At 69.7% G+C, this 42,214-nt stretch carries 34 protein-coding genes (1 of these 34 running past the window's edge); 18 read left to right on the top strand and 16 right to left on the bottom strand.

Going from position 1 to position 42,214, the window contains the following annotated elements; genetic code table 11:
- Positions 1-313 precede the first annotated feature (313 nt).
- Complete coding sequence (locus ACFPZ3_RS41360; RefSeq protein ID WP_379519826.1) at positions 314-532, top strand: DUF397 domain-containing protein; 219 nt, start codon at positions 314-316, stop codon at positions 530-532.
- 6 nt (positions 533-538) lie between these two features.
- Here ACFPZ3_RS41360 and ACFPZ3_RS41355 read toward each other — a convergent pair whose 3' ends face one another.
- Positions 539-1,159, bottom strand: a complete 621-nt coding sequence (locus ACFPZ3_RS41355) for a GNAT family N-acetyltransferase (protein WP_379519825.1) — start codon at positions 1,157-1,159, stop codon at positions 539-541.
- A 55-nt stretch (positions 1,160-1,214) separates the two neighbouring features.
- On the opposite strand from ACFPZ3_RS41355, the gene ACFPZ3_RS41350 reads away from it, so the two are divergent.
- The 3 genes from ACFPZ3_RS41350 (at position 1,215) to ACFPZ3_RS41340 (ending at position 2,904) form a co-directional block, all read left to right on the top strand.
- On the top strand, positions 1,215-2,171 hold the full coding sequence (locus ACFPZ3_RS41350) for a helix-turn-helix transcriptional regulator (protein WP_379519824.1): 957 nt from the start codon (positions 1,215-1,217) through the stop codon (positions 2,169-2,171).
- Between the two features lie 106 nt (positions 2,172-2,277).
- Entirely contained in the window at positions 2,278-2,649 is a 372-nt protein-coding gene (locus tag ACFPZ3_RS41345) for a DUF6247 family protein (RefSeq protein ID WP_379519823.1), read from the top strand.
- Complete coding sequence (locus tag ACFPZ3_RS41340) at positions 2,650-2,904, top strand: hypothetical protein (protein ID WP_379519822.1); 255 nt, start codon at positions 2,650-2,652, stop codon at positions 2,902-2,904. It abuts the gene before it with no gap.
- Positions 2,905-3,025: 121 nt separating this feature from the next.
- Here ACFPZ3_RS41340 and ACFPZ3_RS41335 read toward each other — a convergent pair whose 3' ends face one another.
- The 4 genes from ACFPZ3_RS41335 to glgB all read right to left on the bottom strand — a co-directional run bounded on the left by ACFPZ3_RS41335 (position 3,026) and on the right by glgB (position 10,240).
- Positions 3,026-4,381: a S8 family peptidase gene (locus tag ACFPZ3_RS41335; protein ID WP_379519821.1), complete on the bottom strand. Its 1,356-nt coding sequence runs from the start codon at positions 4,379-4,381 to the stop codon at positions 3,026-3,028.
- A 105-nt stretch (positions 4,382-4,486) separates the two neighbouring features.
- Positions 4,487-5,860, bottom strand: coding sequence for a S8 family peptidase (locus ACFPZ3_RS41330; RefSeq protein WP_379519820.1), 1,374 nt, complete (start codon positions 5,858-5,860; stop codon positions 4,487-4,489).
- Between the two features lie 191 nt (positions 5,861-6,051).
- A complete protein-coding gene (locus tag ACFPZ3_RS41325; RefSeq protein ID WP_379519819.1) occupies positions 6,052-7,986 on the bottom strand; it encodes a S8 family peptidase in 1,935 nt (644 codons plus the stop codon).
- Positions 7,987-8,092: 106 nt separating this feature from the next.
- Positions 8,093-10,240 (bottom strand): 1,4-alpha-glucan branching protein GlgB, encoded by a 2,148-nt coding sequence (gene glgB / locus ACFPZ3_RS41320; protein WP_379519818.1) that lies wholly within the window; start codon positions 10,238-10,240, stop codon positions 8,093-8,095.
- A gap of 196 nt (positions 10,241-10,436) precedes the next feature.
- Here glgB and ACFPZ3_RS41315 point away from each other — a divergent pair, with 196 nt between their 5' ends.
- On the top strand, positions 10,437-11,168 hold the full coding sequence (locus tag ACFPZ3_RS41315; protein ID WP_379519817.1) for a DUF4328 domain-containing protein: 732 nt from the start codon (positions 10,437-10,439) through the stop codon (positions 11,166-11,168).
- 159 nt (positions 11,169-11,327) lie between these two features.
- Here the strand turns inward: ACFPZ3_RS41315 and ACFPZ3_RS41310 are convergent, their stop codons facing one another.
- The 3 genes from ACFPZ3_RS41310 to ACFPZ3_RS41300 all read right to left on the bottom strand — a co-directional run bounded on the left by ACFPZ3_RS41310 (position 11,328) and on the right by ACFPZ3_RS41300 (position 16,513).
- On the bottom strand, positions 11,328-12,659 hold the full coding sequence (locus tag ACFPZ3_RS41310) for a maltokinase N-terminal cap-like domain-containing protein (RefSeq protein WP_379519816.1): 1,332 nt from the start codon (positions 12,657-12,659) through the stop codon (positions 11,328-11,330).
- 3 nt (positions 12,660-12,662) lie between these two features.
- Positions 12,663-14,363, bottom strand: coding sequence for a maltose alpha-D-glucosyltransferase (gene treS, locus ACFPZ3_RS41305; protein ID WP_379519815.1), 1,701 nt, complete (start codon positions 14,361-14,363; stop codon positions 12,663-12,665).
- A 71-nt stretch (positions 14,364-14,434) separates the two neighbouring features.
- Positions 14,435-16,513 (bottom strand): alpha-1,4-glucan--maltose-1-phosphate maltosyltransferase, encoded by a 2,079-nt coding sequence (locus tag ACFPZ3_RS41300; RefSeq protein ID WP_379519814.1) that lies wholly within the window; start codon positions 16,511-16,513, stop codon positions 14,435-14,437.
- Between the two features lie 244 nt (positions 16,514-16,757).
- Between ACFPZ3_RS41300 and glgP the strand changes: the two genes are divergently transcribed.
- Both glgP and ACFPZ3_RS41290 read left to right on the top strand, forming a co-directional pair.
- Positions 16,758-19,340, top strand: a complete 2,583-nt coding sequence (gene glgP / locus ACFPZ3_RS41295) for an alpha-glucan family phosphorylase (RefSeq protein WP_379519813.1) — start codon at positions 16,758-16,760, stop codon at positions 19,338-19,340.
- Between the two features lie 20 nt (positions 19,341-19,360).
- Entirely contained in the window at positions 19,361-20,254 is an 894-nt protein-coding gene (locus tag ACFPZ3_RS41290; protein ID WP_379519812.1) for a MurR/RpiR family transcriptional regulator, read from the top strand.
- Here ACFPZ3_RS41290 and ACFPZ3_RS41285 read toward each other — a convergent pair.
- From ACFPZ3_RS41285 to ACFPZ3_RS41265, 5 genes are all read right to left on the bottom strand, one after another.
- Complete coding sequence (locus ACFPZ3_RS41285) at positions 20,217-22,142, bottom strand: N-acetylmuramoyl-L-alanine amidase (RefSeq protein WP_379519811.1); 1,926 nt, start codon at positions 22,140-22,142, stop codon at positions 20,217-20,219. The genes ACFPZ3_RS41290 and ACFPZ3_RS41285 overlap by 38 nt on opposite strands.
- 96 nt (positions 22,143-22,238) lie before the next feature.
- On the bottom strand, positions 22,239-23,969 hold the full coding sequence (locus tag ACFPZ3_RS41280) for an ABC transporter ATP-binding protein (RefSeq protein WP_379519810.1): 1,731 nt from the start codon (positions 23,967-23,969) through the stop codon (positions 22,239-22,241).
- On the bottom strand, positions 23,966-25,663 hold the full coding sequence (locus ACFPZ3_RS41275) for an ABC transporter transmembrane domain-containing protein (protein ID WP_379519809.1): 1,698 nt from the start codon (positions 25,661-25,663) through the stop codon (positions 23,966-23,968). Before ACFPZ3_RS41275 ends, ACFPZ3_RS41280 begins: the two co-directional genes overlap by 4 nt.
- A 46-nt stretch (positions 25,664-25,709) precedes the next feature.
- Positions 25,710-26,687 carry a zinc-binding dehydrogenase gene (locus ACFPZ3_RS41270; RefSeq protein ID WP_379519808.1) on the bottom strand — a complete coding sequence of 326 codons (978 nt, stop codon included), beginning with the start codon at positions 26,685-26,687 and terminating at the stop codon, positions 25,710-25,712.
- Positions 26,688-26,742: 55 nt separating this feature from the next.
- On the bottom strand, positions 26,743-27,672 hold the full coding sequence (locus ACFPZ3_RS41265) for a zinc-binding dehydrogenase (protein ID WP_379519807.1): 930 nt from the start codon (positions 27,670-27,672) through the stop codon (positions 26,743-26,745).
- A gap of 97 nt (positions 27,673-27,769) precedes the next feature.
- On the opposite strand from ACFPZ3_RS41265, the gene ACFPZ3_RS41260 reads away from it, so the two are divergent.
- On the top strand, positions 27,770-28,402 hold the full coding sequence (locus ACFPZ3_RS41260; protein WP_379519806.1) for a TetR/AcrR family transcriptional regulator: 633 nt from the start codon (positions 27,770-27,772) through the stop codon (positions 28,400-28,402).
- On the opposite strand, the gene ACFPZ3_RS41255 is transcribed toward ACFPZ3_RS41260, so the two are convergent.
- Positions 28,392-29,129 carry a helix-turn-helix domain-containing protein gene (locus ACFPZ3_RS41255; protein WP_379519805.1) on the bottom strand — a complete coding sequence of 246 codons (738 nt, stop codon included), beginning with the start codon at positions 29,127-29,129 and terminating at the stop codon, positions 28,392-28,394. The genes ACFPZ3_RS41260 and ACFPZ3_RS41255 overlap by 11 nt on opposite strands.
- A gap of 166 nt (positions 29,130-29,295) precedes the next feature.
- Between ACFPZ3_RS41255 and ACFPZ3_RS41250 the strand changes: the two genes are divergently transcribed.
- Complete coding sequence (locus ACFPZ3_RS41250) at positions 29,296-30,324, top strand: serine hydrolase domain-containing protein (protein ID WP_379519804.1); 1,029 nt, start codon at positions 29,296-29,298, stop codon at positions 30,322-30,324.
- A gap of 158 nt (positions 30,325-30,482) precedes the next feature.
- Here ACFPZ3_RS41250 and ACFPZ3_RS41245 read toward each other — a convergent pair whose 3' ends face one another.
- Both ACFPZ3_RS41245 and ACFPZ3_RS41240 read right to left on the bottom strand, forming a co-directional pair.
- Positions 30,483-31,625, bottom strand: coding sequence for a helix-turn-helix domain-containing protein (locus ACFPZ3_RS41245; protein ID WP_379519803.1), 1,143 nt, complete (start codon positions 31,623-31,625; stop codon positions 30,483-30,485).
- Complete coding sequence (locus tag ACFPZ3_RS41240) at positions 31,618-32,385, bottom strand: hypothetical protein (RefSeq protein WP_379519802.1); 768 nt, start codon at positions 32,383-32,385, stop codon at positions 31,618-31,620. The genes ACFPZ3_RS41245 and ACFPZ3_RS41240 overlap by 8 nt, the downstream gene beginning before the upstream one ends.
- A gap of 150 nt (positions 32,386-32,535) precedes the next feature.
- Here ACFPZ3_RS41240 and ACFPZ3_RS41235 point away from each other — a divergent pair, with 150 nt between their 5' ends.
- The 9 genes from ACFPZ3_RS41235 to ACFPZ3_RS41195 form a co-directional block, all read left to right on the top strand.
- Positions 32,536-34,617 carry a family 10 glycosylhydrolase gene (locus tag ACFPZ3_RS41235; RefSeq protein WP_379519801.1) on the top strand — a complete coding sequence of 694 codons (2,082 nt, stop codon included), beginning with the start codon at positions 32,536-32,538 and terminating at the stop codon, positions 34,615-34,617.
- Positions 34,614-36,491, top strand: coding sequence for a hypothetical protein (locus ACFPZ3_RS41230; RefSeq protein WP_379519800.1), 1,878 nt, complete (start codon positions 34,614-34,616; stop codon positions 36,489-36,491). Before ACFPZ3_RS41235 ends, ACFPZ3_RS41230 begins: the two co-directional genes overlap by 4 nt.
- 86 nt (positions 36,492-36,577) lie before the next feature.
- The gene (locus ACFPZ3_RS41225; protein ID WP_379519799.1) at positions 36,578-37,870 is read left to right on the top strand and encodes an ABC transporter substrate-binding protein; all 1,293 of its coding nucleotides are present in this window, start codon (positions 36,578-36,580) and stop codon (positions 37,868-37,870) included.
- Positions 37,871-37,879: 9 nt separating this feature from the next.
- Positions 37,880-38,764, top strand: coding sequence for a carbohydrate ABC transporter permease (locus ACFPZ3_RS41220; protein WP_379519798.1), 885 nt, complete (start codon positions 37,880-37,882; stop codon positions 38,762-38,764).
- Positions 38,764-39,651, top strand: coding sequence for a carbohydrate ABC transporter permease (locus tag ACFPZ3_RS41215; protein WP_379519797.1), 888 nt, complete (start codon positions 38,764-38,766; stop codon positions 39,649-39,651). Before ACFPZ3_RS41220 ends, ACFPZ3_RS41215 begins: the two co-directional genes overlap by 1 nt.
- Positions 39,648-40,574: a D-2-hydroxyacid dehydrogenase gene (locus ACFPZ3_RS41210; RefSeq protein ID WP_379519796.1), complete on the top strand. Its 927-nt coding sequence runs from the start codon at positions 39,648-39,650 to the stop codon at positions 40,572-40,574. The genes ACFPZ3_RS41215 and ACFPZ3_RS41210 overlap by 4 nt, the downstream gene beginning before the upstream one ends.
- A 51-nt stretch (positions 40,575-40,625) precedes the next feature.
- The gene (locus tag ACFPZ3_RS41205; protein ID WP_379519795.1) at positions 40,626-41,348 is read left to right on the top strand and encodes a GntR family transcriptional regulator; all 723 of its coding nucleotides are present in this window, start codon (positions 40,626-40,628) and stop codon (positions 41,346-41,348) included.
- Positions 41,349-41,380: 32 nt separating this feature from the next.
- On the top strand, positions 41,381-42,184 hold the full coding sequence (locus ACFPZ3_RS41200; protein WP_379519794.1) for a hydroxypyruvate isomerase family protein: 804 nt from the start codon (positions 41,381-41,383) through the stop codon (positions 42,182-42,184).
- A protein-coding gene (locus ACFPZ3_RS41195) for a 2-hydroxy-3-oxopropionate reductase (RefSeq protein WP_379519831.1) crosses the window boundary here: on the top strand, positions 42,175-42,214 show its 5' end (the start). 845 nt of this gene lie beyond the right edge of the window; 40 of the gene's 885 nt are visible here — the first part of the coding sequence; the start codon lies at positions 42,175-42,177; its stop codon lies beyond the right edge, outside the window. Before ACFPZ3_RS41200 ends, ACFPZ3_RS41195 begins: the two co-directional genes overlap by 10 nt.

Below are 42,214 nucleotides of genomic sequence, written 5' to 3'. Positions count from 1 at the left end.
GGAGAGGCTAAACGCCTCCGGAGGGCCGGTAAGACCACCGCGTGCGGTGGCGCAGTCCAGCGAACGAGGAAGCCTTCGAGGTGCCACATGAACTCATGCGGCACGGGCGAGAATCCCCGGGCTTCAGCCCGGGGAGCGCGTCAACGTATGGGCTCGACACCGCTTACCTGGAATCAGCTTCGAATGGTCAGATAACAGATCGTATGGAGGAGGTAAGGGCGATTAGTCTGAGATTTGACGCTATACGTGCATGGGCTCACCCCATGTACATCACCAAGGACGTGATCCGGGAGTCGATGGAGAGGTATGGGTCATGAGTGACGAGCTGGCGGACGAGTTGGCCCGGGCGTCTTGGCGGAAGGCATCGAAGTCTGGTTCGAACGGTGGCGACTGCCTTGAGGTGGCTGTGCTCTCCGGAGGGCGGGTGGGCATCCGTGACACGGAGGCACCCGAGAAGGCTCCGTTCGTCGTTCGAAGTGCTGTGTGGGACGCCTTTGTGGATGGCGTGAAGAAGGGCGAATTCGATTTCTAGAAGCCTCTAGAAGTCGATCCGCATGACCACGCGCCGGACCGTGGGATGGCTGACCTCCTTGAACCCGGCCTCCTCGAAGACCTGACGGGCGCCCACGTGCAACTCGCCCCAGGTGATCGTCTTACCCGGCTGGGTGATCATCGTGTACGCCTCGACCGCCCGCGCGCCCCGCTCGCGAGCGAAGCCGATCGTGGCCTGGGCCAGGTGGTAGGTGAGGCCGCGGCCCCGGAAGCCCTTCCGTACCACCAGGCAGGTCACCGCCCAGACGCCGTCGTCGTCCTTGTCCTCGGCCCGCCCCCGCCAGGGCACGGAAGAGGTACGCAGCTTCGGGTAGGCCGTGCGCGGCTCGACCGCCGCCCAGCCCGCGGGCTCGCCGTCCACGTACGCCACCAGCCCGCTGGTGACCTCGGCGGCCGGGTCGCCGCAGGCGGTCTGCGTCTGGAGCATCGCGGTTCGCCCCTCCTGCGTGGAGTCGCGCCAGATCCAGCCGATCACCTTGAACCTCTGGCACAGGCACCGGCCCGCGTCGGTGGTGCCGAAGACGGCGGCCAGGTCGTCCCAGGACGCCTCGTTGGCTGGGACGATGTTCACCTGGTCGGCCGTGATCGGCGGATGCGTGGCCTTCATCCTGTGCATGCTAGGTTCCATTCCGGACGTTCTACCGCCGGAATGTGGGAAAGCCGTGAACCCTGACGTCAGCCCCACCGCACGGGCGCTGCTGGCCCTCGAGCTCCTCCAGACCGGTCCGGGCATCACCGCGGCCCGGCTCGCCGGCAAGCTGGGCGTCTCGGAGCGGGCCGCCCGGCGGTATGTCGAGATCCTGCGCGAGGCCGACATCCCGATCGAGTCCGTACGCGGGCCCTACGGCGGCTACCGCGTCGGCCGCGGCTTCCGGCTCCCGCCGCTGATGTTCAGCACCGCCGAGGCTCTCGGCCTGGTCATGGCCGTGCTCGACGGCCATCATGACGCGGGTGACGCCACCGATCCGGTCGGCAGCGCGCTCGGCAAGATCGTGCGGGCGCTCCCGGAGCCGGTGGCCGCCCAGGTCGAGGCCATCCGGCGCACCACGGCGCCCGCACTCGACCGCGCCGCCGCCCGGCCCGACCCAGAGATGACGACGACCCTCGTACAGGCCTGCTCGAACCGCAGGAGGGTGCGGCTCGGCTACCGCTCCGAGGCCGGGTCGGAGCGGGACTTCGAGGCCGACCCGTGGGCGGTCGTCGTTCGCCACGGCCGGTGGTACCTGCTGTGCTGGTCCCACGCCTCCGATGCCGTGCGGACGTACCGGATCGATCGGGTTCGTGACGTGGAGGTGCTCGACGACACCTTCGGCCTGCCTGAGGACCTTGATCCGGTCGCCCTGCTGGAGGAACATCTCGCCGTCGGATGGGAGTACGACGTCGAGGTCGTCATCGACGCCCCCGTCGACATAGTGCGGCGCTGCCTTCCCCGTGCCCTGGGGCGGCTGGAGTCGCTCGACGCCGGGACCAGTCGCCTGGCGGGGAGCACCAGCAACCCGGTGTGGTACGCGGAGCAGCTCGCGGTGATCCCGGCGCCGTACCGGATCGTGAAGTGTCCCGAACTCCGGGAGGCCGCCCAGGCCCTTGGGCGACGGCTGATGGCGGCGAGTGATGGCTAAGATGGTCAACGACTGCCGACCCATCGGTTGACCAGGTCGGCTGGCTTGGCGGCGGACGGCTAAGCTGCGGTAGTAGGTGTACCTGTCGGCACAAGGAGGTCGCGGCATGACCGCCGAGTCGCACGAACTGATCAGCATTCGGACGCCTGAGCAGATCGTGGAGTCACTGAAGGCCGATCGGAGCCCACGTAACATCCGTGCATGCCTTCCGCCTGCCGACCGTGGCTTCTTCGACAGGGACTATCGGCGGGCCATGGCCAAGGCCACCGAGGAATTGGATCTTGGGCCCGTCAATGCGTTGCTCGCTCACTGGTGGCACATGGCCAGGATGAAGGCAACCGGTGAGTACGAAGCCGTTCTAGAGCAAGGTGCTCGCGTTCAGGACCAGATCGAACGCGGCGAATACGTGCCAGGAAGACCGCTTCAGGAAGTTCTCGCCGAACGAGCATCCCAGCTAGGTGTGGAGCTCAACCTTTAGATGTACACCGTCGGCAAGAGCAAACAAGTGGACGAGCAGATCACCGGCCTTCCAGCCGAAGCGCTCCCAGCGTTCCACGAGGTGACAGTATTCCTTCAGGTCGCGCCCTGGAACGGCAATCCCTTCCTAGGAGAACGACCTGACGCCCCGATGCGGACCCAGACGTTCGGTGATGGCGGCTCGGGACTGATCACTTACCTGATCGTCGAATATCGGCGTCTGGTGGAGATCATCCAAGTCGCTTGGTATGGCTGAGCACCGCAGGTGCCGGTCGTTGCGCTGGCGCTCCAGGGCAGAGCCCGAGCGGAGCGAGGTCCGCTCGGGCGGGTATCAGCCGGCCCACCCGGTAATCAGGCAACGGGCGGGTGCGGTCTAATCAGTGGCTGCGGAGGGCGGCCCAGACGTTGATGCGCGGCGTGGTGACCTCCGTCCCCGCGCTCGTGTACGTGATGGGCTTGCCCGTGCGCCGCAACGAGGCCAGTGACTGGTCCACCGTCGCGTGCTTGCGCTTCTGGTGCAGCAGCGCGAAGGCGCCCGTCACGTGCGGGGCGGACATGGAGGTGCCGTTCAGCGTGGCGTAGGTGTTCCCGGCGATGGCCGCCGTGATCGCCACGCCCGGCGCGTACACGTCCAGCAGAGTGCCCCGGTTCGAGAAGCTCGCGACGGCGTCCTGCTTGTCGGTGGCTCCGACCGCGATCGTGTTGGAGACGCACGCCGGCCACGACACCGCGGCGTCGAAGCCGTTGTTGCCGGCCGCGACCACCGTCGCGGTGCCCTTGGCCTGGAGCTTGTCGACCTCGGCCTTGAAGTCGGCCCCGTCGCCCTCGTCGCAGGCGACGTCGTACTGGCCGCCGCCGAGGCTGAGGTTCACGGAGGCGATGTTGTACTGGTCGGCCAGCATGTCGGTGTAGGCCATGCCGGTCAGGATCGAGGAGTCGTAGGCGAGGATGCAGACCGGGCGGCCCGCGCAGTACGGGGAGTTGTCGAAGCGGCTGAACACCTGCACCGGCACGATCTTGGCCTGCGGGGCGACGCCGTTGGCGGCGAACTCGGCCGTCTTCTGACCGGCTGTGATCCCGGCCACGTGGGTGCCGTGGTAGCACAGGCCGTACTGCGGCTGCGGGGCGCCCGTCATGCACGCGGCCGTCTCGGCGTTGGCGGCGCCGTCGCCGATCTGGAACTGGCTGCCGTTCGGGCAGAGCGGGGTGGAGCCGTCGACCGGGTCGGTGGCCGAGAAGCACGCCTGCGCGACGATGCGCTTGCCGAAGGCGGGGTGGTCGTTGTCGATGCCGGAGTCGAGAATGGCCACGGCGGTGCCCTTGCCGGTGAATCCGGAGCGCTGCGCCCGGTCCGCGCCGATCAGCGGGATGCTCTCCACGAGGCTGGGCTCGTTGAGCTTGTCCTTGCGGATCGAGACCACGTCCGACTGCCCGGCGATCTGCTCCAGCTCGGCGCGGGTGCCCCGGTAGACGAAGAAGTCCAGTTTGCCGGCCACCTCGGCGGGCGGCTCGGCCTCGACGTTCTTCTTGTCCCGCTTGACCTGCTCCGCGCTGGACAGCACGGACTGCACCTGGGCGGGCTGCTTGACGCGGACGATGGCGCGGTGTTCGCCGCTCGCGGTGATCGCGGGGTCGATCTTGGACTCGGGGTCGGCGAGCGCGGGTGTGGCCACCAGCACTGCCGAGGTGGCGGCTAATGCGATGGCGCCGGCCAGCAGAGACGAGAGTCTCAACTGTTCCTCCGGGGGATCGGGGGGATTTTGTCACCGTAAGTGTAGTAGTGATGCCTATGGTGTGAAGAGGCCGGGCCGGGCCCCTTCACTTCACCCACGCGAGGCTCAGAGCTGAGGGTTGGCGGTGGCGCGCTCCACGTCGATGCGCGGCGTGATCACCGTCGTGCCGGAGGCGTCGAACTGGACGGGCGTGCCGGTGTCGCGCAGCCGCTGCAGGCTCTGCGCGACCGTGAACTCGGGGAACCGCTGCCGCATCAGCGCGAACGCCCCGGCCACGTGCGGCGCGGACATCGAGGTGCCGCTCTTGTCCCCGTACACGTCGTCCGGCACCGCCGAGGTGATGGCCACCCCCGGCGCGAACAGGTCGAGCAGCGCCCCCCGGTTGGTGAACGAGGCCAGCGCGTCCGCGTTGTCCGTGGCCCCGACAGTGACGGCCGTGGAGATGCAGGCGGGCGAGGCGACGCCGTTGGTGAAGCCGCTGTTGCCGGCCGCGACCACCGGCGCCACCCCCAAGCCCACCAGCGTGTCGAACTCCGGCTTGACCGCCCCCGCGCTCGGGTCGGCGTCACATGCCTGCGAGTACGACTGCCCGCCGCCCAGGCTCATGTTCACCGCCGCGATGTTGTGCGTCCTGACCACGCGCGACACGTACTCGAGAGCCAGCTTCTGATCCGAGGTGTAACTGAGGAAGCACGGCGTGGGGGCACCCCCCAGCGCGCAGGTCAGCGGGTTGTCCACGCGGCTGAAGACCTGGATCGGCAGGAGACGGGCCTCGGGCGCGACCCCGCTGGCCGGCGCCCCTGCTGTCATCCGGCCGGCCGCGATGCCCGCCACGTGGGTGCCGTGGGAGCAGGCGTTGGCGCCGTTGACGATGCACTGCGTCGTCTCGGCGTCGGCCGCGCCCGGGCCCGTCTGGCTGGGCTGGTTGTTCGGGCAGAGTGAGACCGTGCCGTCGCTGGCCGAGGAGGAGGAGAAGCACGCCTCGTCCACGATCCGCCCGGCGAAGAAGGGATGGTCCCGATCGATCCCGGTGTCCAGCACGGCGACCGTGGTGCCCGTTCCGTTCCAGCCTGCCTGGTTGGCCCGGTCCGAGCGGATCAGGGCCGTACTGGTGTCCAGCGAGGGCATGCTCAGCTCGTCCTTGTAGACGGCCTGGACGCGGGCGTCCTTCTTGAGCTTGTCCAGGCTCCGGACGTCGACCTCGGCGACGAAGAAGTGGGGCGACTGGGCCGCCTCCAGGACCCGGCTCCCCTCGGAAGCCTGCTCCAGGTCGTTGGCCACGGCCTGGACGCTCTGGCCTGGTTTGAGCTGAATGATGGAGCGTACCTTGCTCTTCGTCTGAATCTCCGAGATCAGCGCAGGGCTGATGATCGGGTCACCGGTGTCGGCGCTGTCGGCGTGCAGTGCCGGGGCCACGCTGAGCACGGCGGCTGCCGCGGCCAGCGTCGTCGCACCGGCCAGGAGAGACCGTAGCCTCACAATTTCCTCCCGAGGCTGGAGCCGTGAAGCTCGTCCGGCTCCCGGCTGCGTACGCCCGCATACGTCCCCACCTGTGACAACTGTGATGTCAGTGACGTAAGTAACCCAGAGAAACGTTGGAGGCTTTTTTGCTCTATAGCGACAGAAGCGAAAAGGCCGGTCAGAAGTGACCGGCCTTTTCGGATATCTAGCTACTTGACGGTTTTCAGGACGTTTGTGACTGCCTTCTTCAGCGCCGCCGCGGACGGCTTGCTGCTGAGCCGCACCTTCTCCGCGGTGGTCAGGGTCGAGGTGCCGTTCGTGCCGTGGGCCCAGTTCAGCCAGGCCGTCAGCAGCGCGCTGTCCAGCTTGGCCTTGCCGGTCTTGGTGTTCTTCAGCACGCGGTACGCCTTGCCCAGCGACGACGACTTCGTCAGCTCGGAGAACACCTTGCTCGACTTGCTGATCAGCTTCAGGTAGCAGGTCAGCGTGCCGTCGGGAATCGTGCCGCTGCTGCGGTGGATCTCCACGGCCCACTTCTTGGCCGTCAGCTTCTTGGCGGCGGTGCCGCGCGTGCAGACCGTGGACGCGGCCGCCGGAGTCGGCGTGACGGTCGTCGTGACCGTTACCGTGACGGTCGGCAGCGGGACGGGGCTGGTGGACGGCTCCGGCTCCGGCTCGGGTTCGGGCGCCGGGTTCGCTGAGTCGTCAGGCTCGGGGCTGGCGTCGTCCGTGGGGGCCGGCTGCGTGATCGGGCTTTGCGTGATCGTCGGCTGCGTGGCCGCCCCGGCCAGGGCCGCCCCCACGTCCAGGCGCGGCGTGGTGACCTGCGCGCCGTTGGCCTCGTAGGTGTACGGGCGGCCCGTGGTCTTCAGCTTGTCGATCAGCTCGGTCATCGGGGTCTGCGGCGAGGCCGCCTTCATCAGCGCCAGCGCGCCGGCCACGTGCGGGGTCGCCATCGAGGTGCCGCTGTAGACGGCCGTGGCGTTGTCGGGCACCGACGACTCGATGTCCACGCCCGGCGCGAACAGGTCCACCAGGCTCCCCACGTTGGAGAAGTCCGCGATGCGGTCGTCGTTGTCGTTCGCCCCGACGGACACCGCCGTGGAGACGCAGGCCGGGTGCGAGACGCCCTCGACGGACTCGTTGCCCGCGGCCACCACGGTCGCGATGTTCTTGGCCAGCAGCGCGTCGATCTTCTGCTTGAAGATCGTGCCTTCCTCGGTGCCGTCGCAGTTCGTGTCGTACAGGTAGCCGCCGAGGCTCAGGTTCACCGCCGCGATCGGCTGGTTCAGGTTCGCCACGTAGTCCATGGCCTGCCGCAGCGACGACTCGTAGGCCACCACGCACGACGGATCGCCGCAGATCTCCTCGTCGTTGATCCGGCTGAACACCTGCACCGCCACGATGTTCGCGCCCGGCGCCACACCTCCGGTGCCGGCCGCGATGCCCGCGACGTGGGAGCCGTGGTCGCACAGGTTCACGCCGTCGGCCAGGCACTGCGCCGTGGTGGCGTCCGCCGCGTTGCCGTCGGTCTGCTCGGTGGCCCCGTTCGGGCAGAGCGACTCGACACCGGCCTCCTCCTTGGCGGAGAAGCACGCCTGGGCCACGATCCGGCCCTGGAACCAGGGGTGGTCGGGGTCGATGCCGGTGTCGAGGATGGCCACGGCCTGGCCGGCGCCGGTGTTGCCGCCCGCGTGCACCTTGTCGGCGCCGATGAGCGCGAGGTTGGGGGTGACGTCCGCCGGTGTGTACGTACGGTCGCGGTGGATGGAGGAGATCCGGGGATCCTCGGCGAGCTTGGCCAGCTCCTCAGCCGTGCCCTCCACGACCATGAACGACTGGCTCTGCGGTTGCAGCAGCACGTCCACGCTGTCGGCCGCCGCCTTCGTCGCCACGAGGGCGTTCTGGGCAGGGTCGGTCAGCTCGACGACGGCCCGCTCGGTGCCGCCGTCGACGCCTAACCCGTCCTCCACCTTCTCCTTCGGATCGATGGAGGCGGGCGGTTGCTCTGTCGGGGCCGCCGGTGTCGGGGTCTGCGTCACGGCCGGCGCTGGGGTGGGCGTCGGGTCGTCTGCGTAGGCCGGGCCCGACAGCGGTAGCAGGGCCAGCGCGATCGAGCTGACGATCAAGGGGCGGAATCGCACGCGTCCTCCGAGGGGGATGATCTCGGAGTTTAGGGCGATTTGCCCGACACGCACAGGCCCCCGGGCCGCTTTCTCACCGAACTTTCAGCGGCCACACCTCAAAGGTTCAGGCTTCATGCGTCAGCCACACCGCGCCGAGCGGCGGCACCCGCAGCGTCGTGGAGTAGGGGAGCCCGTGCCACGGCTCGTCCACGGCCTCCACCCCGCCCATGTTGCCCACGCCGCTGCCCCAGTAGTCGTAGGCGTCGGTGTTGACGGCCTCCGTCCACTGGCCGGCGTACGGGAGCCCGAGCCGGTAGTTCTCGTGCGGCCCGCCGCTGAAGTTCACCACGCACGCCACCGCCGACCCGTCGTTCGCGTAACGGACGAACGAGAAGGTGTTCCCGGAGGCGTCGTCGGCGTCGATCCACCGGAAGCCCTCGGGCCGGGAGTCCTGCTCCCACAGCGCGGGGGTCTCGCGATAGAGCCGGTTCAGGTCGCGGACGAGCCGTTGCACGCCCTGGTGCCCGTCGAACTCCAGCACCCACCAGTCCAGCCCGCGCTCCTCCGACCACTCCGAGCCCTGCCCGAACTCACCGCCCATGAACAGCAGCTGCTTGCCCGGATGCGCCCACATGAACGCCAGCAGCGCCCGCAACTGCGCGAACCGCTGCCACTCGTCGCCCGGCATCTTGCCCAGCAGCGACCCCTTGCCGTGCACGACCTCGTCGTGCGACAGCGGCAGGACGTAGTTCTCCGAGTACGCGTACAGCAGCGAGAACGTCATCTTGTGATGGTGGTACTGGCGGAAGACCGGCTCGTGCCGCAGGTATTCGAGCGTGTCGTGCATCCACCCCATGTTCCACTTGAACCCGAACCCGAGCCCGCCCAGGTGCACCGGCCGCGACACCCCCGGCCAGGCCGTCGACTCCTCGGCCACGGTCGAGATGCCGGGTGCCTCCCGGTAGCAGACCGAGTTCATCTCCTTGAGGAACTCGACCGCGTCGAGGTTCTCCCTGCCCCCGTAGACGTTGGGCGTCCACTCACCCTCGCGCCGCGAGTAGTCCAGGTAGAGCATCGAGGCCACCGCGTCCACCCGCAGCCCGTCGACGTGGAACTCCTTCAGCCAGAACAGCGCGTTGGCGACCAGGAAGTTGCGCACCTCCCTGCGGCCGAAGTCGAACACGTAGGTGCCCCAGTCCGGGTGCTCGCCCCTGGCCGGGTCGGCGTGCTCGTAGAGCGGCGTGCCGTCGAACCGGGCCAGAGCCCAGTCGTCCATCGGGAAGTGGGCGGGCACCCAGTCCAGCATCACGCCGATGCCCCGCTGGTGCATGCGATCCACGAAGTGACGGAACTCGTCGGGCGTGCCGAACCTGGCCGTCGGCGCGTAGTACGAGGTCACCTGGTAACCCCACGACCCGCCGAACGGGTGCTCGGCCACCGGCAGCAGCTCCACGTGGGTGAAGCCCAGGTCCGCGACGTACTCGGAGAGCTGGTCGGCCAGCTCCACGTACGACAGCCCCGGCCGCCACGACCCCAGATGCACCTCGTAGACGCTCATCGGCCCGGACTGCGGCTGCGCCTCGCGCCGCTCGACCATCCAGGCGTCGTCCTGCCAGCTGTAGTCGGACTTGTCGATCACCGACGCCGTCAGCGGCGGCACCTCGGTGCGCCTGGCCATCGGGTCGGCCTTGTCCCGCCACACGCCGTCGGCGCCCAGGATCTGGTACTTGTACCGCTGGCCCGCCGCCAGCCCCGGCACGAACAGCTCCCACACCCCCGACCGGCCCAGCGACCGCATCGGGTAGGCGGTGCCGTCCCAGTGGTTGAAGTCGCCGACGACCCTGATGCCGCGCGCGTTCGGCGCCCAGACGGCGAACGCGGTGCCGTGGACGTCCTGGTGCTCCATGACGCGCGCGCCGAGCACCTCCCACAGCCGCTCGTGCCGCCCCTCGCCGATGAGATGCAGGTCCACCTCGCCGAGCGTGGGCCAGTGACGGTAGGGGTCCTGCAGCTCGTACGGCTGCGCGCCCGCGTACTTGATGTTGAGCGTGTAGTCGGGCACCTTGTCCAGGCCCGGCACGGTCACCTCGAACACCCCGTGGGCCTGGTGTTTCATGTCATGGGCAGAGCCGTCCTCCAGGACCACCCGCACCCGTTCGGCCAGTGGGCGCAGTGTGCGGAAAACGACCCCGCCCGACACGGGGTGCGCTCCGAGCACGGAGTGCGGATCGTGATGTGCCCCGCCCGCCAGGCGGTCGAGCTCTGTCCTCATCGGCATGCTCCCAACACTGCCCTACGATGACCGTCCATCCCAGGCACTGCCCGCTTTCACCGCGACAATCACCGGAAGTGCGAAATCCCGGGTTTATCACAAGAAGATGCCGGGACGGGATAACCGGACCTTTCCCGCTTCATGGCTCGTACATACTGGTGCGCTTGCCAGCATCCCCCCCAGAAAGGCCCAAGCCATGTATCCACCGCCCTCCGGCCCGGGGTACCAGGGTTACCCGCCCCCACCACCGCCCCGCTTACGCCCGGTCCGCGGCCTCGCGGTCTTCGCCATCGCGGCCCTGGTGTGCGACTCCGCGATCGGCCTCATCGCCGCGGGCATCGACCTCTGGTACGCCGGCCTCGTCGACCGCATCGCCGCCGACGTCACCGCCGTGCCGGAGTCGGAGATCAACACCGGCGACCTCGTCTACGGCCTGTCCGGCATCCTGGAGTTCGCCGTCTACGTGCTGGTCATCGTGGCGTTCCTCGTGTGGTTGTTCCGGGTGCGGGCCAACGCCGAGATCCTCTCGCCCGGCGGTCACCGGCGCGGCAAGCCGTGGGTGTTCTTCGGCTGGCTGGTGCCGATCATCGCGTTCTGGTTCCCGAAGCAGATCGTGGACGACATCTGGTACGCCTCCGCCCGCGCCGGCCACGCGGCGGCCCCGCCGTCGAAAGGGCTGATCGACGCCTGGTGGGCGGCCTGGCTCGTGGCCTCCTTGGTGTCGAACCTGGCCGGCCGGATCCTGTTCAGCGCCGACGACCTGGACACCATCGCCGCGGCGGCGCGGTTCGACGTGGTGAGCATCGCGTTGCTGGTGGTGGCGGCCGTGCTGGCGATCGGCGTCATCCGCAAGATCACCGACGCCCAGGAACAACAACGCAACCCCGACCTCACTCCCGGCGTCCCCACCGGCTACCCGGCCTACTGACCGAGGCCCTTCCGCGAGCAGGGCGTCAAGCCGGACCTGCTGCTGCCCATGAAGACGATCATCGACCAGCGCGCGGCACGCGGCCTCGGCCACGAGGGCTTGTCCGGCCTGATCGAAGAGCTCTAGGCGCTGCGGGGACGGAAGGCGGTCAGAAGAGCTCTAGGTGGTGCGGGGGCGGAAGGCGGCCAGGGGGATGGGGACCCAGGAGGGCCGGTTGCGGGCCTCGTACACGACCTCATAGACCGCCTTGGACAGCTCGAACGCCCGCAGCAGCGCCGCGTCCGCCGGCGTGATCACACCGCCGCCCTCGATGTACCCGTCGAGGAAGGCGGTCCGGTTGCGGTCGGCCCACTCCTGGGCCCGTGGCTCCAGCAGCGCGGCATCCGAGCGGCCGGCCAGCAGGTGGCGGGCCGCGTAGTCGAACGAGCGCAACATCCCCGCCACGTCCCGCAGCGGCGAGTACAACGCCCGGCGTTCGGCCAGCGGCTGCCCGGGTTCGCCCTCGAAGTCCAGGATCACCCAGTCCGTCGGCGTGCGCATGACCTGACCGAGGTGGTAGTCGCCGTGAACGCGTTGCACAGGCACCTCGCTGGTGAGCAGCTCCACCTGGTGGTAGGCGTCCTCAATGGCGCCCACATGCTGCCGTAGCTCCGGAACCTCCGCCACGGCCCGGCCCAGCCGGCGGCGGAAGGACTCGGCCATGCGCTTGATCTCGGGGATCTCCACGACGTCGGTGGGGAAGGCGGCGGCGAGCTCGTGGTGGACGCGGGCGGTGGCGGTGCCCAGCCGCAGCGACTCGGCCGCGAAGTTGCCGCCCGCCTCGCCCGCCGGGACCTCGGGCAGCGAGGCGTACAGGTCGCGCACGCTGGCCAGCGCGAGGTCCCAGCCGTCGTTGGCGGGGGACAGGAACTCCTGCATGATCGCCAGGGTGGTGTCGGTGCCGTCGAGGTCGGTCTCGATCCACCCGTACGGCTGCGCGATGTGCGGCGCGCCCCTGGCGGCCAGTGCGGCGATGACTTCCAGCTCGGGGTTCACACCCGGGATGAGCCGGCGGAAGAGCTTGCAGATGTAGGCGTCCCCGTACACGAGGGAGGTGTTGGACTGCTCCGCCCCCAGCACCAGGCTGCGCGGGGCGGTGTCGATGGTGACGCCGGGCACGTGGCGCATCCGCAGGCCGCTGCGGGTCTCGTCGTGCGCCATGCCGTCGAGCAGCCAGCTCATCCGGTCGGAGTCGTGCACGGCGTCGTAGAGGTAGGTCTCCCCGATGGTGCCGATGAGCGCGTGCGTGAGCCGGTCGGGGATCTCGGCCCGCTCGCCCAGCAGGACCTGGTAGCGGTCGCGCGAGCCCTCCTGCCAGACGGCCGCGACCAGGTGTCGCAGCCCGGGCGTCAGTTCGACGTCGGAGTCGATCGACAGTTCGTCGATCGGGCGCCCCTTGCCGCCGAACCAACGCTGGCGGCCGATCCAAGCGGCAAGGAGCTCGTCAAGCACGTCCTACTCCTCCTGGGTGATGGCCGGCGGGAGTGTGAACCAATAGAACCCATGCCCGGGAAGCGTCAAAAGATACGGAAGTTCGCCAATTGCCGGAAATGGTACGCCTCCCATGGTTTCCACAGGGGAGACGCCGACAAACCTCCGCAGATCAAGCTCCACAGGTTGCGGGAATCGTGACAGATTGTTCACGCAGAGCATCCGGTCGTCGCCGAGTTCCCTGACGAAGGCGAGCACGCTGGGGTTGGAGGAATTGAGCTCCGCGTAACCGCCCAGCCCGAAGACAGGGTGGCGTTTGCGGATCTCGATCATGCGCCGGGTCCAGTGCAGCAGCGAGCCGGCGTTCTTCTGCTGGGCCTCGACGTTGATGCCCTGGTAGCCGTAGATCGGGTCCATGATGACCGGCAGGTAGAGTCGGCCGGGGTCGCAGTCGGAGAAGCCGGCGTTGCGGTCGGGGTCCCACTGCATGGGTGTGCGCACGCCGTCGCGGTCGCCGAGCCAGATGTTGTCGCCCATGCCGATCTCGTCGCCGTAGTAGAGCACGGGGGAGCCGGGCAGCGACAGGAGCAGGGCGGTGAACAGCTCGATCTGGTTGCGGTCGTTCTCCAGCAGGGGTGCCAGGCGGCGGCGGATGCCGACGTTCGCCCGCATACGGGGGTCTTTGGCGTACTCGGTGTACATGTAGTCGCGTTCTTCGTCCGTGACCATTTCGAGCGTCAGCTCGTCATGGTTGCGCAGGAAGATTCCCCATTGGCAATGTTCCGGAATTTTCGGCGTTTGCGCCAAAATTTCGGAAATGGGGTAGCGCGATTCCCGGCGTACGGCCATGAAAATGCGGGGCATCAGCGGGAAATGGAAGGCCATGTGGCATTCGTCCCCGCCACCGACCGGATCGCCGAAGTACTCCACCACGTCGGACGGCCACTGGTTCGCTTCCGCCAGCAGTACGCGGTCCGGGAACAGCCGGTCGACCTCGGACCTGATCGACTTGAGATATTCGTGCGTCCTCGGCAGGTTCTCGCAGTTGGTGCCCTCTTCCTCGAAGAGGTAGGGGACCGCGTCCAGCCTGAACCCGTCGATGCCCAGGTCGAGCCAGAACCGCAGCACCTCCAGCATGGCCTCCTGCACGGCCGGGTTCTCGTAGTTGAGGTCCGGCTGGTGGTGGAAGAAGCGGTGCCAGTAGTACTGGCCGCGCACCGGGTCGTAGGTCCAGTTGGAGGTCTCGGTGTCGATGAAGATGATCCGGGCGTCCTGGTATCTCTCGTCGGTGTCCGACCAGACGTAGAAGTCGCCGTACGGCCCCTCGGGGTCGTGCCGGGACGCCTGGAACCAGGGATGGGCGTCGCTCGTGTGGTTCATGACCAGGTCGGCGATGACGCGCATGCCGCGTTTGTGCGCCTCGTCCACCAGCTTCACGAAGTCCCCGAGGTCGCCGAACTCGGGCAGGATCTTCATGAAGTCCGCGATGTCGTAACCGCCGTCGCGCAGCGGCGAATCGAAGAGCGGCAGCAACCAGAGGCAGTCGACCCCCAGCCACTGCAGATAGTCGAGTCTGCTGATCAGACCCTTCATGTCGCCGGTCCCGTCGCCGTTGGAGTCGGCGAATCCCCTGATCAGGACCTCATAGAAAACCGCCCGCTTGTACCAGTAGGGGTCGCGCGGCTTTTCCTCGTCGAAGGTGTTGGGAATGGGTGTGGAGCTCATGAGTCGCCCCGCAGGTGGCTCATGAGGGAGGCGCTTTCACACACGTCGAAGACTCCCCGCTGAATTCTGTTCTACCGTGGCGCGGCTCGTACGGTGAGAATATGGGCTGGCTGGATGTGGGGGTCGAGGCGTACATAGTTGCTCTGCCTCCAGCGGTACGACTCGCCTGACAATTCGTCGTCGACGACGAACTCCGCGTTCCAGTCGAGACCAATGGCAGGCAGCTCCAGATCCACCGTCGCCTCGTGGGTGTGGTGGGGGTCCAGATTGACGACCGCCAGGATGACGTCGCCCATTCCGTGCCTTCGTGTGGCCACGTCGTAGGCGCCCGGGAGCCGTTTCGAGAAGCAAACGATGTCCGGTTGATCGACCCTGTGGAACCGTAGGTTACGCAATTCTTGCAGCGCCGGATGCGCTCTTCGGAACAAATTCAGGTGGGTGATGAAGGGAGCCAGGCTCCGTCCTTCGCGTTCGGCCGTAACCCAATCGCGTGGTTTGTATTGATATTTCTCACTATCCAGGTATTCCTCGCTTCCTGGGCGTACCGGGATGTTCTCCCCGAGCTCGTACCCGGAGTAGACACCCCACGCGGGCGACGCGAGCGCGGCCAGCACCGCTCTGATCTTGAACGCGGGCACTCCGCCGTGCTGCAGGTACTCGTGCAGGATGTCCGGCGTGTTCACGAACAGGTTCGGCCGCAGATAGGACGACGTCTCGTGGGAGAGCTCCGTGAGATAGCTCTCCACATCCGCCTTGGAGTTCTTCCAGGTGTAGTACGTGTACGACTGATGGAAGCCGACCTTGGCCAGCATGCGCATCATCGGCGGCCTGGTGAACGCCTCCGACAGGAAGATCACATCGGGGTCGCTCCGATGGATGTCGGCCAGCATCCGCTCCCAGAACGCCACCGGCTTGGTGTGCGGGTTGTCCACCCTGAAGATGCGCACCCCGTGGTCCATCCAGTGCCGCAGCACCCGCTTGACCTCGTTGTAGACGCCCTCGGGGTCCTTGTCGAAGTTGACCGGGTAGATGTCCTGATATTTCTTGGGCGGGTTCTCGGCGTACGCGATCGACCCGTCGGCCCTGATCGTGAACCACTCGGGGTGTTCCTTCACCCACGGGTGGTCGGGGGCGCACTGCAGGGCGAAGTCGAGCGCGATCTCCATGCCCAGCGCCCGCGTGCGCTCCACGAACTCGTCGAAGTCCTCGATCGTGCCCAGGTCGGGGTGGACGGCGTCGTGGCCGCCGTCCTCCGACCCGATCGCCCACGGCGAGCCGGGCTCGTCGGGCTCGGGGCTGAGCGTGTTGTTGCGCCCCTTGCGGTACGTGGTGCCGATCGGATGGATGGGCGGCAGGTAGACGACGTCGAAGCCCATCTTGGCGATGGCGGGCAGCCTCTTCCCCGCCGTCTGGAAATTTCCGGACTTGGAGATGCCGTGCTCGTTGACGATCGCGCCTTCTGACCTGGGGAAGAACTCATACCAGGAGCCGTACAGCGCCCTGCGCCGGTCCACCCTGACCTTGTGCGACTTGGACCTGGTCACCAGCTCGCGGAGCGGATGCGCCTCCAGCAGCGCCGCCGTCTCGGGGAGCTGGGCGATCGACAGCCGCGCCCGCGGGTCCAGGTCCTCATCGCGCAGCGTGGCCGCGATCGACAACAACGCCGCCCGGTGCCCGCACGCGCTGTCGCCGTTGCCGTTGCCGTTCTGCTTGCGCTGGGTCTTCTTGAGCGCCTGCGCGTTGGGGCAGTCGGCCGGGCGTACGGCCTTGGCCGCGCGCTCGAACAGCCGGGCGCCCTCCTCGCACATGAGATCGACGTCCATCCCACGCGGGATCTTGATCTCGGCGTCGTGCAGCCAGGTGCTGAGCGGGTCGCTCCATGCCTCCACGCGGAACAGCCAGTCGCCCTCGGCCGGCAGGCACACGTCCGCACCCCAGCGGTCGGTGCCGGGGGCGATCTCGCGCATCGGTCTCAGGCGGCCACGCTGCCCGTCGGGCGAGGTGAGCACCACGCCCGCGGCCACGGCGTCGTGGCCCTCTCTGAACACGGTCGCCGAGACCTGGAAGGTCTCGCCGGCGACCGCCTTGGCGGGCCACGGCCCGCAGTCGACGACGGGGGAGATGTCCGTGATGGGAATTCGTCCGATCATCGCATTCAAGGGTTTGCGGCGGCACTCCCGGTGCCGCCGGAGGCTTTCCCTGGCAGGAACGATCCTTGCATGTAAATTGTGGACAGCAGTGGATAGACCTCCCGAGAGTGTCTGACGGAAGGTCCAACAACGTGGAAAGTTGCCCCAATAGTCCCTCTTCATGCTTGTTCCCGGAAGGGGTTTGAACGGCCTTCATGGGGGTGAAGGACTCAGAGGTCCCTCCTAGCCCGTAGGGTGCAGAAACGTGAGAGCTATCCGCCGGTTTACCGTCCGCACCGTCCTGCCCGCGGAGCTGGCCGCCCTCGGCGAGCTCGTCCACAATCTCCGCTGGTCATGGCACCCGGAGACGATGGACCTTTTCGCGGAGGTCGACGCCGACCTGTGGGAACAGGTCGGGCACGATCCCGTGGCGCTGCTCGGCGCCGTCACCCCGGCCCGCCTGGCCGAGCTGGCGGCCGACCGCCGCTTCCTGCGCCGCCTCGCCGACGCCGCCGACGACCTGCGCGAATACATGGTCTCCCCGCGCTGGTACCAGACGTTGCCCGACAGCGCGCGCGCCATCGCCTACTTCTCCCCCGAATACGGCATCGCCGCGGCTCTGCCGCAATATTCGGGCGGCCTCGGCATCCTGGCCGGCGACCATCTCAAGGCGGCCAGCGACCTCGGCGTGCCGATCCTCGCGGTCGGCCTGCTCTATCGGCACGGCTACTTCACCCAGTCCCTGTCGCCAGAGGGCTGGCAGTTGGAGCACTACCCCTCGCTCGACGCGGGCGGGCTGCCGCTGAGCCTGCTGAAGGACACCGACGGCACGCCGGTCAAGATCCGCCTGGCGCTGCCGAACGACCGCGTGTTGCACGCGCAGGTGTGGGTGGCCCAGGTCGGACGCGTGCCGCTGCTGCTGCTCGACTCCGACGTGGCCGACAACGACGCCGCGGCCAGGGACATCACCGACCGCCTCTACGGCGGCGGCACCGACCACCGGCTCCTGCAGGAGCTGCTGCTCGGGGTCGGCGGCGTACGCGCGATCAGGGCCTACTGCAAGATCACCGGCCACGCGGACCCCGAGGTCTTCCACACCAACGAGGGCCACGCCGGATTCCTCGGCCTGGAGCGCATCCGCGAGCTGACCGAGGCGCGGATGTCGTTCGACGAGGCGCTTGAGGCGGTCCGGGCCGGCACGGTGTTCACCACGCACACCCCCGTCCCCGCGGGCATCGACCGCTTCCCCAGAGACATGATCGAGCGGCACTTCGGCGGGGCGGGCGCCTGGCCGACCGTGCCGGTGGAGCGCATCCTCGCGCTGGGCGCGGAGTCCGACCCCCACCGGTTCAACATGGCCGTCATGGGCATGCGGCTGGCCCAGCGGGTCAACGGCGTGTCCGAACTGCACGGCGAGGTCAGCCGGGACATGTTCAAAGATCTTTGGCCCGGTTTCGACCTGGACGAGGTGCCGATCGGGTCGATCACCAACGGCGTGCACGCGCCCACCTGGGTCGGCAGGGAGTTCATGGAGCTGGCCGGCCGCGAGCTGCCCTCGCTGCTGGAGCGGGCCCGCGGCTGGGAGGGCATCCAGAAGATCTCCGACGCCGACATCTGGGAGATCCGCGGCACGCTGCGCCAGCGGCTGGTCGAGGGCGCCCGGGTGCGGTTGCGCAGGTCGTGGCGCGAGCGCGGGGCCTCCGACGCCGAGCTGGGGTGGATCGACGACGCGCTCGACCCCGGCGTGCTGACGATCGGGTTCGCGCGGCGGGTGCCGTCGTACAAGCGGCTCACGCTCATGTTGCGCGACCCGCAGCGGCTGAGTGAGCTGCTGCTCGATCCGGACAAGCCCGTGCAGATCGTCATCGCCGGCAAGGCACACCCCGCCGACGAGGGCGGCAAGAAGCTGATCCAGCAGATCGTCAAGTTCGCCGACCAGCAGAAGGTACGCCACCGGATCGTGTTCCTGCCCGACTACGACATGACGCTCGGGCAGCTCATGGTCCAGGGCTGCGACGTCTGGCTGAACAACCCGCTGCGCCCGCTGGAGGCGTCCGGCACGTCGGGCATGAAGTCCGCGCTGAACGGCGGGCTCAACCTGTCGATCCGCGACGGCTGGTGGGACGAGTGGTACGACGGCACCAGCGGCTGGGCCATCCCCACCGCCGACGGCGTCAACGACCAGGACCGGCGTGACGAGCTGGAGGCCAACGCCCTCTACGACCTGATCGAGCACGAGGTGTCCGACCGCTTCTACGACCGCGCGCTCGACGGCCTGCCGCGGCGCTGGATGGAGATGGTCAAGCACACGCTGGCCTCGCTCGGGCCGAAGGTGCTGGCCGGGCGCATGTTGCGGGACTACGTGGTGGGCCTGTACAACCCGGCCGCGGCCTCCGCCCGCGCGCTGAGCGCCGACTCCTACGCCCCGGCCAAGGCGTTCGCCGCCTGGCGGGTGCGGGTGACCAGGGCCTGGCCCGGCGTGCGCGTCGAGCACGTCGAGGCGGCGGGCGGGGAGGACACCCCCGAGGTCGGGGCCTCCGTCGAGCTGCACGCCACGGTCGCGCTCGGCGACCTGGAGCCGGACGACGTGCTGGTCCAGGCCGCGTACGGGAAGGTCGGGCCGCACGACGAGCTGGTCCATCCGGCGTACGCGACGTTGTCGGTGCAGTCGGTGGACGACGATCGGCGGGCGCACTACACGGGTGTGGTGCCGCTCGATCGCACGGGGGCGTTCGGTTACACCGTGCGGGTCGTTCCGTACCACCCGCTGCTCGCCACTACGGCGGAGCTGGGGCTGATTGCGGTTCCCGAGGAACCCGCAGGTATGACGAACGGAACATTGCGTTAAAGAGGCGGCATAATCGGGGGGTGGACGACGGGAACGGCCTGCGGGCCGACACTCTGGTGGCCACGGTCCGCGGTGTGCTGCCGTCGTTGACGCCTGCCGCCCAGACCGTCGCTCGCCTCATTCTGGAAAGCCCCGCTACGGTGGCCAGGAGCACCATCACGGAGCTCTCGGCCGCCTCCGGCACCAGCGAGGCCACGATCGTGCGCACCGCCAGGCTGCTCGGCTTCGCCGGGTATCCACAGCTCAGGCTGGCCCTGGCGGCGGCGGCCGCGCAACCCGACAGGCTGGTCCCCGGCGACCTCGCGCCGGACGACCCGCTGTCGGAGGTCATCCAGAAGGTGGCGCGGGCCGAGTCGGAGGCGATCAACGACACCGTCGCCCAGCTCACCTCCGAACGGTTAGGCCTGGTCGTGGACGCCATCGTCGGGGCCCGGCGGATCGACGCCTACGGGGTCAGCGCCTCCGGGCTGGTGGCCGAGGACGTGGCGCAGAAGCTGATGCGCATCGGCCTGTCCAGCCACGCCTTCCAGGACGTGCACCTGGCCCTGACGAGCGCGCCGCTGCTGCGGGCGGGCGACGTCGCGATCGGCATCAGCACCTCCGGCGAGACGCCCGACGTGCTCGAACCGCTGAGCCGGGCCAAGGAGGCCGGGGCCACCACGGTCGCGATCACCAACAATCCGCGCTCGTCCATCGCGGAGCTGGCCGAACACGTGCTGATCTCGGCCGGGCGCGAGACGGAGTTCCGTCCCGGCGCCCTGGCCAGCCGGATCAGCCAGCTCCTCGTGGTGGACTGCGTGTTCGTCGGCGTCGCCCAGCGCACGTTCGACTCCTCTCAGAAGGCGCTCGAAAGCACCAGGCGCGCCGTCAGGGACTTCACCCGGAGAACGTCACCCGCACGTCGTCAGCCTTGACGTACATCACGCGGTGGCCGAACTGGATCTCCAAGTACTTGGTCTTGCCCCGCACCACCTGGTGGTCCTCCAGGTTGAAGGTGACCGCGCGGTAGTACTCGGCGGGGGCGGCGCCCGCGAGGGTGTACTTCTCGCCGGCCGAGAACGTGTACTGCAGCGGGGTCACCGCCTGGTACGGGACGCCCTCCGGGTAGGCCTCCTGCTCCGGGTAGGCCCTGCCGTACACGGGGACCGTGGCCTTGCCCGCCTTCGGTGTGACGACGAGGCCCATGGAGGGCACGGCGGTCGGGGCGCCGGCCGGGTTGTGGAACCACGCCTTCTGGCCCAGGTACCAGATGGCCGTCCAGTCGCCCTGGCGGTCGGCGACGGCGAAGCGCTGGCCGGTGCTGGCGCGGGCGCTGTGGTCGTACACGCTGTAGAGGGAGCCGCCGGTGGGGTGCTTGCCGATGTCCTTGACAAGCGGCGCGTCCTCGCGGGGCTCGGTGCGCAGCCAGACGGTGCCGGCGCTGAGCGGCGGGCAGTCGGCTGAGGGGTTCTTGCGGTCGCAGCCGTAGAAGTACGGCTTATTCGTGGCGAAGTCCGGCTTTATCATGATCGATCCCGCCCTGGGCCCGCCGAGCTGGTGCAGCGGCGCTCCCATGAGCTGGAAGTAGTGCGTCCAGTCCCAGAACGGTCCCGGGTCCTCGTGCATGCCCCGCACGGTGGAGGGGATGGTGCCGGGGACGTTGTCGTGGCCCAGGATGTGGGCGCGGTCCAGCGGCACGCCGTTCCTGAGCGCCAGGTAGCGGACCAGGCGAGCCGAGGAGCGGTACATCGCCTCGGTGTACCAGGTGCCGCCCTCGGCCAGGAAGCCCTCATGCTCGATGCCGATGGACTTGGCGTTGATGTACCAGTTGCCGGCCTGCCAGGCGACGTCCTTGGCCTTGACGTGCTGGGCGATGTGGCCGTCGGTGGAGCGTACGGAGTACTGCCAGCTCGCGCCGTAGTTCGGGTCCTGGTTGAGGCCGATGGAGGGCAGGAAATATCCCTCCATGTCGTGAATGATGATGTAGTCGATCTTCTGGCTGACCGGCCGGTTGGCCAGGTCGTAGTGGCCGTAGTCGTTGTCCGGCAGCTCCTGGTAGGCGGCCGGAATCCACTCACAGGAGATCGAGGCGGGACATTCCACGCCGTCGGGGCGGGAGGGGCGCAGTCCGAGCTTCTCCAGCCACTTCTCGATCTTCTGCAGGCCCGGCACGGCCGGCAGCTTCACCTGCTGCCCGTCGTCCGTCGTCCGCTCGGTGCCCGACTTGATCGTGGCGAAGACCTCGTCGGCGAAGTATTTGGCCGCTCCGGACTCTTCGGCGCCCGAGTATTTGGCGACGGCGCCGTACCACTGGCCGGGCTCGTCGCTGAGCGGGGCGCCGAGCGCCTTCTGGTAGTCGGCCAGCAGCGCCGCGCCGCCGCGGATGTTGGCGGCGTCGTCCGTACGCAGGCGCTCGTCGCTCTCCCCGGTCAGCGCGGCGGCCCGTTCCATGGTGCGCAGCGAGGCGGGGAGGTTCGCGGGCGAGGGCCCAGTGGTGGGCGCCGCGGTGGGCGCGGGCAGCGGCCGGCTGTCGTCGCCGCGCGCGTCCTCCGCCCCCTCGCCGTGATGGTTGGCGGAGGTGAACGAGGCCGCGTCGGTCAGGTGCATGGGCCCGAACCCGGCATCGCTGGAGGGCTGCCCGGCGTGGGCGTCCCAGCGGGATTCGAGGTAGGAGACGCCCAGCAACACGCTCTCGGGTACGCCGAACTCCTTGGCGGCGGCCGCGAAGGCCTGCTGCCGATCGGCGGGCTCCTGGGCGTGAGCTGCGGTGATACTGCTTAAGGGCAGGAGAGCGACCACGGAGATCGCCAGTAGTCTGCGCATGGACCACTCCTCGGGGACTGGGGGGTGCATCGTGCAGTTCAGCGTCTCAACATTTTCCTTCTCAGGCGAGATCTTTGCGAAGCTATTTTTCATCCATTAACGATCGCCGTGCCACGAATGCCACAGACCGGCATAAACGCCGTCGGCCTCGACCAGTTCGTCATGCGTGCCCAGCTCCGTGAGCCGCCCGTCCTGCATGACCGCCACCCGGTCCGCGTCGTGGGCGGTCTGGAGGCGGTGGGCGATCGCTATGACCGTACGCCCCGCCAGCACGGCGGCCAGGGCGCGCTCGGTGTGGCGGGCCGTGCGCGGGTCCAGCAGCGCGGTGGCCTCGTCGAGGATCAGCGTGTGGGGGTCGGCCAGCACCACGCGGGCCAGCGCCAGTTGCTGGGCCTGCGCGCCGTCAGGACGGTGGGCGCCCAGGTCGGTGTCCAGGCCGTCCGGGAGGTCGCCGATCCAGTCGGCGCCCACGGCGGTCAGGGCCGCGTGCAGGTCGGCGTCGGCGGCGGAGGGGGCGGCGATCCCCAGGTTGTCCCGTACGGTGCCGAGGAACACGTGGTGCTCCTGGGTGACGAGCAGGACGCGCTCGCGCAGCCGCCCGGGGTCGAGGTCGGCCACGGGGACACCGCCCACCGTGACCGAGCCGGCGAGCGGGGCGTCCATCCCGGCCAGGAGCCTGCCGAGGGTCGTCTTGCCCGCGCCAGAGGGGCCGACGATCGCCAGGCGCTCGCCCGGGCGTACGGACAGGTTCACCTCGTGCAGGACGTCCGGGCCGCCGTCGTAGGCGTAACGCACGCCCGAGACCTCCAGCTGGTCGCCGACCGGCACCGGGGAGTCCGGGCCGGGCTCGGGCGCGAGGGGCAGCCCCTCGACGCGGGCGAAGGAGGCGGTGCTGCTCTGCAGGAGTTCGAGCTGCTCCAGGATGGTGTTCAGGGGTTGTGAGAGCTGGCGCAGGTAGAGGGCCGAGGCGACGACCGTGCCCAGCGTCATGGCGCTCGGCTCCCGCATCATCAGCGCGCCGCCGAGCAGCAGGACGGCGGCCACGGGGATGGTGTACGAGACGTCCACGATCGGGAAGAGCACACTGCGCAGGAACAACGTCCTGATCCGCGTGCGCCGGCACTCCTCGATCGTCTCCCTGCACGCCAGCAGGCGGCGGCGTTCGAGCCTGAGCGCCTCCACCGTGCGGGCGCCCCCGGTCGTGGCGGCCAGCTCCTCCGCCAGCGCCGAGTTCGCCGCGCCCTCGGCCAGGTAGGCCCCCATCGCCCGCCGCAGGTACCACCGGGAGGCGAACCAGATGCCCGCCAGCCCCAGCACCCCGCACACGCCCAGCAGCGGATCGAGCACGAAGACGGCGACCAGGATGAACAGGGCCTGCACGGCGGCGATGGCCACGTCGGGACCGGCGTCGCGCAGCGTGGCCCCGACCGCCGCGACGTCGGTGGTGCCGCGCGTGGTCAGGTCGCCGGTGCCGGCCCGCTCGACCGCCGAGACCGGCAGGCCGAGCGCCCGTTCGGTGAACCGCTCCCTGATCCTGGCCAGCGTGCGCTCGCCGAACCGGTGGCCGACAAAGCTCGCGTACCTGGACAGCACGAGCTGGGCCACGGCGCAGACGAGGATGGCCAGGGCCATCCGGTCCACGGCGGCGACCCCCGCACCTGACTTGACCTCGTCCACGATCCGCCCGAGCAGCCACGGAGCGGCCAGCCCCGCGGCGGCGGCCAGGCCGTTGAGCGCGAGCATGGCGGCGAAGGCGCGGCCGTCCACCCGGATGAGCCTGAGCGCGGCGCGGCGGGTCTGGGCGGGCTCGGCGACCGGCAGTCTCATCGGACCTGCTCCTCATCGCGGGCCACGAGCAGCCGGTAGCCGGGATGGTCGCGCAGCAGGTCGTGATGCTCGCCCGTCGCCTCGACCACCCCGTCCACCAGGAAGTACACGATGTCCGCCCGATCCAGGACAAGAGGTGAGGTGGTGGCCACCGCGGTGGTGCGCCCGGCCCGTGCCGTACGCAGCCTTTCCGCCACCGTCGCCTCGGTATGGGCGTCCAGAGCCGACGTGGGCTCGGCGGCCAGGAGCACCTCAGGATCGGCCAGCAGCGCCCTGGCCAGCCGCACCCGCTGCCGCTGCCCGCCGGACAGGTTGCGGCCCTGGGCCGAGATGGGCGAGTCCAGCCCGTTGGGGAGCGCCCGCACGATGTCCTCGGCCATGGCCGCGTGAACGGCGGGCCCCACCTCGCCGGCGTCCCCGCTGCCCTCGATGACCTCGCGCAGCGGCCCGGCGAACAGATCCGCCTCGTTGTCGGCCACCAGGACGCGCTCGCGTAACTGGGCCGGGTCGATGTCCCCGAGGGGGATCCCGCCCCAGGTCGCGGCCGATGCGGTGAACCCGCCCAGGCGGTCGAGCACCGCCGCCGTCTCCGCCGGCCGGGCGCTGACCAGGGCCGTCACCTTCCCCGGCACGATCTCGACCCCGGAGGCGGGATCGTGCAGAACGGCCGGCGACGCGGGTGGCGCGGCGTCACCGTGCTCGACGTCGGGCTTCAGGGTCAGGAAGTTGACGACCCGGCGGGCGGCGACGAGGCCGCGGCTGAGGTCGTAGCCGCCCTCGACGAAGAACGCGACCGGCACCACCAGCACGGCCGTGTACCCGTACACGGCCACCAGTTCCCCGACCGTGATGTCGCCCTGCACGGCCATCCGGGCCGCCAGCCACGTCACCGCGCCCAGGAACAAGGTCGGCAGGCCGACGCCCAGGGCATGGATCCAGCTCGTCACCGCCCCGACCCGGTAACCCTGCTCCCGCAGGTCCTGCGAGCCGCGGCGGTAGCGGTCGGCGTACACCTCCTTGCCGCCGATGCCGTTCAGCACCCGCAGCCCTCCGGCGATGTCGGCGAACCGGGCGGCGAGATCGCCCTGCCGCGCCCGGTAGGCCGTCTCCGTGCCGCGCAGCCGTCCCAGCAGCGGGCCGAGCAGCGCGACCAGCAGCGGCACACCGAGCAGCACCACCGCGGCGAGCAGCGGCGAGACGGCCAGCAGCAGCCCGGCGACCACGATGTAGGCCAGGACCGCGCCGACGCCGGGACCGGTGATCGTCAGCGTGCTCGCCATCATGGCCGCGTCGCTGAACCCGATCGTGACCACCTCCCCGGCCGTCACCTTCCGCGGCAGCGCCGCGCCCAGGCGCGTCGCGTGCAGGGCCACCACCTGTACGGTCCTGAACACGGCGTCCATCCGCACCCTCGTCATCGTCCGGTGCCGCATGATCGCCAGCCACGCGTTCAGCACGCCGGTGCCGAGCACCGCGCCCACCCAGCCCACCAGCGCGGGCCAGCGTCCCGTGGCCAGGCCGTCGTCGATGGCGCGGGACAGGAAGTACGGCGGCAGCGTCAGGCACACCATCCACGCGGTGCCCAGGCAGGCCCCGGCCAGGATCCGGGCGGGCTGGCTCGTGACCAGCCACCACAGGTACCGTCCTGGGCTCCGGCAGTCGGGGGTTCCGGGGGCCATGATCGGTTGCGCCATGTATTGCACATTAGCGACACGTGTTTCCCGTTATGGCACCGGACCTTTACGGCACGAGAACGACCTTGCCCGTGGTCTGCCTGGACTCCAGCGCGGCGTGGGCCTCGGCCGCCTGGGACAGGGGGAAGGACTGCACGGCCGGCACGAGCGTGCCCTCGGCCGCCGCCGCGAGCGCCCTGGCCTCGTACGCCCGCCCGTCGTCCGGCCGGCCGATCAGGATCAGCAGGGCGTTGGTCACCGTCAGGCCGCGCTCCTCGACCGTCTGAGGGTCCGGCTCGAAGGGCTGGCCGGAGGCGCTGCCGATGGTGACGTACCGGCCGCCGTCGGCCAGCAGTTCGACCGCCGCCCGCGCCTTGTCGCCGCCCACCCCGTCGAGCACCGCGGTGACCTTCCTGCCGCCGAGCCGCTCGGCGACGGCCTCCTGCCAGCCGGGCTCGTCGTAGTCCACCGCCAGATCCGCGCCCAGCTCGCGCACGGCCGCCACCTTGGCCGGCCCGCCGGCCGCGCCGATCACCTGCGCGCCCAGGCGGCGGAGGTACTGGACGAGCAACCGGCCGATCCCGCCCGCCGCCGAGGTCACCAGGACGACGTCGGAGGCGGTCGGCTCGGCCACGTCCAGGAACCCCAGCGTGGTCACGCCGGTGACGATCATGGCGACGGCCGTCTCGTGGTCGAGCCCGCCGGGCAGCCGGTGCAGGGCCGTCACGTCGGCCACGGCCAGCTCCGCGTACCCGCCCGGCTGCCCGCCTGCCGTCACGACCTCCCGGCCGATCCAGGCGGGGTCCACGTCCGGGCCCACGGCGTCCACGGTGCCCGACACCTCGCCGCCGAAGATCGACGGGAGCTCGGGCAGCGGCGGCAGCGCCCCGCCCTTGCGACCGGTCCGCAACATCGTCTCGACCAGGTGCACACCGGCCGCTCTGACGGCGATGCGCACCTGGCCGGGGCCGGGCTCGGGGTCGGGGACGGACTCGTAGCTGAGGTTCTCGGCGGGGCCGAAGGAGTGCAGGACGACGGCGTGCATGTTCTCTCCCGTTAGGTCGTGTCCTACAAGCCTGCAACCTCGACCAAGCTTGAGGTCAACTGATGTCCAGGACGGCCTTTCCGTGCAGGCGGCCTTCCAGCAACGCTCCGACGGCCTCGTCCGCCCGATCCCAGCCGCCGCGCCACGAGATGCCCGGGTCGAGGTCGCCGGCGGCGACGCGGGCGGCCAGCCAGGTCAGGTCGGGTACGAGGTCGGCGCCGTCCAGCAGGTAGAAGGTGACTAGGGAGCGGTCGTGCCGCCCGCAGTCGCCGAAGAGGGCGCCGAACGGGAAGCTCTCCCCTTCGCCCGTGCCGTGGCCGACGGCGACCAGCGTGCCGTGCGGTGCCAGCTTGCCGAACGCCGCGACGAGCTGGGCCCCGCCGACGTTGTCCACTACGCCGTCCACCAGGCCGGCGGCCTGCTCCGGGTGCTTGATCACCTCGTGCGCGCCCAGTTCGCGAAGGCCGTCGCCGTGCCCGGCCGGGTCGCCGGTGGAGGCCAGGACGTGGGCGCCGCCGAGGCGGGCGAGCTGCACGGCGTAGCGTCCGACGCCGCCGGTGGCGCCCGTCACCAGGACGCGCTTGCCCAGCAGCGGGCCGATCCTGCGCAGGGCGCGCAGCGCGCTGGCGCCCGCCACCGGGATCGTGCTGATCGCGCCGAGATCGGCCCCGGCCGGGACGACGCCGAGCATGGCGGTGTCCACGGCGCGCGACTCGGCCCAGGCGCCGTCGGCGTCAAGAGTGATCACCGGGGTGCCGGCGGCCGGGCCTGAGCCGTCGGCGGCGGCGCGCTCGACCACGCCGGCGGCGTCCCAGCCCAGCACCACCCCGTCCTGGGAGTTGGCGATGGCGTGCTTGACCTCGCCGAAGTTGAGTGAGGTGGCGCTGACGCGCACCAGGGCCTGGTGCGGTTCGGGTATGGGGTCGGCGGTCTCGCCGAGGCGCAGGCCGGAAGCGGTCGAGTGATCGGTGAGCAGGGCTCGCATGAATTCACACCTCTCGTGGAAGCAACGTACGCCACCTTATGCCACTCAGTGGCATAAGCGTGCAAGTGGCGTTCGCCGCTCGCATACACTTGCCCCCATGACCACCCCGACCCCGTTGCGCGAACGCAAGAAGCAGCGCACCCGCCAAGCGCTGATCGACGCCGCCCTCGACCTGTTCGGCAGCCGCGGCTTCGGCGGGGTCACCCTGGATGAGTTGTGCGACGAGGTGGAGGTGTCCAAGCGCACCTTCTTCCGCTACTTCGGCGGCAAGGAGGAGGTCGCGATAGCTCCCCTCGAAGACATGTGGCGGGCCTTCCTGGAGGAGCTGGAGACGGTCGCGCCCGACGGCCGGCCGCTGCTGGAGCTGATGGAGACGACGCTGCTGGCCGCGCTGGATCGGGTGGCCGACGAGGCGTGGGCCGGCCGGGCGCTGCGGAGCTACCGCCTGATCCAGGACAACTCCTCGATGAACGCGCACAGCCTGCACTTCTGCGAGAGCACCATGCGCTCGGTGATGGAGGTGCTGCACCGCAGGCTCGACCTCCCCGGCGACGCGCGACCCCGGCTCGCGGGAGACATGCTGGTCGCCGCCTGGCACTACGCCCTGGACGTCTGGGCGGCCACGGCCGGGGACGGGCAGGAGCTGGCCGCGGGCGTCCACGACGCCATCGCCGCCCTGCCCGGGGGGCTCACGCTCACCGCGAACCCCCGCCCTGGTGTCACGACGTGAACAGGTGCCGCCAGCGCTCCGCCGCCGCCAGCATGTCCTGGTTGGTGTGGTGCAGGAACATGGCCACGGTCCGCATGCGCCGGCCGGTCGGGGTGTTCGCGCCGAAGATCCTGGCGCCTTCGAGGGTGGTCTCCGCGAGCATGGCGTTGCGTTCCGCGCTGGCCAGGTAGGAGCGGTACCAGACCTCGTTGTCGACCACGTATCGGTCGCGCCGCCGCCGCTCGTCGCGCTCGCGCCTGATCAGCCCCTGCTCCTCCAGGTACGCCACGGCGGTGGAGACCGAGGCCGGGCTGACCCCCAGGCGTTCGGTCAGCTCCCTGGCCGTGAGCGTGCCGTTGTCGGTGACGGACAGGCAGGTGAGGATTCTGGCCATCATCCTGGGCAGGCCGGTCAGGACCAGGGTGTCGGTCATGCGCTCCTCGAACGCGCGCGCCGTCCTGACCCCTCGCCCGTAGCCCGTCTTCGGCGTCGGCCGGGTCTGCGCCGCGGCCGGTTGACGGCGGGAGCGCTGCGCGGTCGCCTGCTGGGCACGGTCGGCCCGGTAGTCCCGCGCCCCGCCGTTGCGCTGGACCTCGCGGCTGATCGTGGAGGTCGGCCGGTCGAGACGCCGGGCGATCTCGGCGTAGCCGAGTCCTTCCGCCAGGCCCGCCGCTATCTGCCGGCGGTCCTGATGAGTGAGCCTGCCTCCCGGCATCCTGCCTCCAGCATTGCGTTCGAGGTCATTCATTGCAACAAAGTCTATTGCGTTAAGCCACAGGGCCAGTGCAATCTTCGCCCTCTATAACCTGCGTTTATGCCATCAAGGCAGCCTACAGCTGATTGACCGAATGGTGAACGCAACGTAGCTTTTTGCTCTGTCTGAACACGTACTATCGCGAATCAGGAGAGCTGCGATGAACGACCTTCAAACCATCCTCGACCAGGCCGTGGCCGACGGCGGCGTGCCGGGGATCCTCGCCGACGTGCGCGACGGGAGCAGGACCTGGTTCGGCACGGCGGGCGGGCGCCAGCAGTCGGACCAGTTCAGGATCGGCAGCCTCACCAAGGCCTTCACCTCGACCGTGGTGCTGCAACTCGACGCCGAGGGCGAGCTGAGCCTCGACGACACCGTGGAGCGCCGGCTCCCCGGAATGGTGCCGAACGGCGGCGAGATCACCGTCCGGCGGCTGCTCAACCAGACCAGCGGGCTCTTCAACTACACCATGGACGAGAAGCTGCTGGCCAGATACGTCGGGCCCGGCTTCCTCAAGCACCGCTTCGACCGCGTCACACCCGAAGAGCTCGTGAAGGCCGCCATGGGCTACCCGCCCGCCTTCGCGCCGGGGGAGGGCTGGGGCTACTCCAACACCAACTTCGTGCTCGCCGGGATGATCATCGAGAAGGTGACGGGCAGGTCGTACGCGGAGGAGGTCGAGCGGCGCATCGCCCGCCCCCTGGACCTGACCGGGACGTACGTGCCCGGCGACGACACCGCCCTGCGCGGCCCCCACAGCCGCCACTACTCCAAGCTCATGCTCCCCGACCCCGACGCCGAGATCCACGACGCCACCGAGATGGACGCCTCCAGCGCCTGGGCGGCCGGCGGCATGGTCTCGACCTCCGGCGACCTGCACCGGTTCTTCCACGCGCTCCTGGGCGGCCGGTTGTTGCCGGCCGAGCAGCTGGAGGAGATGTTCACCGGTGTCTCGACCGAGGGCTCAGGATGGATCCCCGGCACCACGTACGGGCTGGGCGTCTTCTGGCAGCGGCTGTCCTGCGGGACGACGGTCTGGGGTGGCGGCGGCGCGATCAACGGCTCCTGGACGTACGCGATGGGCAGCCGCGACGGCGAGCACTTCCTCGTCGGCAACGTCAGCGGCGACTGGGGCGACCCCATCGGCATCTTCACCCGACTCCTCGAGGCCGAGTTCAGCCCCCGTTGATCCGCTCCGCCGAGCTCTCCCCCAAAGGGATCCCGTCGAAGTATGCCCCTAGCCGACTTTGCTCTCCCCCCGAAGGGAGCCCGCCGAAGCATGGCCCGAGCCGACCCCCAAAGGGACCCCCGCCGAAGTGCGGCGAGGTGTGGAAATGCGGAGGTCGGCTAAGGGACGAGTGTGAGTGACGGCCGCTGGTCGGGCAGGCCGATCAGTTCGCGTACGCGGGCGATGGGCCAGGCCAGCTCCCGCGCCAGCGTCGCGGCGCTCAGGCCGCTCTCCCGGGTGGCCACCTCGAAGGCGTGGGCGAGCAGGACGGGCTGCTCGCCGGGATAGCCGGAGACGGGCTCGTTGGTGAAGCCGGGCTGTTCGCGCAGGGCGTTGAGGCGTTGGTAGGCGCGTCCGGCGGCGGAGTCGGACAGCAGGCCGGTCTCGCGGCAGCGGTAGAGGAGCGAGTCGACCGACACCCCCCACGTCTGCCGCAACTGCGCCAGCCGCCGGAGGTCGGCGCGGGAGGGGAGGCAGGGCAGGATGCTGTCGCGGGGGGTGAGGAACTCGGCGGCGAAGGCGTCGGCCTCGCGTTCCTGGTGGCTGTCGCCGGCGGCGGTGTCGCCGTGGAGGACGAGGTGGCCCAGCTCGTGGGCGGCGGTGAAGCGGTGGCGGTAGATGTCGTCGAACCTGTTGGGCGTCAGCACCACGATCGGCCGGGGCAGGCTGGAGGTGGAGAAGGCGTCGACGGTCACCGCGTCGGGGTCGTGGCGGGGGAAGGCGACGACGATGCCGTGTGACTCCATGCGGCGTACGAGATGGCTGATCGGGCCGGTGCCGAGCCCCCAGTGGGCGCGCAGGGCGCGGGCCGCGCCCGCGGGGTCGCGTGGCAGGGCGGAGTGCATCTCGCCGCCCGCGAAGCCGGGCAGGTCGACGACCGGGAGCTGCACCCGCTTCTCCAGGGCGTAGGTCAGCTCCCACACCTGCTCGACGAACGCCACCGCCTTGGCCCGCTGGTAGGCGCGGGTGGAGCGCAGGCTGCGGAAATGGGCCATGGAGCCGTCGAGCTTGCCGTGCGGGCGGCCGGGCAGGAAGAACGCCGTCGGCACCGACAGCACCTCGGCCAGCGGCGGGATCAGGTCGGGGCGCGGGCGGGTGACCCCGGACTCGTATTGCCCGACCGCCGCGGGGGAGACGCCGAGGTGCTCGGCGACCTCCTTCTTGGTGAGCGCGGCCAGGTGGCGGGCCTGGGTGAGCCGCGTGGCGTCGAAGGCGTCGGCGACGGCCTGCGGCGTCGGCCCGCTCACCCCGGGCTCACGCACCGTCGGCGGCTTCCGGCCTGGCGCGGCCCCTGATGGGAGTCGCCTCGCTGACGGGTGCCGTGAGCCGGGCCGCGCCCCTGCGCGAATTGAGCTCGGGCGCGGGCAGGACGCCCTGGTCGAAGCCGGCCGCGCTGTCGCCGCGGGCGGGGACGGCGGCCTCCTGCGACACGGGGATCTCCTCGCAGTGGTGCCAGCGCAGGCTGCCGTTGCGGTCGAGCAGCTCGGCCTCGCCCCACCAGGCGTCGAGCAGCCCGGCGTGCGCGTTGCAGGCGTAGGCGATGAGCACGAGCTGGGTGTCCTCGGGCAGGTCGCCGAGCGCCTCAGCGACCGGCACGGCGTGCGGCGGCAGATCGTGCAACGCGAGCTGCCGCATCCGCGGCTCCGGCCCGAACCGGTTGAACAGGGCCTGCACCAGCGCCGAGGCCCGCCCGTCGCCGATGCGGGCGCTCATCACGTTGACCGACCGGTCCTTGGCGTAGCGGAAGGGGAACAGCAGCTTCCCGTCGAGCACCACCAGCTCGTGCGGCGACCCGCCGGGCTTGACGATGCGCACGTCGCCCACGTCTTCGAACGCCTCGGCCAGCGCCTCGAACTTGCGCGACATGAGCGTGAACCCGAACGGATGCAGGTGATCGGTGCCGGCCACCTTCTGGGCGTCGCGGGCATTCTCCAGCGCCACCGACAGCGCCTCGGCGACACCCTGTCTGATCTGGGGCACACGCTGCCCGAACGTGCCGTGAGCCCACTGGGACACCCGCATGCCCGACCTCCCGCTGACTTTATTTTCCAACATCATAGACCCGCCTCCGCTTCACGATGTCACTCCGCCACGCCGACGTCTTGTACGTCTTGCATTCTTGTATGACAATGTTGCGCGTCTGACAACAAGCCTGACGAGAGGTGTGTCACGATGCGAACGCCCGACTGGCCCCGTACGGCGACCCGATGGACGCAACTGACCCTGGCCGAGGACGACCCGGCGCATCTCGACGTGGACTTCTGGACCTCGGTGATGCGGGACAGCAAATCCAACGCGGTCTGCCTCAGCGCCGGCGGCTACATCGCCTACTATCCGACCCGCATCCCCTACCACCACCGCAGCACCCATCTGGGCGGCACCGACCCGTTCGGCGCGCTCGTCGAGGCGGCCAGGGGGCTGGGCATGCACGTCATGGCCAGGGTGGACCCGCACGCCGTGCACGCCGACGCGGCCACGGCGCATCCCGAGTGGCTGGCGTGCGACGCGCAGGGGGCGCCCATCGAGCATTGGTCCCATCCCGGCATCTGGCTGACCTGCGCCTTCACCGGCTACCACCGGGAGTTCATCACGGAGGTGGCGCGGGAGATCGTACGGGAGTACGACGTGGACGCGATCTTCGCCAACCGCTGGGAGGGGTACGGCGGCATCTCCTACAGCGAGGCCGCCCAGCGCTCGTTCCGCGACGACACCGGCTTCGAGCTGCCCAAGCGCGAGCACGACTCCTCCGACCCGGCCTGGCCCGCGTACGTGGCCTGGCGCCGCCGCAAGCTCAGCGAACTCGTCGCCATCTGGGACGCCGCGGTCAAGGACCTGCGGCCGAACGCCCGCTTCATCCCCAACCTGGGCGCGTTCGCCGCCCGAGACCTGGACGCCGAGCTGGTCAGACGCGTCTACCCGATGTTCGTGGTGGACAAGCAGGGCCGTTCCGGCATCGAGGCGCCATGGGTGGCCGGGCGGGTGGCCAAGCGCAGCCGCGGCCTGTTCCCCGACCGGCCTGTGGGGCTGATCACCTCGGTCGGGCCCGAGCACCACCAGCACCGGTGGAAGGACTCGGTGGCCCCGCCGGAGGAGACGCGTACGTGGATCGTGGACGGTTTCGCGCAGGGCGCGTTCCCGTGGTTCACCAAGTTCAACGCCACAGTCTCCGATCCCCGCTGGGTGCCGGCCGTGGTGGAGGCGTTCGGGCTGCACGCGCGGCTTGAGCCGGTGTTGTCGGCGATGCCGGTCACGGCCGAGGTCGCGCTGCTGGACCCGAGCAGGGCCGGGCAGCTCAGGACGGGGGCGGCGCACACCTTCCCCGACGAGGACGGGTTCTACCAGGCGCTGGTGGAGGCGCGGATCCCGTTCGAGTTCGTGGCCGACCAGGCGGTGACGGCCGAGCGGCTGCGGGCGTACAAGGTGCTGGTGCTCGCCAACGCCGAGCAGCTCGGCGACGCTGAGTGCCAGGCGATCCGCGAGTTCGTGGCCGCCGGCGGCGGCCTGGTGGCCGCGCACCAGTCCTCCCTGTACGACGAGCACGGCGACCCGCGCGGCATCTTCGGCCTGGCCGACGTCTTCGGCGTCGACCTGGTGAGCCCGGTCAGGGGCCCGGTGAAGAACAACTACATCGCCCTGACCGGAGGCGGCCACCCGGTCAGCGACGGGTTCGGCGGGGCCGAGCGCATCATCGGCGGCACCAGGCTGCTGGGAATCGAGGCCAGGGAGGGCACCCAGGTGCCGTTCCGCTTCGTGCCGGACTTTCCCGACCTGCCGATGGAGGAGCTGTACGCCCGGGAGGCGCCGGACGCCCCGGCGGTCGTCACCCGCCAGGACGGGGGCCGGGTGGCGTACATCGCGTTCGACGTCGGCGCGGTCTTCTGGGAGGCCCTGCAGGCCGACCACGGGCGGCTGATCGCCAACGCGGTGCGCTGGGCGCTCGGCGGCGAGCCGGAGGCCACCGTCCGCGGCACCGGCCTGGCCGACCTCGCCATCCGCCGCGACGCCGGCGGCGTGGCCGTGACCGTCGTGAACCTCACCAACCCCATGGCCATGCGCGGCGCCATCAGGGAGACCCTCCCGCTGCCCCCGCAGACCGTCTCCGTCGCGCTGCCCCCCGGGAAGAAGGGCGCGACGGCACGACTGCTGGTCGCGGAGACGGACGTCCCCGCCACGGTCCGCGACGGCCGGGTGGAGGTCGATCTCAAGGACGTGGGGCTCATCGAGGTCGTGCACCTGACCTGGGAGGACCGGTGAGCAGGCCGTGGTGGCGCGAGCCGTTCCGGATGTTCCAGACCAACCTCCGCGAAGTGGACGCCGGGCTGGACGTCGAGCGGGTGCTGGACTACCTGGAGGAGTTCGGCGCGAACGCCTGGCTGATCAGCGTCGGCGGCATCCTGTCCAACTACCCGACCGGCCTGGACTTCCAGACCCGCAACCCGCACCTGGCCGAGCGCCACTCGGGCGACCTGATCGGCGACGCGGTGGCGGCGGCCCGCCGCAGGGGCGTGCGGGTGCTGGCCCGCATGGACTTCTCCAAGATCGACCACCGGCGGGCCGAGGAACATCCCGAGTGGTGCTTCGTCTCCCCCGAGGGCGAGCGCCAGGTCTACAACGGGCTGACCAGCGTGTGCCCGAGCGGCGACTACTACCAGGTCAAGCTGTTCGAGGTGATCGGGGAGGTGCTCGACAGGTACGAGATCGACGGGTTCTTCCTCAACTGGATGTCCTTCAACGAGGTGGACTACAGCCGCCGCCATTGGGGCGTCTGCCACTGCCTGGCCTGCGCCCGCCGATACGGAGACGAACTACCCGAGAAGCCGGATCCGGCGTGGCGCCGGTTCGCGCACGACACGCTGGAGGACCTCAACGCCAGGATCAGGGCCGAGATCGCCAGGCTGAGGCCCGAGGCGGCGCTGATCCTGGGCGAGCACGCCGACATCGTCTTCCACGAGGCGAACAACGCCGTCGGCCGGCCCCTGTGGCATCACCGGACGAGCGAGCACGTCAGCGCGGCCAAGTCGTACCGGCCGGAGGTTCCCGTGCTGGTCAACTCGGTGGGGTTCGTGGACATGCCGTACCGGATGGCGGGGGAGGAGCCGTACCACTTCGCCCAGTATCTGCTCCAGGCGATCTCGCGGGGGGCGATCCCGTCCACGTACATCATGGGGACGCCCGACGACAGCCCGTACGAGTGCCTGGGCATCGGCGGTGAGATCACCCGCTTCCACCGCGACCACGCCGACGTCTACCGGGACCTGGTCTCCGAGGCGCGCACGCTGCTGGTCCGTCCCGATGGGGACCTCCGGGAGTTCCAGGGGTTGTACCTGGCGCTGCTGGAGCGGCACGTGCCGTTCGACGTGCTGCCGGAGGGCAAGCTGGCGGTGACCGACCTGTCCCGCTACGAGCTGGTCGTGCTGCCGGACGTCGGGGCGGTGGACTGCCCCGGGGTGCTGGACGCGTACGCGGAGGCGGGCGGAACCGTGCTGGCCACCGGCGAGGCGCACCTGGCCTGCCTGCCCGCCACCCCTCTGGCGAGCTACACCACCGAGGAGTCCGTACGCTCGCTGCACCTGCGCGGCGAGCGCGGCATGGTGCCCGTGATCGGCGCCTTCCACGTGGTCGAGCCGGCGGAGGGGGCGCGGACGGGCCTGCCCGCGATGTCCAGGGCCAGGTACGGCCCCCCGGAGAAGTGCCACGGCCACCTGGACACCGCCCACCCCGGCTGGCTGAGCGCCCCCTACGGCAGCGGCACGGGCATCCTGATGCCCTGGACCGTCGGCCGCGGCTACCGGGAGACCGGCCTGAGCGCGCACCGCGACCTGTTCGCCGACCGCCTGCCGCCCGGCCTGGCCATCGAGACGGGCCTGCCGGAGCAGGTGGAGATCGTCCCCGCCCGTGCGGCGGGGGAGACGCGGGTGATCCACCTGCTCAACCGCTCGGGCGACGCCGACCAGCGCTTCCGCCGCCCCCTGCCGATCGCCGAGTCGTGGCTGAAGCTCCCGTGGCCGGGCGAATGGCGGGCGCGCGCGTTGCGCGCCGACCACGAGTTGGAGGTCGACGGCGGGCGGGTGCGGCTGCCCGAGCTCGGCCTCTTCGAAATCCTGAAATTGTCAAACAAGTATTCATGACCTATTGACGGTCACGTTAGACAAATGAACACTGAGTCATCACCGGGGTAGCCGGTCCCCTGTGAGAGCGACGGGAGAAGACAGTGATGAGCGGACTCCATCGGCGGGGATTCCTGAAGCTGGCAGCGGCCGGAGCGCTGGGGGCCGGCCTCACGGCCTGCGGCGCGGGCGGCGGCTCCGACAGCGGCGGCGGCACCACGCTCAGGTACGCCTGGTGGGGCAACAACATCCGGCAGCAGAACTACTCGAAGGCCCTCAAGGAGTTCACCGCCAAGAACGCGGGCATCCAGGTCGAGCCGGAGTTCGCCGACTACGAGGCCTTCCAGGAGCGCATGACCACCCAGATGGCCGCCCGCGACGTGGCCGACATCTTCTGGGTCGCCTCACCGCAGGTGATGACCTACCACAAGAACAAGATCTACCGGCGCCTCGACGACATCCCGAGCCTCAACCTGGCCGACTACTCCAAGGAGGAGCTGGAGTCGTTCAAGCTGGGCGGTGAGCTCAACACGATGCCGTTCGGCATCTTCGTGCCCGTCATCCGCTACAACGAGACCTTCGCCAAGGAAGACGGCGTCGACCTGCCGCCGGACGACGCCGACTGGGAGGCGTGGTCGGCGTTCCTCATCGACTACGTCAAGGACAACCCGAAGCAGCGCAAGGGCATGCCGTACGAGCCCGACGCCGACCTGCCGTTCGAGGCCTGGCTGCGCCAGCACGGCGAGCAGCTCTGGACCCAGGACGGCGGGCCCGGCTTCACCGCCGACACCCTGCGGGCCTGGTTCGACTGGTGGGACAAGCTGCGCAGGGCCGGCGCCGTGATGTCGCTCAGCGAGCAGGAGGGCATGAGCCCCGACTGGGCGCTGGCCGGCAAGAAGGTGCTGGCCAAGGTGGGCAACTCCAACCACATCATCGACGACGCCAAGATGTTCCCCGACTACCGCTTCAAGCTGCGCGCCATGCCGGTGACCAAGGACGCCCAGGCCGGGCATGAGTTCCTCTACTTCCCCCGGATGGCGATCTATCAGGGCATCGACGATGAGAACGTCGAGGCCGCGGGCAAGCTCATCAGCTACAACACCAACGACCCGGCGATGATCAAGACCGTCGGGCTCACCATGGGCGCGCCGGTCAACCCCAAGGTCTTCCAGCAGACCCTCGACGGCGCGAAGGGCGACGAGAAGGAGATGCTCACCGTCGTCCAGGCCGGCCGGAAGGCCCAGCGTCGCCCCCGGTTCGAGGCGCCCCCGGGCAGCAGCACCTGGCGCACGGCCATGGCCAGGGTCGGCGAGGAGATCGCGCTCGGCCGGCTGAGCACCGCCGACGGCGCGAAACGGCTGCTCGACGAGATCCAGGCCGGCATCACCCGCGCCAAATAGGGGCCCCTGATGTCGAAGCTCCATCGCCAGGGCGGCGCCGCGCACGTCTTCCTCATCCCCTGGTGGCTCGGCCTCGTGCTGGTCACGGCCGTGCCCCTGCTCGCCTCCCTCTACCTGGCCTTCACCGACTACAACATCCTCAGCTCGCCGGAGTTCAACGGCCTGGAGAACTTCCGGCGCATGTTCCAGGACGAGTACTTCTGGGCCGCCGTCAAGGTGACGGTGATCTACGTCCTGATCTCCATCCCGCTGCAACTCGGCTTCGCGCTGCTGCTCGCCCTGATCCTCGACCGGGGCCTGCGCGGCCTGGCCTTCTACCGCAGCGCCTTCTACCTGCCCTCGCTGCTGGGCACCAGCGTCGCCGTGGCGATCCTGTGGCGGCAGATCTTCGGCGACGACGGCCTCGTCGACCGGGCGCTGTCGGTGTTCGGCCTGGAGCTGGGGAGCTGGTTGCAGAACCCGAGCCTGTCCCTGTCCACGCTGATCGTCCTCAACGTCTGGACGTTCGGCTCACCGATGGTGATCTTCCTGGCCGGACTCCGTCAGATCCCCGAGGAGTTGTACGAGGCCGCCAAGGTGGACGGCGCCACCGTCGTGCGCCAGTTCACCCGCGTCACGATCCCCCTGCTCACCCCGATCATCTTCTTCAACCTCATCCTGCAGACGATCGGCGCCTTCCAGACCTTCACCCAGGCCCACGTCGTCAGCGGCGGCACCGGAGGCCCCGCCAACTCGACGTTGTTCTACACGCTCTACATCTACCAGCAGGGATTCACGAACTTCGACATGGGCTACGCCTCCGCGCTGGCCTGGGTGCTGATGGCGGCCATCGGCCTGGTGACGGCCGTGCACTTCGTCCTGTCGAAGTACTGGGTCTTCTACGGAGACGACTGATGACGACCGCGACCACCTCGCTCGACTCCACGCGCACCGGCTTCCGCGCGGCCGTGCGGCGGCGCGGCCGCCGTGACCTGCTCAAGCACCTCGTCCTGGGCGTCTTCGTGCTGCTGATGCTCTATCCGCTGATCTGGATGATCGTCAGCTCGCTCAAGCCCGACCATCTGATCCTCACCGAGACCGGCCTCATCCCCAGCGAGGTCACCTTCGACAACTTCGTCAAGGGCTGGAACGCGCTCAACCGCCCCTTCACCGTCTTCATCCTCAACTCGCTGCTCGTCACCGTCGGCTCGATCATCGGGAACCTGTTCTCCTGCGCCCTGACCGCGTTCGCGCTGGCCAGGCTGGAGTTCAGGATGCGCAAGGTCTATCTCGCCATCACGCTGGTGTCGGTCATGCTGCCGCTGCACGTGCTGGTGATCCCGCAGTACATCTTCTTCTCGCAGCTCGACCTGGTGAACACCTACTATCCGCTGCTCATCCCGAAGTTCCTGGCCACCGACGCGTTCTTCATCTATCTGATGGTGCAGTTCATCAGGACCATCCCGCGTGACCTCGACCGCGCGGCCTGGATCGACGGCTCGGGCCCGTTCCGCACCTTCTGGTACGTGATCCTGCCGCTCATGCGGCCCGCCCTCGTCACCACCACGATCTTCACCTTCATCTGGACCTGGAACGACTTCTTCGTCCCGCTGATCTACCTGACCTCGCCGAAGATGTTCACGGTGCCGGTCGCGCTCAACTCCATGGTGTCCTCCGAGTCGCAGACCGGCGTGGGCATGTTGTTCGCGATGTCCCTCGTCTCGCTGCTGCCGGTGCTCATCTTCTTCGCCGTCGCCCAGAAACACCTCATCCGCGGCATCGCCACCACGGGGCTCAAATGAAGATCATCGTCACGGGAAAGCACGACGAGCTCACCCGCGGCCGCATCCGCCGGGCCGCCGGGGACGCGCACGTGGAGTTCACGCCCGATCTGGACGGCGGCATCGAGTCCGCGGACGCCGTCGTCGGCAACGTGCCGGACGCGCTGCTGGCCAGGGCGCCCAGGCTGCGCTGGGTGCACAGCCCCGCCGCCGGAGTGGACGCGGTCCTGTCGGACGGGCTGCTCGCGAGCGAGGTGACGCTCACCTCCTCGACGGGCAACGGCGCGATCCCGCTGGCCGAGCAGGCGATGTTGCTGGTGCTCATGCTCGACAGAGACGCGCCGCGCTGGTCGCGCGCCCAGGCCGAGCGCCGCTGGGACCGCCACGTGCACGGCGAGCTGGCGGGCGCGACCATCGGCCTGTACGGACTGGGCCACTCCGGCCTCGACCTGGCCGCCAAGGCGAAGGCGTTCCACATGAGGGTGCTCGGCATGCGCAGGTCCGCCAGGCCCGCGCCCGGCGTGGACGAACTCCTGGGCCAGGACGAGCTCCCCCGTTTCCTGGCCGAGTCCGACTACGTGGTGGTCACCGCGCCGCTCACACCCGCCACGACAGGACGGTTCGACCGGGCCGCGTTCGCGGCGATGAAGCGTACGGCGTGCTTCGTCTGCGTCTCGCGCGGCGGCATCGCCGACGACGAGGCCCTGATCGACGCCCTGCGACGGGGCGAGATCGCCGGCGCGGGGCTGGACGCGCACGGCGTGGAGCCGCTGCCCGCCGATAGCCCGTTCTGGACCCTGCCGAACGTGATCGTCACCCCGCACAACGGCGCGACCACGGCGGAGACGGCCCGGCGGGGGCTGGACATCATGCTCGACAACCTGGGCCGGTTCGCCCGGGGCGAGGAGCTGCGTAACGTCGTCGACAAGGCCGCCGGATACTGAGAGGACCAGTATACTTGTCTGACGATTTACCGATTTCTGAGAGGGAGTTCCATGGACGGTAAGACCAGCTTTCCTCTCGGACCGTCATCCCTCACGGAAGCGCTCTACGCCTCGGTCCGCAAGCGCATCGTCAACGGCGAGATCGCTCCGGGGGAGAAGCTCACCGAGATCCGCATCGCCAACGAATACAGCGTCGCGCGCCCCACTGCCAAGGCCTGCCTGGAGCGGCTGACCGCGCTGGGGCTGCTGCGCCGCACCACGCACAAGACCGCCATCGTCCCCAAGCTGGACGAGGACGAGATCCGCGACCTGTTCTTCAGCCGCGCGACCGTCGAGCGCGCGGCGGTCGCGGCGCTCGCCGGCACGGCCACGTTGCCCCCCGAGGCCGTGCGCGCGCAGGCGGCGATGAAGGCGGCGGCCGGCGCCCCGGCCATTCACGGGGCCTTCGCCAACCAGGTCGAGGCCGACATCGCCTTCCACTCCGCGCTGGTGGCCGCCGTCGGGAGCCGCCGCCTGTCGCGGATGCACGAGGTCATCCTGGGCGAGGTGCACCTCACCATGGGCCAGTTCCAGGCCCACCGCACCACCCACCCGATGAACGTCTCCAACGAGCACGACGAGATCCTCGAGGCCATCGGCGACGGCGACCCCGAGCGGGCGCAGCAGTGCCTGGCCCACCATCTCGACCAGGCCCAGGGCCGGCTGCTCGGCCAGCTCCGCCGCGAACGATCAGAACCGCAATCGCAATCGGAATCAGAAGAGGCCCGCACATGACCGAGCTTGTCGAGGCCGACGGAGGAGGACTCATGACGAAGTGGACCGTCAACTGCTCCATCCTCTACACCGGCCTGCCGCTCCTGGAACGCCCGGCCGCCGCCGCGGCCGACGGGTTCACGGCGGTCGAGTTCTGGTGGCCGTGGCCGGTCGCGGTGCCCGGTGACCGTGAGGTGGAGGCGTTCGTCCGCGCGGTCGAGGCCGCCGGCGTACGCCTGACCGGGCTCAACTTCTTCGCCGGCGACATGCCGGGCGGTGACCGTGGCCTGGTGTCCTGGCCTGATCGCTCGCGTGAGCTGCTCGACAACATCCCCATGGTGGCGGCCATCGGGGAGCGGCTCGGGTGCCGCGCCTTCAACGCCCTGTACGGCAACCGCGTCGAGGGGACCGACCCCAAGGAGCAGGACGACCTGGCCCTGGAGCTGCTGACCGCCTGCGCGCGGGGAGTGACGGGCACCGTGTTGCTGGAGCCGGTCAGCGGGGCGCCGCGCTATCCGCTGCTGACGGCCGACGACGCCGTGGGCGTGCTCGACCGGCTCGACGCGCCGAACGTGGGCCTGCTGGCCGACTTCTACCACCTGGCCGTCAACGGTGACGACGTGCCGGCCGCCATCGGGCGGCACGCCGCGCGCGTCGCCCACGTGCAGATCGCCGACTCGCCCGGCAGGGGCGCGCCCGGCTCCGGCGCGTTGCCGCTGCGGCAGTGGATCTCCGACGTGCACGGTGCCGGATATGACGGATATATCGGCCTTGAATACCGCTCGGAGGAGCCGGACGCGTTCGCCTGGTTGCCCCGGGACGAGCGGGCCGCAGACACGGAAGGATCATCGACGTGAGCGCCATCGCCTTCATCGGCCTCGGCATCA

The sequence above is a fragment of the Nonomuraea insulae genome (assembly GCF_042656245.1).
This window is presented reverse-complemented; position numbering and strand designations above follow the sequence as displayed.

What these genes read in the sequence shown, in the direction of transcription:
- ACFPZ3_RS41255 (WP_379519805.1), bottom strand. Translation starts at nt 29,129, where the DNA reads ATGAATGACCTCGAACGCAATGCTGGAGGCAGGATGCCGGGAGGCAGG.
- ACFPZ3_RS41220 (WP_379519798.1), top strand. Translation starts at nt 37,880, where the DNA reads ATGTCGAAGCTCCATCGCCAGGGCGGCGCCGCGCACGTCTTCCTCATC.
- ACFPZ3_RS41285 (WP_379519811.1), bottom strand. Translation starts at nt 22,142, where the DNA reads ATGCGCAGACTACTGGCGATCTCCGTGGTCGCTCTCCTGCCCTTAAGC.
- ACFPZ3_RS41280 (WP_379519810.1), bottom strand. Translation starts at nt 23,969, where the DNA reads ATGAGACTGCCGGTCGCCGAGCCCGCCCAGACCCGCCGCGCCGCGCTC.
- glgB (WP_379519818.1), bottom strand. Translation starts at nt 10,240, where the DNA reads ATGAGGACAGAGCTCGACCGCCTGGCGGGCGGGGCACATCACGATCCG.
- ACFPZ3_RS41360 (WP_379519826.1), top strand. Translation starts at nt 314, where the DNA reads ATGAGTGACGAGCTGGCGGACGAGTTGGCCCGGGCGTCTTGGCGGAAG.
- ACFPZ3_RS41215 (WP_379519797.1), top strand. Translation starts at nt 38,764, where the DNA reads ATGACGACCGCGACCACCTCGCTCGACTCCACGCGCACCGGCTTCCGC.
- ACFPZ3_RS41205 (WP_379519795.1), top strand. Translation starts at nt 40,626, where the DNA reads ATGGACGGTAAGACCAGCTTTCCTCTCGGACCGTCATCCCTCACGGAA.
- ACFPZ3_RS41240 (WP_379519802.1), bottom strand. Translation starts at nt 32,385, where the DNA reads ATGCGGGTGTCCCAGTGGGCTCACGGCACGTTCGGGCAGCGTGTGCCC.
- ACFPZ3_RS41275 (WP_379519809.1), bottom strand. Translation starts at nt 25,663, where the DNA reads ATGGCGCAACCGATCATGGCCCCCGGAACCCCCGACTGCCGGAGCCCA.
- ACFPZ3_RS41340 (WP_379519822.1), top strand. Translation starts at nt 2,650, where the DNA reads ATGTACACCGTCGGCAAGAGCAAACAAGTGGACGAGCAGATCACCGGC.
- ACFPZ3_RS41355 (WP_379519825.1), bottom strand. Translation starts at nt 1,159, where the DNA reads ATGAAGGCCACGCATCCGCCGATCACGGCCGACCAGGTGAACATCGTC.
- ACFPZ3_RS41345 (WP_379519823.1), top strand. Translation starts at nt 2,278, where the DNA reads ATGACCGCCGAGTCGCACGAACTGATCAGCATTCGGACGCCTGAGCAG.
- ACFPZ3_RS41315 (WP_379519817.1), top strand. Translation starts at nt 10,437, where the DNA reads ATGTATCCACCGCCCTCCGGCCCGGGGTACCAGGGTTACCCGCCCCCA.
- ACFPZ3_RS41265 (WP_379519807.1), bottom strand. Translation starts at nt 27,672, where the DNA reads ATGCGAGCCCTGCTCACCGATCACTCGACCGCTTCCGGCCTGCGCCTC.
- ACFPZ3_RS41235 (WP_379519801.1), top strand. Translation starts at nt 32,536, where the DNA reads ATGCGAACGCCCGACTGGCCCCGTACGGCGACCCGATGGACGCAACTG.
- ACFPZ3_RS41210 (WP_379519796.1), top strand. Translation starts at nt 39,648, where the DNA reads ATGAAGATCATCGTCACGGGAAAGCACGACGAGCTCACCCGCGGCCGC.
- ACFPZ3_RS41300 (WP_379519814.1), bottom strand. Translation starts at nt 16,513, where the DNA reads ATGATCGGACGAATTCCCATCACGGACATCTCCCCCGTCGTCGACTGC.
- ACFPZ3_RS41200 (WP_379519794.1), top strand. Translation starts at nt 41,381, where the DNA reads ATGACGAAGTGGACCGTCAACTGCTCCATCCTCTACACCGGCCTGCCG.
- ACFPZ3_RS41260 (WP_379519806.1), top strand. Translation starts at nt 27,770, where the DNA reads ATGACCACCCCGACCCCGTTGCGCGAACGCAAGAAGCAGCGCACCCGC.
- ACFPZ3_RS41250 (WP_379519804.1), top strand. Translation starts at nt 29,296, where the DNA reads ATGAACGACCTTCAAACCATCCTCGACCAGGCCGTGGCCGACGGCGGC.
- treS (WP_379519815.1), bottom strand. Translation starts at nt 14,363, where the DNA reads ATGAGCTCCACACCCATTCCCAACACCTTCGACGAGGAAAAGCCGCGC.
- ACFPZ3_RS41270 (WP_379519808.1), bottom strand. Translation starts at nt 26,687, where the DNA reads ATGCACGCCGTCGTCCTGCACTCCTTCGGCCCCGCCGAGAACCTCAGC.
- ACFPZ3_RS41225 (WP_379519799.1), top strand. Translation starts at nt 36,578, where the DNA reads ATGAGCGGACTCCATCGGCGGGGATTCCTGAAGCTGGCAGCGGCCGGA.